This window comes from Streptomyces sp. HUAS CB01 (assembly GCF_030406905.1).
GTDB lineage: Bacteria > Actinomycetota > Actinomycetes > Streptomycetales > Streptomycetaceae > Streptomyces > Streptomyces chengbuensis.
Genome location: NZ_CP129137.1, coordinates 1,726,350 through 1,784,020 on the forward strand (window position 1 = coordinate 1,726,350; position 57,671 = coordinate 1,784,020).

47 protein-coding genes (1 of these 47 only partly in view) are annotated in these 57,671 nt (G+C 72.0%); 20 read left to right on the top strand and 27 right to left on the bottom strand.

The window, feature by feature from the left end:
- The 3 genes from sufD to QRN89_RS07785 all read right to left on the bottom strand — a co-directional run.
- A protein-coding gene (gene sufD / locus QRN89_RS07775; protein ID WP_290348606.1) for a Fe-S cluster assembly protein SufD crosses the window boundary here: on the bottom strand, positions 1-23 show its start. Its footprint begins 1,156 nt before the window's first position; the window shows 23 of its 1,179 coding nt (coding positions 1-23); the start codon lies at positions 21-23; its stop codon lies beyond the left edge, outside the window.
- A 62-nt stretch (positions 24-85) separates the two neighbouring features.
- Positions 86-1,507, bottom strand: a complete 1,422-nt coding sequence (sufB, locus tag QRN89_RS07780; protein ID WP_290348607.1) for a Fe-S cluster assembly protein SufB — start codon at positions 1,505-1,507, stop codon at positions 86-88.
- Positions 1,504-2,298 (bottom strand): helix-turn-helix transcriptional regulator, encoded by a 795-nt coding sequence (locus QRN89_RS07785; RefSeq protein WP_290348608.1) that lies wholly within the window; start codon positions 2,296-2,298, stop codon positions 1,504-1,506. Before QRN89_RS07785 ends, sufB begins: the two co-directional genes overlap by 4 nt.
- Before the next feature lie 343 nt (positions 2,299-2,641).
- Here QRN89_RS07785 and QRN89_RS07790 point away from each other — a divergent pair, with 343 nt between their 5' ends.
- The 3 genes from QRN89_RS07790 (at position 2,642) to QRN89_RS07800 (ending at position 5,458) form a co-directional block, all read left to right on the top strand.
- Positions 2,642-3,568 carry an ABC transporter ATP-binding protein gene (locus QRN89_RS07790; RefSeq protein WP_290348609.1) on the top strand — a complete coding sequence of 309 codons (927 nt, stop codon included), beginning with the start codon at positions 2,642-2,644 and terminating at the stop codon, positions 3,566-3,568.
- 98 nt (positions 3,569-3,666) lie between these two features.
- Positions 3,667-4,383: an ABC transporter permease gene (locus QRN89_RS07795; RefSeq protein ID WP_290353617.1), complete on the top strand. Its 717-nt coding sequence runs from the start codon at positions 3,667-3,669 to the stop codon at positions 4,381-4,383.
- A gap of 115 nt (positions 4,384-4,498) precedes the next feature.
- A complete protein-coding gene (locus QRN89_RS07800; RefSeq protein ID WP_290348610.1) occupies positions 4,499-5,458 on the top strand; it encodes a COX15/CtaA family protein in 960 nt (319 codons plus the stop codon).
- A gap of 19 nt (positions 5,459-5,477) precedes the next feature.
- Here the strand turns inward: QRN89_RS07800 and QRN89_RS07805 are convergent, their stop codons facing one another.
- The 3 genes from QRN89_RS07805 to QRN89_RS07815 all read right to left on the bottom strand — a co-directional run bounded on the left by QRN89_RS07805 (position 5,478) and on the right by QRN89_RS07815 (position 8,058).
- Positions 5,478-6,560 (bottom strand): amidohydrolase family protein, encoded by a 1,083-nt coding sequence (locus QRN89_RS07805; RefSeq protein WP_290348611.1) that lies wholly within the window; start codon positions 6,558-6,560, stop codon positions 5,478-5,480.
- Between the two features lie 115 nt (positions 6,561-6,675).
- Positions 6,676-7,017, bottom strand: a complete 342-nt coding sequence (locus tag QRN89_RS07810) for a hypothetical protein (RefSeq protein ID WP_290348612.1) — start codon at positions 7,015-7,017, stop codon at positions 6,676-6,678.
- Positions 7,018-7,110: 93 nt separating this feature from the next.
- The gene (locus QRN89_RS07815) at positions 7,111-8,058 is read right to left on the bottom strand and encodes a heme o synthase (RefSeq protein ID WP_290348613.1); all 948 of its coding nucleotides are present in this window, start codon (positions 8,056-8,058) and stop codon (positions 7,111-7,113) included.
- A gap of 363 nt (positions 8,059-8,421) precedes the next feature.
- Between QRN89_RS07815 and tkt the strand changes: the two genes are divergently transcribed.
- Genes tkt through pgl form a run of 5 tightly spaced genes read left to right on the top strand, consistent with a single transcriptional unit; the run spans position 8,422 to position 15,103 of the window.
- Positions 8,422-10,524: a transketolase gene (gene tkt / locus QRN89_RS07820; protein WP_290348614.1), complete on the top strand. Its 2,103-nt coding sequence runs from the start codon at positions 8,422-8,424 to the stop codon at positions 10,522-10,524.
- A 34-nt stretch (positions 10,525-10,558) separates the two neighbouring features.
- Positions 10,559-11,701 carry a transaldolase gene (gene tal, locus QRN89_RS07825; RefSeq protein WP_290348615.1) on the top strand — a complete coding sequence of 381 codons (1,143 nt, stop codon included), beginning with the start codon at positions 10,559-10,561 and terminating at the stop codon, positions 11,699-11,701.
- A gap of 5 nt (positions 11,702-11,706) precedes the next feature.
- A complete protein-coding gene (zwf, locus tag QRN89_RS07830) occupies positions 11,707-13,239 on the top strand; it encodes a glucose-6-phosphate dehydrogenase (RefSeq protein ID WP_290348616.1) in 1,533 nt (510 codons plus the stop codon).
- Positions 13,236-14,300, top strand: coding sequence for a glucose-6-phosphate dehydrogenase assembly protein OpcA (gene opcA / locus QRN89_RS07835; RefSeq protein ID WP_290348617.1), 1,065 nt, complete (start codon positions 13,236-13,238; stop codon positions 14,298-14,300). Before zwf ends, opcA begins: the two co-directional genes overlap by 4 nt.
- Positions 14,297-15,103 (top strand): 6-phosphogluconolactonase, encoded by an 807-nt coding sequence (gene pgl, locus QRN89_RS07840; RefSeq protein WP_290348618.1) that lies wholly within the window; start codon positions 14,297-14,299, stop codon positions 15,101-15,103. The genes opcA and pgl overlap by 4 nt, the downstream gene beginning before the upstream one ends.
- Before the next feature lie 72 nt (positions 15,104-15,175).
- On the opposite strand, the gene QRN89_RS07845 is transcribed toward pgl, so the two are convergent.
- The 13 genes from QRN89_RS07845 to uvrC form a co-directional block, all read right to left on the bottom strand.
- Positions 15,176-16,714, bottom strand: a complete 1,539-nt coding sequence (locus QRN89_RS07845) for a PH domain-containing protein (protein WP_290348619.1) — start codon at positions 16,712-16,714, stop codon at positions 15,176-15,178.
- Positions 16,711-17,211: a PH domain-containing protein gene (locus QRN89_RS07850; RefSeq protein ID WP_290348620.1), complete on the bottom strand. Its 501-nt coding sequence runs from the start codon at positions 17,209-17,211 to the stop codon at positions 16,711-16,713. The genes QRN89_RS07845 and QRN89_RS07850 overlap by 4 nt, the downstream gene beginning before the upstream one ends.
- A 13-nt stretch (positions 17,212-17,224) precedes the next feature.
- Complete coding sequence (gene pgi / locus QRN89_RS07855) at positions 17,225-18,889, bottom strand: glucose-6-phosphate isomerase (RefSeq protein ID WP_290348621.1); 1,665 nt, start codon at positions 18,887-18,889, stop codon at positions 17,225-17,227.
- Between the two features lie 167 nt (positions 18,890-19,056).
- Complete coding sequence (locus QRN89_RS07860; protein ID WP_290348622.1) at positions 19,057-19,392, bottom strand: RNA polymerase-binding protein RbpA; 336 nt, start codon at positions 19,390-19,392, stop codon at positions 19,057-19,059.
- Positions 19,393-19,502: 110 nt separating this feature from the next.
- Complete coding sequence (gene secG, locus QRN89_RS07865) at positions 19,503-19,733, bottom strand: preprotein translocase subunit SecG (RefSeq protein WP_017948797.1); 231 nt, start codon at positions 19,731-19,733, stop codon at positions 19,503-19,505.
- Between the two features lie 190 nt (positions 19,734-19,923).
- Complete coding sequence (gene tpiA / locus QRN89_RS07870; protein WP_290348623.1) at positions 19,924-20,700, bottom strand: triose-phosphate isomerase; 777 nt, start codon at positions 20,698-20,700, stop codon at positions 19,924-19,926.
- Positions 20,701-20,707: 7 nt separating this feature from the next.
- Positions 20,708-21,919 (bottom strand): phosphoglycerate kinase, encoded by a 1,212-nt coding sequence (locus QRN89_RS07875; protein WP_290348624.1) that lies wholly within the window; start codon positions 21,917-21,919, stop codon positions 20,708-20,710.
- Positions 21,920-22,037: 118 nt separating this feature from the next.
- The gene (gene gap / locus QRN89_RS07880; RefSeq protein WP_290348625.1) at positions 22,038-23,042 is read right to left on the bottom strand and encodes a type I glyceraldehyde-3-phosphate dehydrogenase; all 1,005 of its coding nucleotides are present in this window, start codon (positions 23,040-23,042) and stop codon (positions 22,038-22,040) included.
- 193 nt (positions 23,043-23,235) lie between these two features.
- On the bottom strand, positions 23,236-26,175 hold the full coding sequence (locus QRN89_RS07885; RefSeq protein WP_290348626.1) for a M14 family metallopeptidase: 2,940 nt from the start codon (positions 26,173-26,175) through the stop codon (positions 23,236-23,238).
- Positions 26,176-26,926: 751 nt separating this feature from the next.
- Positions 26,927-27,916: a DNA-binding protein WhiA gene (gene whiA, locus QRN89_RS07890; protein WP_093653140.1), complete on the bottom strand. Its 990-nt coding sequence runs from the start codon at positions 27,914-27,916 to the stop codon at positions 26,927-26,929.
- Complete coding sequence (locus QRN89_RS07895) at positions 27,907-28,941, bottom strand: gluconeogenesis factor YvcK family protein (protein WP_290348627.1); 1,035 nt, start codon at positions 28,939-28,941, stop codon at positions 27,907-27,909. The genes whiA and QRN89_RS07895 overlap by 10 nt, the downstream gene beginning before the upstream one ends.
- A complete protein-coding gene (rapZ, locus tag QRN89_RS07900; protein ID WP_290348628.1) occupies positions 28,938-29,879 on the bottom strand; it encodes an RNase adapter RapZ in 942 nt (313 codons plus the stop codon). The genes QRN89_RS07895 and rapZ overlap by 4 nt, the downstream gene beginning before the upstream one ends.
- Positions 29,876-31,906 (bottom strand): excinuclease ABC subunit UvrC, encoded by a 2,031-nt coding sequence (gene uvrC, locus QRN89_RS07905; protein WP_290348629.1) that lies wholly within the window; start codon positions 31,904-31,906, stop codon positions 29,876-29,878. Before uvrC ends, rapZ begins: the two co-directional genes overlap by 4 nt.
- A 376-nt stretch (positions 31,907-32,282) precedes the next feature.
- Here uvrC and QRN89_RS07910 point away from each other — a divergent pair, with 376 nt between their 5' ends.
- Complete coding sequence (locus QRN89_RS07910; protein WP_290348630.1) at positions 32,283-33,227, top strand: hypothetical protein; 945 nt, start codon at positions 32,283-32,285, stop codon at positions 33,225-33,227.
- Between the two features lie 390 nt (positions 33,228-33,617).
- Here the strand turns inward: QRN89_RS07910 and QRN89_RS07915 are convergent, their stop codons facing one another.
- Complete coding sequence (locus tag QRN89_RS07915; protein WP_290348631.1) at positions 33,618-34,046, bottom strand: Rieske (2Fe-2S) protein; 429 nt, start codon at positions 34,044-34,046, stop codon at positions 33,618-33,620.
- A gap of 134 nt (positions 34,047-34,180) precedes the next feature.
- Between QRN89_RS07915 and QRN89_RS07920 the strand changes: the two genes are divergently transcribed.
- On the top strand, positions 34,181-35,098 hold the full coding sequence (locus QRN89_RS07920; RefSeq protein WP_290348632.1) for a carbohydrate kinase family protein: 918 nt from the start codon (positions 34,181-34,183) through the stop codon (positions 35,096-35,098).
- 107 nt (positions 35,099-35,205) lie between these two features.
- On the opposite strand, the gene uvrA is transcribed toward QRN89_RS07920, so the two are convergent.
- A complete protein-coding gene (gene uvrA / locus QRN89_RS07925; protein ID WP_290348633.1) occupies positions 35,206-38,220 on the bottom strand; it encodes an excinuclease ABC subunit UvrA in 3,015 nt (1,004 codons plus the stop codon).
- A gap of 225 nt (positions 38,221-38,445) precedes the next feature.
- On the opposite strand from uvrA, the gene QRN89_RS07930 reads away from it, so the two are divergent.
- The 4 genes from QRN89_RS07930 (at position 38,446) to QRN89_RS07945 (ending at position 42,604) form a co-directional block, all read left to right on the top strand.
- The gene (locus tag QRN89_RS07930) at positions 38,446-39,135 is read left to right on the top strand and encodes a maleylpyruvate isomerase family mycothiol-dependent enzyme (RefSeq protein WP_290348634.1); all 690 of its coding nucleotides are present in this window, start codon (positions 38,446-38,448) and stop codon (positions 39,133-39,135) included.
- Positions 39,136-39,156: 21 nt separating this feature from the next.
- On the top strand, positions 39,157-39,813 hold the full coding sequence (locus QRN89_RS07935; protein ID WP_290348635.1) for an MBL fold metallo-hydrolase: 657 nt from the start codon (positions 39,157-39,159) through the stop codon (positions 39,811-39,813).
- A gap of 97 nt (positions 39,814-39,910) precedes the next feature.
- Positions 39,911-40,984 (top strand): S66 family peptidase, encoded by a 1,074-nt coding sequence (locus QRN89_RS07940; RefSeq protein ID WP_290348636.1) that lies wholly within the window; start codon positions 39,911-39,913, stop codon positions 40,982-40,984.
- Between the two features lie 339 nt (positions 40,985-41,323).
- A complete protein-coding gene (locus QRN89_RS07945) occupies positions 41,324-42,604 on the top strand; it encodes an MFS transporter (RefSeq protein ID WP_290348637.1) in 1,281 nt (426 codons plus the stop codon).
- A gap of 152 nt (positions 42,605-42,756) precedes the next feature.
- Here QRN89_RS07945 and QRN89_RS07950 read toward each other — a convergent pair whose 3' ends face one another.
- From QRN89_RS07950 to QRN89_RS07970, 5 genes are all read right to left on the bottom strand, one after another.
- On the bottom strand, positions 42,757-43,764 hold the full coding sequence (locus tag QRN89_RS07950) for a TerC family protein (RefSeq protein ID WP_290348638.1): 1,008 nt from the start codon (positions 43,762-43,764) through the stop codon (positions 42,757-42,759).
- A gap of 425 nt (positions 43,765-44,189) precedes the next feature.
- Positions 44,190-46,160, bottom strand: coding sequence for a TerD family protein (locus QRN89_RS07955; RefSeq protein WP_290348639.1), 1,971 nt, complete (start codon positions 46,158-46,160; stop codon positions 44,190-44,192).
- 118 nt (positions 46,161-46,278) lie between these two features.
- Positions 46,279-46,845, bottom strand: coding sequence for a TerD family protein (locus QRN89_RS07960; protein ID WP_290353618.1), 567 nt, complete (start codon positions 46,843-46,845; stop codon positions 46,279-46,281).
- A 177-nt stretch (positions 46,846-47,022) separates the two neighbouring features.
- A complete protein-coding gene (gene uvrB / locus QRN89_RS07965; protein WP_290348640.1) occupies positions 47,023-49,182 on the bottom strand; it encodes an excinuclease ABC subunit UvrB in 2,160 nt (719 codons plus the stop codon).
- Between the two features lie 298 nt (positions 49,183-49,480).
- The gene (locus QRN89_RS07970) at positions 49,481-50,341 is read right to left on the bottom strand and encodes an MHYT domain-containing protein (RefSeq protein ID WP_290348641.1); all 861 of its coding nucleotides are present in this window, start codon (positions 50,339-50,341) and stop codon (positions 49,481-49,483) included.
- A gap of 379 nt (positions 50,342-50,720) precedes the next feature.
- Between QRN89_RS07970 and QRN89_RS07975 the strand changes: the two genes are divergently transcribed.
- Complete coding sequence (locus QRN89_RS07975) at positions 50,721-51,257, top strand: methylated-DNA--[protein]-cysteine S-methyltransferase (RefSeq protein WP_290348642.1); 537 nt, start codon at positions 50,721-50,723, stop codon at positions 51,255-51,257.
- Between the two features lie 73 nt (positions 51,258-51,330).
- Positions 51,331-52,614: an MFS transporter gene (locus QRN89_RS07980; protein WP_390701957.1), complete on the top strand. Its 1,284-nt coding sequence runs from the start codon at positions 51,331-51,333 to the stop codon at positions 52,612-52,614.
- Between the two features lie 16 nt (positions 52,615-52,630).
- On the opposite strand, the gene QRN89_RS07985 is transcribed toward QRN89_RS07980, so the two are convergent.
- Positions 52,631-53,008, bottom strand: coding sequence for a cupin domain-containing protein (locus QRN89_RS07985; RefSeq protein WP_290348644.1), 378 nt, complete (start codon positions 53,006-53,008; stop codon positions 52,631-52,633).
- A 205-nt stretch (positions 53,009-53,213) separates the two neighbouring features.
- On the opposite strand from QRN89_RS07985, the gene QRN89_RS07990 reads away from it, so the two are divergent.
- The 4 genes from QRN89_RS07990 to QRN89_RS08005 all read left to right on the top strand — a co-directional run bounded on the left by QRN89_RS07990 (position 53,214) and on the right by QRN89_RS08005 (position 57,520).
- Positions 53,214-54,065: a cysteine peptidase family C39 domain-containing protein gene (locus QRN89_RS07990; protein WP_290348645.1), complete on the top strand. Its 852-nt coding sequence runs from the start codon at positions 53,214-53,216 to the stop codon at positions 54,063-54,065.
- On the top strand, positions 54,049-55,410 hold the full coding sequence (locus QRN89_RS07995; protein ID WP_290348646.1) for a hypothetical protein: 1,362 nt from the start codon (positions 54,049-54,051) through the stop codon (positions 55,408-55,410). Before QRN89_RS07990 ends, QRN89_RS07995 begins: the two co-directional genes overlap by 17 nt.
- 254 nt (positions 55,411-55,664) lie before the next feature.
- Positions 55,665-56,573 (top strand): pseudouridine-5'-phosphate glycosidase, encoded by a 909-nt coding sequence (locus tag QRN89_RS08000; protein WP_290348647.1) that lies wholly within the window; start codon positions 55,665-55,667, stop codon positions 56,571-56,573.
- A complete protein-coding gene (locus QRN89_RS08005; protein WP_290348648.1) occupies positions 56,570-57,520 on the top strand; it encodes a carbohydrate kinase family protein in 951 nt (316 codons plus the stop codon). The genes QRN89_RS08000 and QRN89_RS08005 overlap by 4 nt, the downstream gene beginning before the upstream one ends.
- Positions 57,521-57,671 lie beyond the last annotated feature (151 nt).

Here is a 57,671-nt window from a genome sequence, read left to right on the forward strand (position 1 = left end):
GGGATGTTCTGAGCCTCAGCCATGGCTGTCGTGTTGCTCGCTTCCTACGTGAGAAATCTGCGTCGCTGCGGGTGGGGCGCCGGCGTCAGCCGACCGCGCCCTCCATCTGCAGCTCGATCAGCCGGTTGAGCTCCAGGGCGTACTCCATGGGCAGCTCCTTGGCGATCGGCTCGACGAAGCCGCGCACGATCATCGCCATCGCCTCGTCCTCGGAGAGACCGCGGCTCATCAGGTAGAAGAGCTGGTCCTCGGAGACCTTGGAGACGGTGGCCTCGTGCCCCATGGAGACGTCGTCCTCGCGGACGTCGACGTACGGGTAGGTGTCGGACCGGGAGATCGTGTCGACGAGCAGGGCGTCGCAGAGCACGTTGGACTTGGCACCGGGGGCGCCCTCGCCGATCTCGATCAGACCGCGGTAGGAGGTGCGGCCGCCGCCTCGCGCCACCGACTTGGAGACGATGTTCGACGAGGTGTTCGGCGCCATGTGGACCATCTTGGCGCCGGCGTCCTGGTGCTGGCCCTCGCCCGCGAAGGCGATGGACAGGGTCTCGCCCTTGGCGTGCTCGCCCATCAGGTACACGGCGGGGTACTTCATCGTGACCTTGGAGCCGATGTTGCCGTCGACCCACTCCATGGTCGCGCCCTCGTACGCCACGGCGCGCTTGGTGACCAGGTTGTAGACGTTGTTCGACCAGTTCTGGATGGTCGTGTAGCGGCAGCGGGCGCCCTTCTTGACGATGATCTCGACCACGGCGCTGTGCAGCGAGTCCGAGGAGTAGATCGGGGCGGTGCAGCCCTCGACGTAGTGGACGTAGGCGTCCTCGTCGACGATGATCAGCGTCCGCTCGAACTGGCCCATGTTCTCGGTGTTGATCCGGAAGTAGGCCTGGAGCGGGATCTCGACGTGCACGCCCTTCGGCACGTAGATGAAGGAGCCGCCGGACCACACCGCGGTGTTCAGCGACGCGAACTTGTTGTCGCCGGCCGGGATGACCGTGCCGAAGTACTCCTTGAAGAGCTCCGGGTGCTCCTTCAGCGCGGTGTCGGTGTCCAGGAAGATGACGCCCTGCTCCTCCAGGTCCTCGCGGATCTGGTGGTAGACGACCTCGGACTCGTACTGCGCGGCGACACCGGCCACCAGGCGCTGCTTCTCGGCCTCGGGGATGCCGAGCTTGTCGTACGTGTTCTTGATGTCCTCGGGCAGGTCCTCCCAGGACTCCGCCTGCTTCTCCGTGGACCGCACGAAGTACTTGATGTTGTCGAAGTCGATGCCGGAGAGGTCGGAGCCCCAGTTCGGCATGGGCTTCTTCTCGAAGAGCTTCAGGCCCTTCAGACGCATCTTCAGCATCCACTCGGGCTCGGACTTCTTCGCGGAGATGTCCCGGACCACGTCCTCCGAGAGGCCGCGCTTTGCGGCGGCGCCTGCGACGTCGGAGTCGGCCCAGCCGTATTCGTACTTGCCCAGGCCATCGAGCTCAGGGTGGGCAGTCTCCGTGGGGAGAGTCATGCGGGGTTCCTCCCGGCCGTGCTTGCAGATGCTTGCGAAGTGGTCTTTTCGGTGTTGCTGGTCGTGCTGGTCCTGCCGGACCCGTCGGCCGGCCGGTCGTCGGAGCGGTGGCCGGCCTTCGGGATGAAGGTCGTGCACACACCGTCGCCGTGGGCGATGGTGGCCAGACGCTGCACATGCGTGCCGAGCAGGCGGGAGAAGACCTCGGTCTCCGCCTCGCACAGCTGCGGGTACCGCTCGGCCACATGGGCGACGGGGCAGTGGTGCTGACACAGCTGCTCGCCGACCGGTGCGTTACGCGCCGTAGCAGCGTACCCGTCCGCGGTCAACGCCTTGGCCAGAGCCTCGGTCCGCGCCTCGGGATCGGCGGCCTCCACGGCCCGGCGGTACGCCTCGGCCTGGGCCTCCATGCGGTCGCGGGCGAAGGCGGCGACGGCGGCCTCGCCTCCCGCGTTCTCCTCGATCCAGCGGAGGGCGTCGACGGCGAGCACGTCGTAGGACTGGTCGAAGGCGTCCCGGCCGCAGTCGGTGAGCGCGAACACCTTGGCGGGCCTGCCGCGGGTGCGCGCGCCGTACACGCGCTGCTCGCGGGCCACGACGACGTCGTCGGAGACGAGTGCGTCCAGATGACGGCGCACGGCCGCCTGGGTGAGTCCGAGACGGCCGGCGAGATCGGCGACGGTGGACGGGCCGTGGTCCAGGATCGACCGCGCGACCCGGTTGCGGGTGGACCGCTCCCCGGTCGCGAGCTCCTCCTGGGGGGACTCCCCCACAGCTCCGTCGTTTTTCACAACGCCATTGTTGCGTAATTCCCGAGAGACTGACAAGCCGCGTTCCTCCGGGCGGGCGGTGCCGTGCATCACTTAGGGAAACCTAACCTGACCTGCGGAAACGATCATTCGTGAGATCGATTCCGTCCGGCCCCCCGCCGCCCGGCGAGGGCTCCGGGCGAGCCCTCGCACCCCCGCTGACCGGCGATTCGTCCCTCCCGAGGTGCCCGCCGCGGCCGGCCTCCGGAGGACTCCGCACCCCTCCTCCGGGGCACCCCGCGGATGGCCGGATCCATGCCCTCCCCGGGGCCGGGACACCGCCCGGGCCCCCGGCGGCCCGTCGCCCCTCCTTAGACTGCCCGGCATGAACAACGAGTCCGCCGTCCGGGTACGGGGCCTGGTCAAGCGGTACGGAGCCAGAACCGCGGTGGACGGGCTCGACCTCGACGTCCGCACCGGCACGGTCACCGCCGTCCTCGGCCCGAACGGGGCCGGGAAGACCACCACCGTCGAGACCTGCGAGGGCTACCGGCGCGCCGACGCCGGCACGGTCCGCGTCCTCGGCCTGGACCCGGTCTCCGACGCCGCCCGGCTGCGCCCGAGGATCGGGGTGATGCTGCAGTCCGGCGGCGTCTACTCGGGCGCCCGCGCCGACGAGATGCTGCGCCACATGGCGAAGCTGCACGCCCACCCCCTCGACGTGGACGCCCTGATCGAACGTCTCGGCCTCGGCTCGTGCGGCCGCACGACGTACCGGCGGCTCTCCGGCGGACAGCAGCAGCGCCTGGCACTCGCCATGGCCGTCGTGGGCCGCCCCGAACTGGTCTTCCTGGACGAGCCGACCGCCGGTCTCGACCCCCAGGCCCGCCGCGCCACCTGGAACCTGGTGCGCGAGCTGCGCGCCGACGGGGTGACGGTCGTGCTGACCACGCACTTCATGGACGAGGCCGAGGAACTCGCCGACGACGTCGCGATCATCGACGCGGGCCGGGTCGCCGCCCAGGGCACCCCAGAGCAGCTGTGCCGCGGCGGCGCCGAGAACACCCTCCGCTTCACCGGCCGCCCCGGCCTGGACCTCGGATCCCTGCTGAAGGCGCTGCCGGACGGCACCGCGGCGGCCGAGCTGACGCCGGGCGCGTACCGGATCAGCGGCACCGTCGACCCGCAGCTGCTCGCCACCGTCACCTCCTGGTGCGCGCAGCACGGGGTGATGCCGGACGGCATCTCGGTCGAACGCCACACCCTCGAGGACGTCTTCCTGGAGCTCACGGGGAAGGAGCTGCGGTCGTGACCGCTGAGGTGACCACGGACAGGACGTCCGGCGGGCCGGACTCGCCCGGGAGCACGGGCCGGTACGCCCCGAGGCCGGGCGGCGCGCCGGTCGTGCGGATGATCGCGGCGCAGGCGGCGCTGGAGACGCGGATGCTGCTCCGCAACGGCGAGCAGCTGCTGCTGACGGTGGTCATCCCGTCACTGCTGCTGGTGCTCTTCTCGACGGTCGACATCGTCGACACGGGAGAGGGCCGGGCCGTGGACTTCCTCGCACCCGGCGTCCTGGCGCTGGCCGTGATGTCCACCGCGTTCACGGGACAGGCGATCGCCACCGGCTTCGAGCGCCGCTACGGCGTGCTGAAACGCCTCGGCGCCTCCCCGCTCCCCCGGTGGGCCCTGATGACCGCCAAGACGCTCTCCGTCCTGGTCACGGAGGTCCTGCAGGTCGCCCTGCTGACGCTGATCGCCTTCGGGCTCGGCTGGTCGCCGCGGGGCGGTCCGGTCGCCGTGGCTCTGCTGCTGGTCGCCGGCACCGCGGCCTTCTCGGGCCTGGGTCTGCTGATGGCGGGCACGCTCCGGGCCGAGGCGACGCTCGCCGCGGCCAATCTGGTCTTCCTGCTGCTGCTGGTCGGCGGCGGGGTGATCGTGCCGCTGGACAGGTTCCCGGACCCGGCGCAAGCGGTCCTCGCGCTGCTGCCGATCTCCGCGCTCTCCGACGGGCTGCGCGACGTGCTCCAGCACGGCGCGGCCCTGCCGTGGGGCGATCTGGGGATCCTGACGGGCTGGGCGGTGCTGGGACTCGCGGCGGCGGCGCGGTTCTTCCGCTGGGAATGAGCCGGTCCGGGCCGCGCCGGGAAGGAGCCGGTCAGGGCCGCTCGCCGAGCCCTGTGACGAATCCCCGGGGGGCCCTCGTGAAAACACGCACAAGCACCCCTCTACGATAGTCGCCGTGCAAACCCCCCTCGCCTACATCGCCAAGCGCTGGACGCCGTCCCCCGAGGTGCTCCGGCGAGCCGCGCTCGCGCCCGTCGTGATGAGCGTGGTCATCATCGTCACCGGCGGCGCGGTCCGGCTGACCGGTTCCGGTCTCGGCTGCGACACCTGGCCCAAGTGCACGGACGACAGTCTGTTCGCGACGCCCGAACAGGGCATTCACGGCGCCATCGAGTTCGGCAACCGGATGCTGACGTACGTCCTGTCGGCGGCGGTCGGCTGGGCCATCATCGCGGCGCGCTCCACCAGGCCGTGGCGGCGGGGGCTCACCCGGCTCGGCTGGGCGCAGTTCTGGGTCGTGATGAGCAACGCCGTTCTCGGCGGCATCACCGTGTGGGCGGGCCTCAACCCGTGGACGGTGGCCGGGCACTTCCTCGCGGCGAACGCGCTGCTGACGGTCGCCACGGTCACCTGGATCCGGGCCGGCGAGGGCGACACCGCGCCCCGGCCCCGGGTCCCGCTCCCCGTGCGGCGGCTGTCCTGGGCGCTGACCGGCGCGGCGGGCCTGCTGATCGCGGCGGGCACGATCGTGACCGGCTCCGGCAAGCACGCCGGAGACAGCAGCGACGTGCCGAGGATGCCGTTCGACTGGGTGGACGCGGCCCATGTGCACGCCGCGCTGGCCTGGCTGGTCTGCGTGCTCGCCGTGGGGATGTGGCTGGCGCTGCGGATCGTGGACGCGCCCGACGACACCCGGGCCCGCGCCCGGGAACTGATCTGCGTACTGGTCGCGCAGGGCGCCATCGGCTATGTGCAGTTCTTCACCGACGTGCCGGAGCTGCTGGTCGGCGCCCACATGCTCGGCTCCTCGCTGATGTGGATCGCCGTGCTGCGCCTGGCCCTGAGCCTGCGGGAGCGTCCGCTCGCCGCCCCGGGCACCGCGGCCGCGCCCGACGCCGCCCTCACCGCGGCCTGACGCGCCCCGAGCCGGCGGTTCAGCCGGGGAGGCCGTAGACGCGGCGGGCGTTGTCCGCCGCGATCATCCCGGCGACCCGCTGGGCGTCCGCCCGGCACCAGGCGCCGTCGCCGACCCAGCCGCCGAGCACCCGGTCCAGTGCCTCCCGGAAGATCCGCGCTCCCACGACATGGAGCTCGGGCAGCCCCCGGGCCCCGCTGGAGAACAGCAGCTTCCCGAACGGGGCGTGCTCCAGGGTCTCGGCGAGGACGGTCGCGGCCCCGGCCCCGGTGTGGGCCAGGGCGGGCCCGACGTCGGCGTACACGTGCGGGAAGACGCTCGCCAGATGTGCCGCGTGGCGGTGGTACGGATAGCCGTGGAGCAGCACCAGATCGGTGCCCAGGCCCGCGGTGGCCGCCGCGAAGCCGGCCAGCGGCAGCGGATCGCCCACCCCGACGTGGATCTGCAGGGGCCGCGCCGCGGCGACGGCGACCCAGAGCAGATGACGCAGCAGTACCGGGTCGGTGAGCCGGCCGCCGACCGCACGGCCCTCCAGCCAGCGCCCGGTCGCACCGCGCACCTCGCCGGGCCCGGGTGGTTCGGGTTCGACGGAGATCCCGTGCCGCACCCCCGTGACGGAAGTGAAGGCGACCGCCGAGTCGGCCGCGCCGTGCACGGCCTCGGCGAGGTTGGCGAGGAACGAGTCGACGGTGCCCGAGGTGTCGGCGACCTGTTCGGCGAGCAGTTCCAGCCGCACGATCTCGTGTGCGTCGGCCATGCCCGCCGCGGCGATCTCGGGAACACCGGTGAGGTCGCCGGGCAGTCCGGTGTCCACGAGGTAGGTGGAGATGCCGGTCGCCCGCAGCAGCCGCCTGCCGGATTCCAGGACGCCGAGCTCCCGGCGCCGCGCGAGGTAGCTCGCGGGCGGGCAGTGCGGTTCCAGGCCGAGCAGCGGCGGGCACCAGCGGCGTACGGCGAAACCGGTCTGGGTGTCGAAGAAGGTGGTGCCGGGCGCGGGCGGCCCGGCGGTCCTGCCGAGGTGGGCCTCGAAGGTACCGAGGCCCAGTTCCGTGCGGAGGACGCCGTGGCAGTACTGATCCACCAAGGACGGCGTGTCGATCATCCGGGGCTCCCAGCGGTGGACGTCGTTCCACCCGTCCTAACGGGTGAGCCCCGCGCGAGGTGTTGCCCCGGACCGCAACGGCCCCTCTCCGGTGCCCGTGCAGGGCACGGAGCGGTCAGCCGTTCGACGGGCCGCCGATCTGGATACCGGCCATCCGCGTCCACTCGTACGGTCCGGTGCGCACCTTCAGCGCGTAGTCGCCGTCGAAGGACTCGTGCAGGGTGATGCCGGACTTCTCCGCGGCCCTGACGGCGATCTCGTGGGTCGGCGCGACCAGGTCGCCCCAGCCGCCGTCCTCACCGACGAGCACGATCCGGGTGCCCGCCTGGCCGATGTACGCGAGCTGGCCCTCGGCGCCGCCGTGGGCCTTGGCGAAGGCGCCGATCTGCTTGGCGAGCCTCGCCGCCTTCCGCTCGGTCTTCGCGGACTGCTTCTCGTCAACCTGGGTGTCTGCCATGACCAGGATGCTACTCGCGGGTAGATCGACTGGCGACCGCCTGGCCACGTGGCCTCGGCCACGCCGGGGCCCGTGTCCGCCCCGGGCCGGTGGTCAGCGCAGGAAGGGGTCCACGGCGACGGCGACGAACAGCAGCGAGACATAGGTGATGGACCAGTGGAACAGCCGCATCTCCTTGAGCTTCCCGCCCGTCACACCGGCCTTGGCCCGGCTCTGCAGCGCGTGCGCCTCCCAGAGCCACCAGCCGCCGGTCGCCAGCGCCACCGTCGTGTAGAACCAGCCGGTGTAGCCGAGCGGGGTCAGCAGCAGGGAGACCGCGACCATCACCCAGCTGTAGAGGACGATCTGGCGGGCGACGACCTTGTTCGACGCGACGACCGGGAGCATCGGCACGCCCACGCGCGCGTAGTCCTCCTTCACCTTCATCGACAGCGGCCAGTAGTGCGGCGGCGTCCAGAAGAAGATGACGAGGAAGAGGATGACGGCGGCCCACGACATCGAGTTGGTGACGGCGGACCAGCCGATCAGCACCGGCATGCAGCCGGCGATGCCGCCCCAGACGATGTTCTGCGCGGTGCGCCGCTTCAGCAGCATCGTGTAGACGACCACGTAGAAGAGGAGCGCGCCGAGCGCCAGGGCCGCGGACAGCCAGTTGACGAGCAGTCCGAACCAGAGCGTGGAGACCACGGCCAGGGTGATGCCGAAGACCAGGCCCTCGCGCGGCGACACCATGCCGGTGACCAGCGGGCGCTGCGCGGTGCGGTCCATCAGGGCGTCGATGTCGCGGTCGATGTACATGTTGAGCGCGTTGGCACCGCCCGCGGAGAGGTATCCGCCGACGCACGTGGCGATCACGAGCCAGAGGTCCGGCACACCCTGCGCGGCCAGGAACATCACCGGTACGGTGGTGATGAGAAGCAGCTCGATGATCCGCGGCTTGGTCAGCGCCACGAATGCCTTGACGCGGGCCCCGAACGGCCGATGGCCCCCCGGGCTGGGAGTCAAGACGACCCCGGCGGGTCGGGACTCGACGGCCGTCACGCACACCCCTGACAGAGAATTCCCAGCAAGCCTCACGGGGGCGCCCCTCATGCCCGGAGGGTCATGGAGGCGTGAACGCCCGGTGAAGGCTTGCGCGTACCACGCCACTCTAGACGTTGGCCCCATGCCGATCTTCGCGGGGGTGGGTCGTGTTGAGCGCTGCCGCCGCCCCGTCCGTAATCACCGGAGTCAGCCACCGACAACAGGCGAAGTCGGGCCGGTACCCGCAGGCTGGTTGATGTGTCCGATTGGAGAGACGTGCACCCGAAAGGATGCACGTTGCTGCGAGGGTAGGCTCGACAGCGCCCGGTAAACCCCTCAGGCACCGGGACCCGAACATGTGGAGAGGAGCCCTGACCCAGGGTGAGCACCAAGCCGACCACCACAGACCTCGAGTGGACCGCATTGGACCAGCGGGCCGTGGACACCGTCCGTGTCCTCGCCGCTGACGCCGTACAGAAGGTCGGCAACGGCCATCCCGGTACGGCGATGAGCCTGGCCCCCGCGGCGTACGTCCTCTTCCAGAAGCTGATGCGGCACGACCCCTCCGACGCGGACTGGACCGGCCGTGACCGGTTCGTGCTCTCCGCGGGCCACTCCAGCCTGACGCTCTACATCCAGCTCTACCTCGCCGGGTACGGCCTGGAGCTCGACGACCTCAAGTCCTTCCGCACGTGGGACTCCAGGACCCCGGGTCACCCCGAGTACGGCCACACGGTGGGCGTGGAGACGACGACCGGTCCGCTGGGCCAGGGCGTCGCCAACGCCGTCGGCATGGCCATGGCGGCGCGTTACGAGCGCGGCCTGTTCGACCCGGAGGCCGCTCCCGGCAGCTCCCCGTTCGACCACACCGTCTGGGCCATCGCCGGTGACGGCTGCCTCCAGGAGGGCATCTCGCACGAGGCGTCCTCGCTGGCCGGCCACCAGAAGCTCGGCAACCTGGTGCTGCTCTGGGACGACAACCACATCTCCATCGAGGGCGACACCGAGACCGCGGTCTCCGAGGACACCCTGCAGCGGTACGAGGCGTACGGCTGGCACGTCCAGCGCGTCGCCCCGCTGCCGAGCGGCGACCTGGACCCGGTCGCGCTGTACGAGGCGCTGAAGGCCGCCAAGGAGGAGACCGACCGGCCGTCCTTCATCGCCGTCCGCTCGATCATCGCCTGGCCGGCCCCGAACGCCCAGAACACCGAGGCCGCCCACGGCGCGGCCCTGGGCGACGACGAGATCGCGGCCACCAAGCGGGTCCTCGGCTTCGACCCGGAGAAGACCTTCGAGGTCTCCGACGAGGTCATCGGGCACACCCGCCGGGCCCTCGACCGCGGGCGCACCGAGCGCGAGGAGTGGGAGAAGGCGTTCGCCGAGTGGCGCGCCGCGAACCCGGAGCGCGCGGCGGAGTTCGACCGGATCCGTGAGGGCGAACTCCCGGCGGGCTGGGAGGAGAAGCTCCCGGTGTTCGAGACCGGCAAGGCGGTCGCCACCCGTGCCGCGTCCGGCAAGGTGCTGCAGGCGCTGGGCGCGGTCGTCCCGGAGCTGTGGGGCGGTTCCGCCGACCTCGCGGGCTCGAACAACACGACGATCGACAAGACCTCGTCGTTCCTGCCCGAGGGCAACCCGCTGCCGGAGGCGGACCCCTACGGCCGCACGATCCACTTCGGCATCCGCGAGCACGCGATGGCCGCGATCATGAACGGCATCACCCTGCACGGCAACACCCGTGTCTACGGCGGTACGTTCCTCGTCTTCTCCGACTACATGCGCAACGCGGTCCGGCTGTCCGCGCTGATGCACCTGCCGGTGACGTACGTGTGGACGCACGACTCGATCGGTCTCGGCGAGGACGGCCCGACCCACCAGCCGGTGGAGCACCTGGCCTCCCTGCGCGCCATCCCGGGCCTGAGCATCGTGCGCCCGGCCGACGCCAACGAGACGGCGATCGCCTGGCGCGAGATCCTCCGTCGCTGGACCAAGGAGTTCCGCGTGGGCACGCCGCACGGTCTGGCGCTGACCCGCCAGGGCGTGCCGACGTACGAGCCCAACGAGGACGTGGCCAAGGGCGGTTACGTCATGTTCGAGGCCGAGGGTCCCGGCGGGGAGAGCGCCGAGCCGCAGGTCGTACTCATCGCCACCGGCTCCGAGGTGCACCTGGCCGTGGAGGCCCGCGAGCAGCTCCAGAGCGAGGGCATCGCGACACGGGTCGTCTCGATGCCGTCCGTCGAGTGGTTCGACCAGCAGGACCAGGGGTACCGGGACGCGGTGCTGCCGCCCTCGGTGAAGGCACGGGTGGCCGTCGAGGCCGGTATCGGGCTGACCTGGCACCGCTTCGTCGGCGACGCCGGCCGGATCGTGTCGCTGGAGCACTTCGGCGCCTCGGCCGACGGCAAGGTGCTGTTCCGCGAGTTCGGTTTCACCCCCGAGGCGGTGGCCGCCGCCGCGCGGGAATCGATCGCCGCCGCCGCGCGCTGACGCCGGTATACGACTAGTAGGAGATGCAACTCTCATGACAGACGCACTCAAGCGCCTCTCCGACGAAGGCGTCGCGATCTGGCTCGACGACCTGTCGCGCAAGCGCATCACGTCCGGCAACCTGGCCGAGCTCATCGACCAGCAGCACGTCGTGGGCGTCACCACCAACCCGTCCATCTTCCAGAAGGCCATCTCGTCCGGCGACGGTTACGAGCCGCAGGTCTCCGACCTCGCCACCCGCCGGGTGACCGTCGAGGAGGCCCTGCGCATGATCACCACCGCGGACGTGCGCGACGCCGCGGACGTGCTGCGGCCGGTCTTCGACGCGACGGGCGGACAGGACGGCCGCGTGTCGATCGAGGTCGACCCGCGCCTGGCGCACAACACGGCGGCCACCGTCGCCGAGGCCAAGCAGCTGGCCTGGCTGGTGGACCGGCCGAACACATTCATCAAGATCCCGGCCACACGGGCCGGTCTTCCGGCGATCACCGAGGTCATCGGCCTCGGCATCAGCGTCAACGTCACGCTGATCTTCTCGCTGGAGCGCTACCGCGCGGTCATGGACGCCTACCTGGCCGGTCTGGAGAAGGCGAAGGCCGCGGGCCTGGACCTGTCGAAGATCCGTTCTGTGGCGTCGTTCTTCGTGTCCCGCGTGGACACCGAGATCGACAAGCGGCTGGACACCCTGGGCACCGACGAGGCGAAGCAGCTGCGCGGCAAGGCGGCCCTCGCCAACGCGCGGCTCGCCTACCAGGCGTACGAGGAGGTGTTCGGCTCGGCGGACTCGTCGACGCCGCCGTCGGAGCGCTGGGCGGCCCTCGACAGGGCGCAGGCCAACGCGCAGCGTCCGCTGTGGGCCTCGACCGGCGTCAAGGACCCGGCGTACCCGGACACGATGTACGTGGACCAGCTGGTCGCCCCGGGCACGGTCAACACCATGCCGGAGGCCACGCTGGAGGCGACCGCCGACCACGGGCGGATCACGGGCGACACGGTGCGCGGGACGTACGAGCAGGCCCGTGCCGAGCTCGACGCCCTCGAGAAGCTCGGGATCGCGTACGACGACGTCGTCCAGCTGCTCGAGGACGAGGGCGTCGAGAAGTTCGAGGCGTCCTGGAACGACCTGCTCAAGTCGACCGAGGCGGAGCTCCAGCGCCTCGCTCCTTCGGAGGGCTGAGCACCTTGACTCCCGCACACGGAGCGAATCCGCTTCGTGACGCCGCGGACCGACGGCTCCCGCGCATCGCGGGGCCGTCGGGCCTGGTGATCTTCGGCGTCACGGGCGATTTGTCACGGAAAAAGCTGATGCCCGCTGTGTACGATCTCGCGAACCGCGGGCTCCTGCCGCCGGGCTTCTCCCTCGTCGGCTTCGCCCGACGCGAGTGGGACGACCAGGACTTCGCGCACGAGGTCCACGAAGCGGTGAAGGAGCACTCGCGCACTCCCTTCCGGGAGGAGGTCTGGCAGCAGCTCATCCAGGGCATGCGCTTCGTCCCCGGCGAGTTCGACGACGACGACGCGTTCGAGACCCTGAAGAAGACCATCACGGAACTCGACCAGGAGCAGGGGACGGGCGGCAACTTCGCCTTCTACCTCTCGGTACCGCCGAAGTTCTTCCCCAAGGTCGTCAAGCAGCTGAAGAAGCACGGCCTCGCGGAGCAGAAGGACGGCGCGTGGCGGCGCGCCGTCATCGAGAAGCCCTTCGGCCACGACCTGGCGTCCGCGATGGAGCTCAACTCGCTCGTCCACGACGTGTTCGAGCCGGACCAGGTCTTCCGCATCGACCACTACCTGGGCAAGGAGACCGTCCAGAACATCCTGGCGCTCCGCTTCGCCAACACCCTCTTCGAGCCGATCTGGAACCGGTCGTACGTCGACCACGTGCAGATCACCATGGCCGAGGACATCGGCATCGGCGGCCGCGCAGGCTACTACGACGGCATCGGCGCCGCGCGCGACGTCATCCAGAACCACCTGCTCCAGCTGCTCGCGCTGACCGCGATGGAGGAGCCCGCCTCCTTCGAGGCGGACTCGCTGGCGGCGGAGAAGACCAAAGTGCTGGGCGCGGTGAAGCTGCCCAGGGACCTGGCCGCAGGCACCGTGCGCGCGCAGTACGGGGCCGGCTGGCAGGGCGGCGAGAAGGTGGTCGGCTATCTGGAGGAGGAGGGCATCGACCCCGGCTCCAAGACCGACACCTACGCGGCGATAAAGCTGGAGATCGACAACCGGCGCTGGGCGGGCGTGCCGTTCTACCTGCGCACCGGCAAGCGGCTCGGCCGCCGCGTCACCGAGATCGCGGTCGTCTTCCAGCGCGCGCCGCACTCCCCCTTCGACCGCACGGCCACCCAGGAGCTCGGGCAGAACGCCCTGGTCATCCGGGTCCAGCCGGACGAGGGCGTGACCCTGCGCTTCGGCTCGAAGGTGCCCGGCACCTCCATGGAGGTCAGGGACGTCTCCATGGACTTCGCCTACGGCGAGTCCTTCACGGAGTCCAGCCCGGAGGCGTACGAGCGGCTGATCCTCGATGTGCTGCTCGGCGACTCCAACCTCTTCCCGAGGGTCGGGGAGGTCGAGCTGTCCTGGAAGATCCTCGACCCGATCGAGGAGTTCTGGGAGAAGCACGGCAGGCCCGCGCAGTACCCAGCCGGGACGTGGGGTCCGGTCGAGGCGGACGAAATGCTCGCACGAGACGGACGGAGCTGGCGCCGGCCATGAAGATCGACCTTACGGACACCACCTCCGGCAAGATCAACAAGGCGCTGGTGCAGGGCCGGCGGGCCATCGGCACCCCGGCCGTCGGCATGGTCCTCACCCTCGTCATCGTCACCGACGAGGAGAACGCCTACGACGCGCTGAAGGCGGCCAACGAGGCGGCCCGCGAGCACCCCTCGCGCAAGCTCGTCGTCATCAAGCGCGTCTCCCGCTCGCCGCGCGACCGGGCCAAGGCGCGCCTGGACGCCGAGGTGCGGGTCGGCGCGGACGCGGGCACCGGTGAGACGGTCGTCCTGCGGCTCTACGGCGAGGTCGCCGACCACGCCCAGTCGGTGGTGCTGCCGCTGCTGCTGCCGGACGCGCCGGTCGTGGTGTGGTGGCCGGTGAACGCGCCGGTCAATCCGGCCTCCGACCCGCTGGGCGCGCTGGCCCAGCGCCGGGTCACCGACACCTACGCCTGCGAGCAGCCCATCGCCGAGCTGACCGCCCGCGCCGACGCCTACACCCCGGGCGACACGGATCTGTCCTGGACCCGCATCACCCCGTGGCGCTCGATGCTGGCGGCCGCGCTGGACCAGGTGGACTGGCGGGTCACCGGGGCCGAGGTCGAGGGCGAGGAGTTCAACCCGAGCTGCGAACTGCTCGGGATGTGGCTCGGCGACCGGCTGGACGTACCGGTGACGCGCACGGTCTCCGGCGGTCCCGGACTCACGGCCGTTCGGCTGCTGACGGGCAGCGGCACGATCGTGCTGGACCGGGCGGACGGCTCGCTGGCGACGCTGTCCATCGAGGGCCAGCCGGACCGCGCGGTGGCGCTGAAGCGACGTGACACCGCCGAGCTGATGGCCGAGGAGCTGCGGCGGCTGGACCCGGACGACATCTACGCCGCGACGCTGCGGTTCGGGGTCGACCGGCTCAACGAGGAGGGCGCCGCGGCCGGCGACGGCTCCACCGCGAGGAAGGCCGCGGCGAAGCGCCCGGACGCGGTCGCGGGGAAGTCCGGGGAGACGAGCGGGGAGAAGGCCCCCGCGAAGGCACCGGCGAAGAAGGCGGCGTCGAAGTGAGCGCCCCCCAACTCGTCGTCCACCGCGACAAGGAGCTGATGGCCCAGGCCGCGGCGGCCCGGCTGATCACGAAAATCGTGGACGCCCAGGCCGCCCGGGGCTCGGCGTCGGTGGTCCTCACCGGCGGGCGCAACGGCAACGGTCTGCTGGCCGCGCTCGCCGCGGCACCCGCGCGGGACGCCGTCGACTGGTCGAGGCTCGACCTGTGGTGGGGCGACGAGCGCTTCCTCCCCGAAGGGGATCCGGAGCGCAATGTCACCCAGGCCCGCAAGGCGCTGCTGGACTCGGTACCGCTGGACCCGGCCCGGGTGCATCCGATGCCCGCGTCGGGCGGACAGTACGGCAACGACGCGGACGCGGCAGCCGCCTCGTACGCGGAGGAGCTGGCCGCCGCCGCGGGTCCCGAGCACTACCGGTCGGCGGCTTCCGCCGCGGGCGGCGATGTGCCGGCGTTCGACGTCCTGATGCTGGGCGTGGGGCCGGACACGCACGTCGCCTCCCTGTTCCCCGAGCTGCCGGCGGTGCGGGAGACCGAGCGCACGGTCGTCGGTGTCCACGGCGCGCCCAAGCCCCCGCCGACACGCATCTCCCTGACGCTCCCGGCGATCCGGGCGGCCCGCGAGGTGTGGCTGCTCGCGGCCGGCGAGGACAAGGCGAACGCCGCGCGCATCGCCCTGTCGGGCGCCGGGGAGATCCAGGCCCCGGCGGCCGGTGCGTACGGCAGGTCGAGGACGCTGTGGCTCCTGGACGCCGCGGCCGCCTCCCAGCTGCCGCGCGATCTCTATCCGCCCGCCTCCGCCTGACGGGACCTCAGCACCTGGTGCGTACGGCCCGGTCCGCCCTTCCCCGGCGGACCGGGCCGTACGCCGTCCTGCTCACCCGCCGGACGGCGCGCCGGGGTCGCCGGGCCGTTCGAGGAACGGCTCCAGCAGGCCCGGCACCGCCCGGGCGGCGAAGTCCAGGATCTCGTGCCCGTCGGCGTCGTACACCGGGTACGCGCCGTCGCCCGCCGCCGTCGTCGCGGTCAGGGTGAGCAGCCCGGCACGCCGCTGGAACCACGACTGCTTCAGCGTCCAGCCGATGACACCGCCGCGCCGCAGCGCCACCGTGCCCCGCCGGACGGTCCCGCAGCGGGCGACCAGATAGTCGCCTTCCAGCGCATGACCCAGGCTCCGGTAGGCGTCCAGGGCCAGCAGCACCGCGAGCGGCAAGGCCACGGCCGCGCACGCCGCGGCCGCGTACAGCAGGGCGTCCGTCAGGCACAGCCCGAGCACGACGAGGACCAGGACCGGCACGAGGGCCGCCGCGAGCGCCCAGCGCAGTCTGCGCGAGCGCGCCGCACGCGGATGCGCGGTGAGGTGCGCGCCCGTCGGCGGGACCCCCTCCCGCAGCACCCGGGCCACGACGGCGTCGGCCACGGGCCCGGGCACGGGCGGGAGCAGCGTCCTGTGGTCGGCGTTCTTGTCCTCGTCGTCCTTGACCAGGCCGGTCGCCACGGCGTCCACCCGTGCGGCGCCGCACAGCCGCACTCCGAGGGGCTCGACCAGTTCCACTCCCCGCAGCCGCCGCTCCTCGATCGACAGCGAGCGGGACGTGAACAGGCCCCGGCGGACCCGCAGCGTGCCGCCCGGCTCGCGTTCCAGCCGGTAGCCGAACCACATCTCCAGCCAGAGGCCGAGCGCTCCGACGACTCCGGCGACCAGGGCGAGTGCGGCCAGCACCACGACCGTCCAGAGCAGCGGGGTGTCCCGGAACCGCTCCCCGACCCAGTCGATGACCTGGGCCTGCACCCCGAACCACTCGCTCACCTGCATCACCGCGCCGACCGCCGCTCCGCCGAGCAGGGGGGCGACGAAGGAGACCGGCGCATAGCGGATCCAGCGGGGGTCGAGGACCGCCAGCGTCCCTTCCCGGTCCGCCTCCGGTGCCTCCTCGGCGGCGCGGGCCAGCAGCTCCCGGCGCAGCCGCTCGCCCTCGGCCCGGGAGACCGGGTCGAGTTCCAGGGTGGACTCCCCGCCCCCGGTGTGTTCTCCGGTGCCGATCCGCACCTTGACCAGGCCGAGTATCCGCAGTAGCGGATGGGCCGTCAGATCGACGGTGCGAATGCGTTCGCGCGCCAGGGAGCGCCGCTTCACCAGCAGCAGTCCGGTGTGCAGTTCGGCGCGCTCGGGACCGATGCGGTACCGCGTGCGCCGCCAGCGCAGCCAGTCCGCGCCCGTGGCCAGGGCGACGAGCACCAGGGCCCCGGCGAGCACCCAGCCGAGCGCCTGCCACCACGGCATGCTCCCGGCGAGACCGAGCAGGACGGGCAGTCCGGCACCGCCCGCCACGCCCGCCATCACGGCGGCCGTGACGAGCACCGTGCGCCGGTCGAGCCCCCGCCAGTCCTCGTCCGGCCCGCCCGGGGTGCTCATGTGGCGTCCCCGGGGGTGGCCTGGGTGATCCGCGTCAGCTGCTCGGCCAGTGTGGCGGCGGCCTCGTGGTCCAGGCCCGCGATCCGGAGCGCGCCCTTGGAGGAGGCGGTGGTGACGGTGACGGTGGCCAGCCGGAAGAGCTGTTCCAGCGGGCCGCGCACGGTGTCGACGGTCTGGATCCGCGACATCGGGGCGATCCGCCACTCCTGCCAGAGGGCGCCCGTGCGGACGTACACGGCCTCGTCCGTGACCTCCCAGCGGTGGACCCGGTACCACCAGGAGGGGAGGAAGGCCGTGCCGGCCAGGCCCAGCACCGCCAGGGCCCCGGCCGCGAACCACAGCCAGGTCCTGGCGGGCCCGATGAACGCGCCGAGGACGGCGAGCACCGCCACCGGCACCGCCGTCGTCAGCAGGCACTGCGACCGCCACCAGGTGACGGCCCGTTCGTTCAGCGCGTTGTTCGGCGGCCTCAGCCGCACGGTCCCCTCCCCCGTCATCGGTTCGCCGCCCCTACGCCCCGCCGTCCAGCGGGCTCCGGCCGCGCAGCGTGCGGTACGCGGACACCAGCGCCGCGGTGGAGCTGTCGAGGTCCTCGCCGCCGCGGCCCTCGGTGAGGACGGGCTCCAGGCGCTTGGCCAGGACCTTGCCGAGTTCGACGCCCCACTGGTCGAAGGAGTCGATGTTCCAGACGGCGCCCTGGACGAAGACCTTGTGCTCGTAGAGCGCGACGAGCTGGCCGAGGACGGAGGGCGTCAGCTTCCCGGCGAGGATGGTGGTGGTCGGGTGGTTGCCGCGGAACGTCTTGTGCGGAACCAGTTCCTCCGGCACGCCCTCCGCCCGTACCTCCTCCGGGGTCTTGCCGAAGGCCAGCGCCTGGGTCTGGGCGAAGAAGTTGGCCATCAGCAGGTCGTGATGGCCCGCCGGCCCGGCCGGCAGTTCGTCGACGGGATCGGCGAAGCCGATGAAGTCGGCCGGAACGAGCTTGGTGCCCTGGTGGATCAACTGGTAGTAGGCGTGCTGCCCGTTGGTGCCCGGCGTGCCCCAGACGACGGGCCCCGTCTGCCAGTCGACGGGCTCGCCCTCGCGGTCGACGGACTTGCCGTTCGACTCCATGTCCAACTGCTGCAGATACGCCGTGAACTTGCTCAGATAGTGCGAGTACGGCAGGACCGCGTGCGACTGGGCGTCGAAGAAGTCGTCGTACCAGATGCCGAGAAGTCCCATCAGCATCGGCGCGTTCTGCTCCGGCGGGGCCGTGCGGAAGTGCTCGTCGACGAGGTGGAACCCGTCGAGCATCTCGCGGAAGCGCTCCGGGCCGATGGCGATCATCAGCGAGAGGCCGATCGCCGAGTCGTACGAGTAGCGGCCGCCGACCCAGTCCCAGAACTCGAACATGTTCGCCGTGTCGATGCCGAAGTCGGCGACCTTCTCCGCGTTGGTGGACAGCGCGACGAAGTGCTTGGCCACGGCCTCCTGGCCCGCGCCGAGCCCGCTCAGGAGCCAGTCGCGGGCGGTGGTGGCGTTGGTGATGGTCTCGACGGTGGTGAACGTCTTGGAGGCGATGACGAACAGCGTCTCCGCGGGGTCGAGGTCGTGGACCGCCTCGTACAGATCGGCCCCGTCCACGTTCGAGACGAAACGGAACGTCAGATCCCGTGCGGTGTAGGCGCGCAGCGCCTCGTAGGCCATCGCGGGGCCGAGGTCGGAGCCGCCGATGCCGACGTTGACGATGTTCTTGACGGGCTTCCCGGTGTGGCCGGTCCAGCGGCCCGAACGGATCTGCTCGGCGAAGGCGCTCATCCTGTCGAGCACGGCGTGCACGGCGGGCACCACGTTCTCGCCGTCGACCTCGATGACCGCGTCACGGGGTGCCCGGAGCGCGATGTGCAGCACCGCCCGGTCCTCCGTGATGTTGATCTTCTCGCCGCGGAACATGGCGTCCCGCAGCTCCGCGACACCGGTGGCGGCGGCGAGGTCGCGCAGCAGCGCCAGCGTCTCGTCGGTCACCCGGTGCTTGGAGTAGTCGAGATGCAGATCGCCGGCCCGCAGGGTGTACCGGCTGCCGCGCTCGGGGTCGGCGGCGAACAACTCCCGCAGATGCGTGTCCGCCATCTGCTCACGGTGCTTGGTCAGAGCAGCCCACTCGGGCCTCCGGTTGAGCCGGATTGCGTTCATCTTCAGCCCACTTCTTCTCGTACCTGACTGCGTGCCCCGCTGCCCCACCAACCTAGTTGATCGTGAGGGCGGGCGGCGCGACGCAACGGCGTGCGGGCGAAACGCACCGGGCCCGGCCGGCGGCGGACCATGGGGTCCCACCGCCGGCCGGGCCCGGCATCAGCTGCTCAGATCTCGCCCCGGAGCTTCGCGAGCGCCTCGGCGAGGATCGCCTCGCCGTCCGCGTCGCTGCGCCGCTCGCGCACGTACGCCAGATGCGTCTTGTACGGCTCGGTACGCGGCGGGTCCGGCGGGTTGTCCCGGTCCTGGCCGGCCGGGAACCCGCAGCGCGGGCAGTCCCAGCTGTCCGGAACCTGCGCGTCACTGGCGAAGCTCGGCTGCGTCTCGTGCCCGTTCGAGCACCAGAAGGAGACGCGGAGACGCGGCGCGGACTCGCCCCGCTCTGCCTCCCCCATCGGCCCCGCCCCGACCCGGCTTCCCCGGATCGCGTTGCCACTTGCCACGGTCGTAACTCCCTGCGTGATGGTGCTCGAAGATGCCCCAGTCTACGTAAGGCCCAACGCTCGTCCAGTGATTGGAGTTACACCCCCACCCCCGGGACGCTCTTGATGGCTCAGCCGCCCAGCTTCATCAGCAGGGCAAGTACGACAATGCACGCGAACCACATCAGGCCGACCACGATGGTGATGCGGTCCAGGTTGCGCTCGGCGACCGAGGAGCCGCCGACGGACGACTGCATACCGCCACCGAACATGTCGGAGAGGCCGCCGCCCTTCCCCTTGTGCATCAGCACCAGCAGCATCAGCAGCAGGCTGAAGACGATCAGGGCGATCGAGAACCCCATAACCACGGCTGGACCAACTTCCTCGGACGAAAGAATCAGACTGAACAACTGATCAAGAAAACGGGGGCCGGGCCCGCAAGCCACGGCCCCCGCAAGCGTACGACGAGGTTACCCATTTCCACGACCCTCGCCGCGGACCGGACCCTCCTCACCCAGGGTGACGGGGAGGACGGACGGCGCTACCGTCCGCTCACTGGTCCCGGAAACGCACGATCCTGACGAACTCGTCCACGTCGAGGGACGCGCCGCCGACCAGGGCGCCGTCGACGTCCGGCTGGGCCATGATCGCCGCCACGTTGTTCGCCTTCACCGAGCCGCCGTACTGGATCCGGACCTTGTCGGCCACCTCCTGGCCGTACAGCTCGGCCAGCCGGCCGCGGATGGCCCCGCAGACCTCCTGGGCGTCCTCGGGGGTGGCGACCTCGCCGGTGCCGATGGCCCAGACGGGCTCGTAGGCGACGACGAGGGTCTCGGCCTGCTCGGCCGTGACGTCCTTCAGGCCGCCGTCGATCTGGTTCAGCGTGTACTGGACCTGCTGGCCGGCCTTGCGGACGTCGAGGCCCTCGCCGACGCAGAGGATCGGGGTCAGACCGTGCCGGAACGCGGCCTTCACCTTGGCGTTGCACAGCTCGTCGGACTCGGCGTGGTACTGGCGTCGCTCGGAGTGACCGACGACCGCGTAGGTGCACTTCAGCTTGGCGAGCATGACGCCGGAGATCTCACCGGTGTACGCGCCGGAGTCGTGCGCCGAGAGGTCCTGGGCGCCATAGGTGATCTTCAGCTTGTCGCCGTCCACCAGGGTCTGCACGGAGCGCAGGTCGGTGAAGGGGGGCAGGACCGCGACGTCCACGGCGTCGTAGTCCTTGTCGGTCAGGGCGAAAGCGAGCTTCTGGACGTGCGCGATGGCCTCGAGGTGGTTGAGGTTCATCTTCCAGTTGCCCGCCATCAGCGGGGTGCGGGTGCTCATAGGGGGTTCAGTCCTCCAGTGCTGCGAGGCCGGGAAGCGTCTTGCCCTCGAGGTACTCGAGGCTCGCGCCGCCACCGGTCGAGATGTGGCCGAATGCGTTTTCGTCGAAGCCCAGGGTGCGGACAGCGGCCGCCGAGTCGCCACCGCCGACGACGGTGAAGGCCTTGCTGTCCACGAGTGCCTGGGCGATGGCACTGGTGCCGCCCGCGTAGTCGGGGTGCTCGAAGACGCCCAGCGGGCCGTTCCAGAACACCGTGGCGGCGTCGGCGATCTTGGACGCGTACAGCTCGCGCGTCCTCGGGCCGATGTCCAGTCCCTCCTTGTCGGCGGGGATCCGGTCAGCGTCCACCGTGACGTACTCGGCGGGCGCCTTGGTCTTGAGGTCCGGGAACTCGCCCGAGGCGAGGACGTCGACCGGCAGCACCAGTTCGACGCCGTTCTTCTCGGCCCGCTCCATGTACTCCTTCACCGCCGGGACCTGGTCCTCCTGGAGGAGGGAGATGCCGACCTCGTAGCCCTTGGCCTTGAGGAAGGTGTACGCCATGCCGCCGCCGATCAGCAGGCGGTCGGCCTTGTCCAGCAGCGAGTCGATGACGGCGAGCTTGTCGGAGACCTTGGCGCCGCCGAGGACGACCACGTACGGCCGCTTGACCTCCTGGGTGAGCTTCCTCAGCACCCCGACCTCGGCGACGACGAGGTAGCCGGCGGCGTGCGGCAGCCGGGCCGGAAGGTCGTACACCGAGGCGTGCTTGCGGTGGACCGCCCCGAAGCCGTCGCCGACGTACAGGTCGGCGAGGGAGGCCAGCTCGTCGGCGAAGGCACCGCGCTCGGCGTCGTCCTTGGACGTCTCCCCGGGGTTGAAGCGCAGGTTCTCCAGTACGGCGACGTCGCCGTCGCCGAGGCCGGCGACGGTGGCGCGGGCGGACTCGCCGACGGTGTCGGTCGCGAACGCCACCTCAGCGCCGAGGAGTTCGCCGAGCCGGGCGGCGGCCGGGGCGAGCGAGTAGGCCGGGTCCGGGGCGCCCTTCGGGCGGCCGAGGTGCGAGGCGACGACGACCCGGGCGCCCGCGGCGGCGAGGGCCTTCACGGTCGGCAGCACGGCGCGGATGCGGCCGTCGTCGGTGATCGCGGTGCCGTCGAGGGGCACGTTCAGGTCGGCGCGGACGAAGACCCGCTTGCCGGAGACGCCTTCGGCGAGGAGTTCGTCGATCGTCTTCATGCTTTGTTGGCTCCTAGGGGAGGTCGGGGACACACCACAGGGCCCGCGCAGCGCGCCGTTGCGCTGCCCGAGCCCTGCTCCGCTCACATCGAGGTGCTTGTTGTCGCCGGGGAGGCGATCAGAGCTGGTTGCCGACGAAGACCGTGAGGTCGACGAGGCGGTTGGAGTAGCCCCACTCGTTGTCGTACCAGCCGACGACCTTGACCTGCTTGCCCTGGACCATGGTCAGCTTCGAGTCGAAGGTGCAGGAAGCCGGCCAGTTCACGATGTCCGAGGAGACGATCGGGTCCTCGGTGTACTCCAGGATCCCCTTCAGCTGGCCCTCGGAGGCCTTCTGGAAGGCGGAGTTGATCTCGTCCCTGGTGACCTCGCGGTCCAGCTCGAGGACGAGGTCGGTGACGGAGCCGGTCGGGACCGGGACGCGCATGGCGATGCCGTCCAGCTTGCCCTTGAGCTGCGGGAGGACCAGGGCGGTGGCCTTCGCGGCACCCGTCGAGGTCGGGATGATGTTCTCCGCGGCGGCGCGGGCGCGGCGCAGGTCCTTGTGCGGGAAGTCGAGGATGCGCTGGTCGTTGGTGTAGGCGTGGACCGTCGTCATCATGCCCTTGACGATGCCGAAGTTCTCGTCGAGGACCTTGGCCATCGGGGCCACGCAGTTGGTGGTGCAGGAGGCGTTGGAGACCACGTTGTGCTTCGCAGGGTCGTACTTGTCCTGGTTCACACCCATCACGATGGTGATGTCCTCATCGGTGGCCGGAGCCGAGATGAGGACCTTCTTGGCGCCGCCGGCGATGTGCTTCTCGGCGTCCGCCTTCTTCGTGAAGATGCCGGTGGACTCGATGACGATGTCGACGCCGAGCTCACCCCACGGAATGTCGGCGGGGTTGCGCTCGGAGAGCACCTTGATGGTGTGGCCGTCGACGGTGATGGTGTCTTCGGTGTGGCTGACCTCGGCCTTCAGACGGCCGAGGATGGTGTCGTACTTCAACAGGTGAGCGGTGGTCGCGGTGTCACCCAGGTCGTTGACAGCCACGATCTCGATGTCTGCACCCTGCTCCAGCAGCGCGCGGAAGTAATTACGACCGATGCGGCCAAAGCCGTTGATGCCTACGCGGATCGTCACGAACCGATCTCCTCAGTGGTACGCCGGTTTCGACGCCGGCGAGCTGATATGGGATGTCCCCGACCGCTTACGACCCTACCTCCCCGGGGCAGCCGGAGTGGCATCGAGCACGCCCCCGGATCGAGCCGAAAACCGGTGGCCCGTACCTACCGGCAAGTACGGGCCACCGGCGCTTTTCGGCGACTACGCAGTGTCAGCGACGGAGCGCGGCGAGCGCCTTGCGGACCAGTGCGTTGCGGTCCGCGGGCGCGGTGACGTGCTCCAGGCCGAAGCCCAGCAGGACCGTGTCCCGGGTGGTGACGGCCGCGTACGAGACGAACAGCTCACCTGTGCGCGCCCAGTCACCACCGAGCGCGGGGCTGCCCTCCGGTGCGCCCGGTGTGGTCCACGGCCCGAGCGAGGTCTCGAAGCCCTCGCTCTCCCTCTCCGATCCGCCGACGACCAGGGCGGCGTTGTCGGCGAACACACCGCGTCCGCCGCTGCCCGGGTCGGTGACGTAGGCGAGGGAGAGCTCGACCCGCTTGCCGGCGTAGGCGCTCAGGTCGAAGGACACCTGCTTCCAGCCGGCGGAGGAGCCGGTGAAGCTGTTCCACGTGCCACTGGATCCGGTCGCGGTGCAGCCGCCGGAGCCCAGGGTGAGGTAGTGGCGCAGGAAGGGGTGCCCGTTGAGGAAGTACCCGGCCTCGCACTCCTCCGGAACCGCGGTGCCGCTGAGCCCTCCCTCGTCGGGGAGCGTCGTCCAGTCCTCGCCGCCGGCCGTGCGGGCCTCCATGACCGCGTGGTCGTAGCCCGGCTCGGTGTTCCAGTTGAGCGCGAGCCTCAGCTGCGGCCTGTCGGCCGCGGTGACCCCGGTGAGGTCGACGGTCCGGGTGAGCCGCTTCCAGTCGTTGTCCTCGTGGGTCGCGGAGGCCATCGACGAGCCGGCGTACGGGGCGTAGGGGTTGGTCACCCCGCCGTAGCGGCCCCCCTGGGCGCTCGCGAACTGCGGGAACTGCGCGGCCGGCAGGGTGTCGGAGGTGACCGTGTACGCACCGGGCGCGTTCAGCGGGTTCCCGGGGGCCCCGGACAGGGGCCCGCCGGATCCGGTGAGTTTTCCCGCGCCGGCGAACCCGGTGGCGCCGGGCGCCGAGGCACGGCCGTACGCCCCCAGCCAGTACTGGCTGAAGTCGTTGGTCGCGGCCCGGCCGACCTGCGCGTTGCCGCCGGCCAGCTCCCCGGCCTCGATCAGCTTGCCGCCCTCGTTGAGGAAGTCGCGCAGGGCGAGCTGGGTGGGTCCGCCGGGCGCCTGCGCGCCGGTGTGGTGGACCGCGGTGGAGAAGTGTCCGAGGACGCCGAGCGGGTGCGGGGCGCCCTGGGTGGCGACGTCCCAGACGACGGCCTTGCGGCCGTTGGCCCGGAGCGCGTCGACGTAGGTCTGGGCGTGCTGGGCCGGCGCGCCCTCCTCCGCCACGACCACGGTGTCGGCCTTGGGCCGGGCCGCGACGGTGTAGGTGAAGTGCTCGCTGGAGGTGCGCTTGCCGCTTCTGGTCTCGCCGGTGAACCAGACCTCGACCCGGTCGCCGACGTCGCCGTCCTTGACCTCGGCGCGGTACTGGTCGAAGCGGATGTTGTCCTCACCGCCGTACGTCTCGCCGCCCTTCCACGGCCGGAGGGCCATGTCGTGGGTACGGCCGCCGTTGACGCGGTACTTGAGCTCCTTGTCCCGCAGGGACTTGCGGGCGATGACGGAGACCTCCTGGTCGCCGCCGCGCGCGTAGGAGGTGGTGAACGGGTCCACGGTGAAGTCGGGTGCCTCCAGCCCGACCGGGGACGACGGCTGGTCGGGGTGGACGGCGGTCTCGGCGACGGACAGCGCGAATTCGACGTTCTTGGCGAACTCCGCCTGGATCAGCTTCTCGTCGTCGGGGAAGTTGAAGCCGGAGCGGCAGTCCTCGGGCCGCCACTGGTCGTTCGGGTCGACGGCCGAGGCGGTCTGGCAGGTCGTCATCTCCGGGGTGAACATCATCGTCCCGTTGACGTTCGCCGCGTGGCCGTCGGCCTCCCCGTTGGTGGTGTAGAGCTCCGAGGAGACCTGGGGGTAGTAGCCGGGGACGGCCGGGTTGTCCGGGGTGCCCGCCAGCGCCTTGTAGAGCACGTCGTCCGGGGTGGGGGTGGCGACCTGCCAGCCCACGCCGTACAGCAGCAGTTCGGCGGCCGAGTGGTAGTTGATGCCGTACTCGAAGCCGATGCGCTTCTGGAAGCGGTCCACGGCGACGGTCTCGGGCTCGGAGGAGGGGCCGGAGCCGCGGTAGGTCTCGCTGGCGGCGTTGGGGGACGAACCCTCGTTGTCGTAGCCCCACTTGTAGGCGAAGTTGCGGTTCAGGTCGACGCCGTCGCCGGTGGTGATCCGGCCGTCGCCGTTGTTGTCGCGCAGGTTCTTGCGCCAGAGGCGGTTGCTGTCGGCGGCGTGGGTGAAGTCGTAGCCGTCCGGATTGGCGGAGAGCAGGAACCACAGCTCCGTGCCGTCCACGATCCGGGTGATGCGCCGGTCCTTGCCGTAGCCGTCCACATAGTGGTGGAGCAGCCGCCGGGTCATCTCCGGGGTGATCCACTCGCGGGCGTGCTGGTTGGACATGTAGAGGGTGGACGGCTTGGCGCCGTCCCGGTACTTCTTCGCGCCCTTGGTCAGCTTGAGGGCGAGGATGTCCTTGCCCTGCACGGTCTTGCCGATGCTGACGACCTTGGTGATCGACGGGTTGGCGGCGGCGACGGCGAGGATCTCCTCCTGGAGGCCGCCCTCCCCGCTGTACGGCCGGAAGACACCGTCCCCGGCGGCGGCGACGCGCTTCTTCGCGGCGCCGGACACGGTGTGCTCGGTGAGGCTCACGCCCTTGTCGCGGAGCGCGCCCGCCTGGTCGTCGGTGAGGAACACCTCGACCGTGGCGGTGCCCTTGGCCGGTACCTGCTCGGTCAGTTCATGACCGTCGGCGCCGGCCTGGAGGAGCAGTGGCACCTGTTCCTTGGTGACTTCGGCCTGCCACACGGAGAGTCCGGCACCGTCCGCGCTCCCGTCCGCCCGGGCGAGCGGCGCGGCGGCCAGACCGGCCATCAGGAGTGAGGTAGCGGCGAGGATCGATCTCGCTCTTCGTCTCATTGGCCCCCCTTGCTTTCGTCTGTCGCGAAAGAAAACAGATGCCAGGCTCATGACAGTTCATGATCATGTCAAGATGCCCTCGCTGTCCCAGTGGGGTCCAAGTGGAGCCCGGCAAGGGGACGTTGGGGAACGCGCGTACGACCCGTCGCAGGGCACGGTGCGCAAGGACCCGTCCGGCGGTCCGGTCCCTCCGGGGCAGTGACGGGCCGTGCCCCCGGAGGCGGGGACGGCGGACGGGGATCTCCGAAGGGGGACGCCGGACCGGCCGTGACGCACGGAAGGGGACACCGGGCGGGACGGGGTCTCCGGCGGCGCACGCCGGATACGCTGCGACGCCCTGAGGGGGACGCCGGACCGGCCGTGACGCACGGAGGCGGGGGCGGGACTGGTTTCGGCGAGCGGGCTCTTGTGACGCAGACCCGCCGCACGGCTCTGTGGCGCGGCGCCGCGGAACGGCTCGTGGCCGAGAGCCTTGCGCAGCGGGTTTCCCGGCGCGACCACGCGGGACGGCGGGGACGTGCTCGCGGACGCGGCGACGCGTCACGCGTTCTGCGCGGACCCGTGCCCGCGGGACCGTCCCGGCAGGAGCGTGCTCGCGGGACACGGCCACGGCACCGAGCGAGGCGTGATGCGCGCAGGACGGCGTCCCCGGCACGAGCGGGCCTGCGAGGACGCGACCCCGGCGCGCGCGGCCCCGCGGCACACGACCCCGGCGAACGGGCCCTCGCAGGGCCGGGCCGCCGGGACGGGCTCAGCCCACCAGGCCGTCGGCCATCTCCTCCGTCAGATTGGACTCCGTCCCCGGGATCCCGAGGTCCTGGGCTCGCTTGTCGGCCATCGCCAGCAGCCGGCGGATACGGCCCGCGACCGCGTCCTTCGTCAGCGGCGGGTCCGCCAGCGCACCCAGCTCCTCCAGCGACGCCTGCTTGTGCTCCATGCGGAGCCGGCCCGCCGCCGCGAGGTGCTCCGGGACCTCCTCGCCCAGGATCTCCAGCGCCCGCTGCACCCGCGCGCCCGCGGCGACCGCGGCCCTCGCCGAGCGGCGCAGATTGGCGTCGTCGAAGTTGGCCAGCCGGTTGGCGGTGGCCCGGACCTCACGGCGCATCCGCCGCTCCTCCCAGGCCAGGACGGACTCGTGCGCGCCCAGCCGGGTCAGCAGCGCACCGATCGCGTCGCCGTCGCGCACGACGACCCGGTCCACTCCGCGCACCTCACGGGCCTTCGCTGCGATGGAGAGCCGGCGGGCGGCACCTACCAGCGCCAGCGCGGCCTCCGGGCCCGGGCAGGTCACCTCCAGCGAGGAGGAGCGGCCGGGCTCGGTCAGCGAGCCGTGGGCGAGGAAGGCACCGCGCCAGGCGGCCTCCGCGTCGCACGTGGCGCCGGAGACGACCTGCGGCGGCAGCCCTCGGATGGGGCGTCCCCGGCCGTCGACCAGCCCGGTCTGGCGGGCCAGCTGGTCGCCTCCCGCCACGACGCGCACCACGTAGCGGGAACCGCGCCGCAGCCCGCCGGGAGCCATCACCACGAGGTCGGAGGAGTGCCCGAAGATCTCCAGGATGTCCTTGCGGAGCCTGCGTGCCGCGATGCCCGTGTCCAGCTCCGCCTCGATCACGATGCGGCCGCTCACCAGGTGCAGCCCGCCCGCGAACCGCAGGATCGCCGAGACCTCCGCCTTTCTGCAGCAGGTCCGGGTGACGGGGAGCCGGGAGATCTCGTCCTTCACCGCTGCCGTCATCGCCATGGGCCGATCCTTCCATGCATCCGAAAAATACGGTCGTACGCGGCGGCCAACAGCTCCGGATCGTGCGTCGGAGCCCCGTCGGGTCTCGCCACGGGCGCCAGCTCGACCGCCGCACCGAGCCTCTTCGCCGCGTCGGCGAGGGACTCGCGGTCGGGCACGGCGGCCTCGTCGGCCAGCACCACGTCCAGGGCGAGTTTAGGGGCGTGTCGCCCCAAAACCTCCAAATGACGCTGCGGAGAGAAGCCCTCCGTTTCACCGGGCTGCGGGGCCAGGTTGAGCGAGAGGACCCGCCGGGCCTTGGTCTCGACGAGCGCGTCCAGCAGCTCGGGCACGAGGAGGTGCGGGATCACCGAGGAGAACCAGGAGCCGGGGCCGAGGACCACCCAGTCCGCGTCCAGTACGGCCTCGACGGCCTCCGGGACGGCCGGCGGATCGTTCGGCACCAGGTGCACGGACTGCACCTCGCCCCGCGTCAGAGCGACGGTGGCCTGGCCGCGGACCGTGCCCACCTCGTCGGGGCGCGCCGGATCGTGCCCCTTGACCAGGGCCTGGAGCTCCAGCGGCACGGCGGACATCGGCAGCACCCGGCCGTGGGCGCCGAGCAGCCTGCCGACCAGGTCCAGGGCCTGCACATGGTCGCCGAGCTGTTCCCACAGCGCGACGATCAGCAGATTGCCGACGGCGTGCTCGTGCAGCTCGCCCTGGGACTGGAAGCGGTGCTGGATGACCCGGGACCAGGTCTGGCCCCAGTCGTCGTCCCCGCACAGCGCCGCGAGCGCCTTGCGGAGATCGCCGGGCGGAAGCACCCCGAGCTCCTTGCGGAGCCGCCCGCTGGAGCCCCCGTCGTCCGCGACGGTGACGACAGCGGTGAGGTCGCCCGTGATGCGGCGCAGCGCCGCGAGGGACGCCGAGAGACCCATGCCGCCGCCGAGCGCGACGACCTTGGGCTGGGTGCCGCGTCTGCGGCCGGTGCGGAGCGCGTCACTGCCCCGCAGCCGCCGCAGCCGGAGATTGCGTGCGGTCACTCGCGCCCCATGTCCCGGTGGACGACGACGGTCTCGATCCCCTCGGTGCCGAGCCGGGCGGCGAGCTTCTCGGACATCGCGACGGAGCGGTGCTTGCCGCCCGTGCAGCCCACGGCGATCGTCACGTACCGCTTGCCCTCGCGGCGGTAGCCCGCCGCGATCAGCTGCAGCAGCTCGGTGTACTGGTTGAGGAACTCCTTGGCCCCGGGCTGGTCGAACACATAGCCCGACACCTCCTCGTTCAGGCCGGTGAAGGGGCGCAGCTCGGGGACCCAGTGCGGGTTGGGCAGGAAGCGGCAGTCCACCACCAGGTCGGCGTCGACGGGCAGGCCGTACTTGTACCCGAACGACATCACCGTGGCCCGCAGCTCCGGCTCCTCGTCGCCGGCGAACTGGGCGTCCATCTTGGCGCGCAGCTCGTGGACGTTGAGGCTGGAGGTGTCGATCACGAGGTCGGCGTCGCCGCGCAGCTCCCGCAGGAGGTCCCGCTCGGCGGCGATGCCGTCGACGATCCGGCCGTCGCCCTGCAGCGGGTGCGGGCGGCGCACGGACTCGAAACGGCGCACCAGGGCCTCGTCGGACGACTCCAGGAAGACGATCCGGCGGGTGACCTGCTTGGCGTCGAGGTCCGCGAGCGACTCGCGGAGGTTGTCGAAGAACCGCCGGCCGCGGACGTCCACGACGACGGCGATCCGGGCGACGTTGCCCTGGGAACGTGCGCCGAGCTCCACCATGGTGGGGATCAGCGCGGGCGGCAGGTTGTCCACGACGAACCAGCCGAGGTCCTCCAGGCACTTCGCCGCGGTGCTGCGGCCGGCGCCCGACATTCCGGAGATGATCACCAGCTCGGGGATGGCCGCCTCTGCGGCCTGCCCGGCCTCGGTCGTGCCCGTACTCACGTCTCCTGCTCCGTGTTCTCGTCTGTTCCGCTCGGTCATTCCGTGGTTCCCCCGTTCCCTTCCGTCACTGCTGCCCCGTCTTCCTCTTCAATGATCTCGCCTGTCGCCATGTTGACCGCCGGGGCGGCCGGCGCGGCCTGCGCCAGGGCAACGGCCACGGACTCGGCGGTCTTCCTGCCGAAGCCCGGGACCTCGCAGATCTGCTCGACGGTCGCCTGCCGGAGCCGCTTCACCGAGCCGAAGTGCTTGATCAGCGCCTGCTTGCGAGCCTCCCCCAGGCCCGGCACGGAGTCCAGCGGGCTGGTCCGCAGCCGCTTGGTGCGCTTGGAGCGCTGGTAGCGGATCGCGAAGTCGTGAGCGGTGTCGCGCACCCGCTGGATGAGGTACAGCCCTTCGCTGGAGCGGGGCAGCACGACCGGGTCGTCCTCCCCCGGCAGCCACACCTCCTCCATGCGCTTGGCGATGCCGGCGACGGCGACGTCGTCGATGCCCAGCTCGTCCAGGGCCCGCCGGGCCGCCGCGACCTGCGGCTGCCCGCCGTCGACGAGCACCAGCTGCGGCGGGTAGGCGAACCGCTTGGGCCTGCCGTCGTCCCCCGTGGCCGCCGGCACCTCCCCGCCCGTCACGGCCTCGCCGTCCTCCGGGACGGCCCACTCGCCGGTCTTCTCCCGCTCGGCGAGATACCGCCGGAAGCGCCGGCTGATCACCTCGTGCATCGAGCGGACGTCGTCCTGGCCCTCGAAGCCCTTGATCTGGAAGCGCCGGTACTCGCTCTTGCGGGGCAGGCCGTCCTCGAACACCACCATGGACGCGACCACGTCCTCGCCCTGCAGGTGCGAGATGTCGAAGCACTCGATCCGCAGCGGCGCCGAGTCCAGGTCGAGCGCCTCCGCGATCTCCTCCAGGGCCCGGGAGCGGGTCGTCAGATCGCTCGCGCGCTTGGTCTTGTGCAGGACGAGGGCCTGCTGGGCATTGCGCCCGACCGTCGCCATCAGGTCCTTCTTGTCGCCGCGCTGCGGGATGCGCAGCGACACGGCCGAGCCCCGGCGGTCGCTGAGCCACTGGGTGACCGCGGCGAGGTCCTCGGGCAGGGCGGGGACGAGCACCTCCTTGGGGACGGCGTCGCCGCTCTCCTCCCCGTACAGCTGCTGGAGCGCGTGCTCCACGAGGCCTGACGTGTCGACGGCCTCGACCTTGTCGGTGACCCAGCCGCGCTGTCCGCGCACCCGCCCGCCGCGGACGTGGAAGATCTGGACGGCGGCCTCCAGCTCGTCCTCGGCGACCGCGATCAGGTCCGCGTCGGTGGCGTCGGCCAGCACCACCGCGTTCTTCTCCATGGCGCGCTTCAGGGCCTCTATGTCGTCCCGCAGCCGGGCGGCCCGCTCGTACTCCATGTCCTCGGCCGCCACCATCATGTCCTTCTCCAGGCGGCGGATGTACGTGCCGGTGCGGCCGGCCATGAAGTCGCAGAAATCCTCGGCCAGTTCGCGGTGCTCGCCGGCGCCGGTCCTGCCGACACAGGGCGCGGAGCACTTGCCGATGTAGCCCAGCAGGCATGGCCTGCCGGTGCGCTCCGCGTTCTTGAAGACCCCGGCGGAGCAGGTGCGCACCGGGAAGACCCGGAGCATCAGGTCGACCGTCTCGCGGATCGCCCACGCGTGCGCGTACGGGCCGAAGTAGCGCACGCCCTTCTTCTTGGCGCCGCGCATCACCTGGACCCGCGGGAACTCCTCGTTCATGGTCACCGCGAGGTACGGGTAGCTCTTGTCGTCCCGGTACTTGACGTTGAACCGGGGGTCGAACTCCTTGATCCAGGAGTACTCCAGCTGGAGCGCCTCCACCTCCGTGGAGACGACCGTCCACTCCACGGACGCCGCGGTCGTGACCATCGTGCGGGTGCGCGGATGCAGACCCGCCAGGTCCTGGAAGTAGTTGGCCAGCCGCTGCCGCAGACTCTTCGCCTTGCCGACGTAGATCACCCGGCGGTGCGCGTCGCGGAACTTGTAGACCCCTGGCGAGTCGGGGATCTGTCCCGGCTTGGGGCGGTAGCTGGAGGGGTCTGCCATGCCGCCCACCCTACTGGCGGGCACGGACAACCGGGGCCGCCGGAGGGGCGGCGCGGGCCCGCTCCCGCGCCCGGGCGGCGGCCCGGTGCCCGGCCCGTCGCAGGAGGGTCCGGCAGGGAGCCGCCGCTACGGCGGGTGTCCGTTCCCTCACCGTTCGGCGGGGGCATTTCCGGGCGCTTCGGCCGGGCTCCCGCGCCCTTCGGACCGGCACCCGGACAACCGTTGTCCGGACGGGACCGACACGCTTCAATGCGGGGTGACACGCGGCTGTGCCGGCGGCCCCAAGGTCCCTCGCCGCCGCCATCGGCCCTTCCGCACGCCCCGCCCCCGGCACGAGGTCCCACCGGGCAGGCGTGAACGTCCATCGAGGAGTCCCATGGGGCACGCCGCGCACCCCGCGCACACCCAGGCCGAACTGGACCGGGTGCTGCGCACGGGCCCCTTCCACCTCGCCCTGCGTGCCGCGCTCGCGGTGCGGGGGCTGCCGCTGCAGCGGGTGCAGCACCATCTGGCGCACCGGGGGATCAAGGTCGGGGTGACCAGTCTGAGTTACTGGCAGCAGGGTGCCCGCCGCCCCCAGCGCCCCGAGTCGCTGCGGGCGGTACGGGCACTCGAGGACGTGCTCCGGCTGCCGGAGAACTCCCTGCTGCGGCTGCTCCCCGACGACGCCGGGCCCGCACCCCGGCGCCCCGCGGCCCGTTCGCCGCGCGCGCCGGCCGAGGTGTCCGGGGCGGTGGAGCGGCTGCTCACCGGACTCGGCCGGCCCGCGGACGGCGGGCTGCACACGGTGGGGCACCACGAGCGCGTACGGATCGGACCGGGCCGCGAACTGCTGGGCCGGGACTCCCAGAAGATCGTGCGCGCCCATCGCGACGGCGTCGACCGTCTGCTGGCCGTCCATCGCGGGGATCCCGGGTGGGATCCGGCACGGGTGTCGGTCCGGGCGTACGAGAACTGCCGCCCGGGGCGGATCCGGTACGACCGGGATGCGGGGGTGCTGGTCGCGGAACTGCTCCTGGACGCCCGGCTGCGGTCCGGTGAGACGTACCTCCTCGGCTACGGCTTCGAGGACGGCACGGCGGGCCCGAGCGGCGAGTACGTACGCGGCTTCCCCGCGGCCGGCGGGCAGTACGTGCTGCAGGTCCGCTTCCACGAGGCGGCACTGCCGGCACGGTGCCGGCACTTCGCCCAGAACTCCCCCGGCTCGGCACGGATCTGCCGTGCGGAGCTGGCGCCGAGCGGCCGGCACCCGGCGGTCCACCTCGTCGAGCAGGGCGTCCGGCCGGGAATCCAGGGGATCGACTGGGAGTGGGAACGCTGACGCGGGGCGCGCCCGTCACCGTCCGCGTCACCGCCCGGTGAGGCGGGGACGGCTCACCGTGGGTGCCGCGGGGCCCGGTTCGGCGTGCGGACGGCCGCCGTCCGCAAGGTCCGCACGGGCGTCCGCGCCGCCGCGGGCCGACAGCCGCCGGCTCGCCCGGTCCCGGCGGAGGAGCGGGGCGGCGTCCTGCGGCCTGCGGCGTGGGCTCGTCGACGCCTCCGGGGACGGGCGGAACGAACCCGCTCCATGACCGTCCCGTACCTCGGGACGGTCGGGGTGAGCCCTCTCGGGCCTCGGGTGGGGGCGGAACGAACGCTCACGCCCGGGGACCAGGAAGAGCAAACGCTCATGCCCCGGGCCTCACGCGGGCACGGAGGGGGGTGAGCTCTCTCAGGCCTCGGGGCCGGCCACCAGCTTCCCGTCCCGCACCCGGACCGGGACCTCCGGGAGCGGTACGGTCGCCGGGCCCCGGAGTGCCGTGCCGGTCGTGACGTCGAACCGGCTGCCGTGGCAGGGGCAGTTGCCCTCCGTGCCCTCGACCTTGTCCAGGACGCAGCCCGCGTGGGTGCACTGGGCGCTGAACGCCTTGTACCGGCCCTCGGCCGGGCAGTGGACGACGAGCCGCTGCTCGCGGTAGAGCCGGGCGCCGCCCACGGGGACCTCATCGGCGGCGCCGAGGTCGACCGGCGCGGTCGGCGTCGGCACCTGCGCGTGGCCCACCTTGGACTCGGTGGAGCAGGCGGCGACCCCCAGCCCGGCGGCCCCGGCGAGGGCGGCGCCTTTCAGCACGGTACGGCGGGCGGCGGGTGGGCCGGACATGAGGATCTCCACGGGTGGGGGCGCGGCGGGTGACCAACCCGACGATACCGGCGCAGATCGCGGCGCTTCCGGGCGGGTCGGCCGGTCCGGAACGGGGCTGTCGCGCCCCGGAACGATCGGCTACGTTCTGAGCCGTGATCGTCGTCGCCGGTGAGTCCCTGATCGACCTGGTCCCGCAGCGGACGGCCGCCGGGCACGCACCACTGCCACCCCTGCTGCCGCGGCCCGGCGGCGGCCCGTACAACACGGCGGTGGCCCTGGGCCGGCTGGGATCCGCCGTGGGCTTCTGCTCGCGCGTCTCGGTGGACGGCTTCGGCGAGGCGCTGCTGGGCGGGCTGCACGCGGCGGGTGTGCGGACGTCGCTGGTGCAGCGGGGCCCGGAGCCGACGAGCCTCGCGGTCGCCGAGGTCGGCGCGGACGGCTCGGCCGGTTACGGCTTCTACATGACGGGCACCGCCGACCGGCTGTTCGCGCTGCCGCCGGCGCTGCCGGACGAGGTGCGGGCGCTGGCGCTCGGGACGTGCTCGCTGGTGCTGGAGCCCGGGGCGAGCGCGTACGAGGCGCTGCTGCGACGCGAGGCGGACCGCGGGGTGTTCACGCTGCTCGACCCCAACATCCGGCCGGGGCTGATCCCGGACGCCGGGGCCTACCGGGAACGGTTCGCCGGCTGGCTCCCCTCGGTGTCGCTGCTGAAGCTCTCGGAGGACGACGCCGCGTGGCTCGGCGGCTCCCCGGAGCAGTGGCTGGCCGAGGGCCCGGCCGCGGTGGTCCTGACCCATGGCGATCGCGGTCTCACGGTGCGCACCCGGGAGGGTGTGGAGGCAGCCGTTCCCGCGGCGGCCGTGCCGGTGGCCGACACGATCGGCGCGGGCGACACCGTGAACGCGGCGCTGCTGCACGACCTGGAGCGGCGCGACGCCCTCTCGCGGGGCGGTCTGCTCGCCCTGGACGCCGCCGGCTGGACCGAGGTGCTCGGCTTCGCCGCACGCGCCGCCGCCGTCACGTGCTCCCGTACGGGCGCGGAGCCCCCGTACGCCTGCGAACTGGCCTGACAGGGGGCGCGCGAGCGGCGGACGACGACCGTCGCCCCGGGGCCTGTGACAGGACCCGGGGCGACGGGTGTTCGGGGCCGGCCGGCGACCGACGGGCCCGGAGCCGGTCAGGCCTTGCGGGCGCGGCTCCGTGTCGCTGCGGCCTTCTTGACCGGGGTCGCGTCGGCCGTCACCGTCTTCTTCCGCACCGGCGTGGAATTGGCCGAGACCGCCTTCCTCGACGCGGTCTTCTTCGCCGCCGTCTTGCGGGACTGCGGCGGCACCGAGTCGCTGATGCGGTCCGGTCCCAGGATGTCCCGCAGGAACTTGCCCGTGTGGCTCGTCGGCACCGCGGCGACCTGCTCGGGCGTGCCCTCGGCGATCACGAGGCCACCGCCGCTGCCGCCCTCGGGCCCCATGTCGACGACCCAGTCGGCGGTCTTGATCACATCGAGGTTGTGCTCGATCACGATCACCGTGTTGCCCTTGTCGACCAGTCCGGACAGCACGTTGATCAGCTTGGAGATGTCCTCGAAGTGCAGACCCGTGGTCGGCTCGTCCAGCACGTAGACCGTGCGGCCGGTGGACCGCTTCTGCAGCTCGCTCGCGAGCTTCACCCGCTGTGCCTCACCACCGGAGAGCGTCGGCGCCGGCTGGCCGAGCCTGACGTACCCGAGACCCACCTCGGTCAGCGTCTTGAGGTGACGGGAGATCGTCGGCACGGCCTCGAAGAAGTGCAGCGCCTCCTCGATCGGCATGTCCAGCACCTCGGCGATGGACTTCCCCTTGTAGTGGACCTCCAGGGTCTCCCGGTTGTACCGGGCACCGTGGCAGACCTCGCACGGGACGTAGACGTCCGGGAGGAAGTTCATCTCGATCTTGATGGTGCCGTCGCCGGAGCAGTTCTCACAGCGTCCGCCCTTGACGTTGAAGGAGAAGCGGCCCGGCAGATAGCCGCGCACCTTCGCCTCCATCGTCTCCGCGAAGAGCTTGCGCACGTGGTCGAAGACGCCGGTGTAGGTCGCCGGGTTGGACCGGGGCGTGCGTCCGATGGGCGACTGGTCGACGTGGACGACCTTGTCGACGAGGTCGTCGCCGTCCACGCGGGTGTGCCGGCCCGGCACCGACTTGGCACCGTTCAGCTCGCGCGCCAGATGCGTGTACAGGATGTCGTTCACCAGCGTGGACTTGCCGGAGCCGGAGACGCCGGTGACCGCCGTGAGCACACCGAGCGGGAACGACACGTCGATGTCCCGGAGGTTGTTCTCCCGGGCGCCGTGCACCGTGAGCCGGCGGGCCCCGTCCACGGGCCGCCGGATCTCCGGCGTCGCGATGGACTTCTTCCCGGACAGGTACAGCCCGGTCATCGAGTCCTTGTTGGCCAGCAGCTGCTTCAGCGGTCCGGAGTGGACGACCTTGCCGCCGTGCTCGCCGGCGCCCGGGCCGATGTCCACGACCCAGTCGGCGACCTTGATCGTGTCCTCGTCGTGCTCGACGACGATCAGGGTGTTGCCCATGTCGCGGAGCCGCACCAGGGTCTCGATGAGCCGGTGGTTGTCGCGCTGGTGAAGTCCGATGGACGGCTCGTCCAGCACGTACAGCACGCCCACCAGCCCGGAGCCGATCTGGGTGGCCAGCCGGATGCGCTGTGCCTCGCCGCCGGACAGCGTGCCCGCCGCCCGGTTGAGGGAGAGGTAGTCCAGACCGACGTCGACCAGGAACCGCAGCCGCTCGTTGACCTCCTTGAGCACCCGCTCGGCGATCTTCTTGTCGCGTGCGGTGAGCGTCAGCCTTCCCAGGAAGTCGGCGCACTCGCTGATGGACATGGCCGAGACCTCGGCGATCGACCTCTCCATGATCGTCACTGCCAGGACGATCGGCTTCAGCCGGGTGCCGTCACAGGTGGGGCAGGGCACCTCGCGCATGTAGCCCTCGAAGCGCTCCCGGCTGGAGTCGCTCTCCGCCTCGCTGTGGCGCCGCTTGACGAAGGACACCGCGCCCTCGAACGCCGGGGTGGTGTAGGCGCGCTCCCGCCCGTACCGGTTCCGGTAGCGGACCTCGACCTGGGTCTTGTGGCCGTACAGCAGGGCCTTCTTGGCGCGCTGCGGAAGCCCGGCCCACGGAATGTCGGTGCGGAAGCCGAGGGCGTCGGCGAGCCCGCCGATGAGGCGCCCGAAGTACTCCTTGGTGTGGCCGTGCGACCAGGGGTGGATGGCACCGTCGTCGAGGGAGCGGTCCTCGTCCGGGACGATCAGCTCGGGGTCGACCTCCATCCGCGTGCCGATGCCGGTGCAGTCGGGGCAGGCTCCGAACGGCGAGTTGAAGGAGAACGAGCGGGGTTCGAGCTCCTCGAAGGAGAGGTCGTCGTACGGGCAGTACAGGTGCTCCGAGTACATCCGCTCGCGCTCGGGGTCGTCCTCGGGGAGGTCGACGAAGTCCAGCACGACCATGCCGCCGGACAGGCCCAGCGCGGTCTCCACGGAGTCCGTGAGCCGGCGCTTGGCGCTCTCCTTGACGGTCAGGCGGTCGATGACCACCTCGATCGTGTGCTTCTCCTGCTTCTTCAGCTTCGGCGGCTCGGTGAGCTGGATCGTCTGCCCGTCGACCCGCGCTCGCGCATAGCCCTTGGACTGGAGGTCGGCGAAGAGGTCCACGAACTCGCCCTTGCGCTCCCGCACCAGCGGCGACAGCACCTGGAAGCGGCTGCCCTCGGGCAGCTCAAGCACCTTGTCGACGATGGCCTGCGGGGACTGGCGCGTGATGGGGCGGCCGCACTCCGGGCAGTGCGGCTTGCCGATGCGCGCGAAGAGCAGCCGGAGGTAGTCGTAGACCTCGGTGATCGTGCCCACGGTCGAGCGGGGGTTCCGCGAGGTGGACTTCTGGTCGATCGAGACGGCCGGGGAGAGGCCCTCGATGAAGTCCACGTCCGGCTTGTCCATCTGGCCCAGGAACTGCCGGGCGTAGGAGGACAGCGACTCGACGTAGCGGCGCTGTCCCTCGGCGAAGATCGTGTCGAACGCGAGCGACGACTTGCCCGACCCCGAGAGCCCGGTGAAGACGATGAGTGAGTCACGCGGGAGGTCGAGCGAGACGTTCTTGAGGTTGTGCTCGCGAGCGCCACGGACGATGAGACGGTCGGCCACGCCGGGTCCGCACCTTTCTTGAGACAGGTCGTGAGAAGCATCGGGGGCACGGCCCCCGGCCCGGACTGCTCCAGGCTAGGTCGACCACGAGATCGACGGCTGCCGGACGGACGAACGCCCGGCCCTCCAGAATGCCTCAGCCCCGAGCCTATAGCACGCGTATTCGATTAACGCCGGTCGGCGGTCACCTTCACTCGAACGTGTGGCGGGGCTATCGTCTTCCCCATGATCGATCCCGTGGTTGACCTGGCCTCCGTACGCGAAGCGACCGAGCGACTACTGAACGCAGCCGTCTCCCTGGACAACGCGGCGGCCGCCGAGCCGTCACGGCTCCCCGGCTGGAGCCGCGGCCATGTCCTGGCCCACCTCGCCCGCAACGCCGACGCCCTCGTGAACGTCTTCGAGGGCCGCCCCATGTACGCGAGCGCGGAGACGCGCGAGGCCGACATCGAGCGCGACGCGCCCCGGCCCCTGGCCGTCCAGCTCGACGACGTGCGCGAGTCCGGCGAGCGCTTCCAGACCGCGGCCACGGCGGACGCCGACTGGTCGCGGATCGTGGAGCTCCGCAACGGCGTGAAGGACACGGCGGCGCGCATCCCCTTCCGGCGGCTGATCGAGGTCGAGCTGCACCACGTGGACCTCGGCGTCGGGTACGAGCTGGAGGACCTGCCCGCCGCCTTCATCGAGCGCGAGACCGCCTTCCTCGCGGAGCGGTTCGACGGGCACAAGGACGTGCCGCCCACGACCGTCGTCGCCGACGGCGGAGGGACGTGGGCCACGGGAGGCGGGGCCGCCGGCGGTCCGGTCACCGTCCGGGGCACTGCCGCGGAGGTGCTCGGCTGGCTCGCCGGCCGCCGCGACGGCACGGCCCTCGAGGTCGGCGGCGGCCCGCTGCCGGTGCTGCCGCCGCTGTAGTCGGCTGAGTACGCTGGCCCCATGACTTACAGCGGAGCGGTGACGGTCGGCGGCCCGGCTGACGTGCACGAGCTGGCGGCGCTGATGATCTCCAAGGTCGCCGTCGGCCCCATGGACAACAACTCCTATCTGCTGCGCTGCCGGGCCACCGACGAGCAGTTGCTGATCGACGCGGCCAACGAGCCCGAGACGCTGCTGCGGTTCATCGGTGACGACGGGATCACGTCCGTCGTCACCACGCACCGGCACGGCGACCACTGGGGCGCGCTGGCCGACGTGGTGGCCGCGACCGGGGCACGCACGTACGCGGGGCGCCACGACGCGGCCGGCATCCCGGTGCCGACCGACGTGCTGCTCGACGACGGCGACACGATCAGGGTGGGCGACGTCGAGCTCACCGCCCGCCACCTCGTGGGCCACACGCCCGGCTCGATCGCGCTCGTCTACGACGACCCGCACGGCCATCCGCACGTGTTCACGGGCGACTGCCTCTTCCCCGGCGGCGTGGGCAACACCTGGAAGGACCCGCAGGCCTTCGCCTCGCTGATCCGCGACGTGGAGACGAAGCTCTTCGACGTGCTGCCGGACGAGACCTGGGTCTACCCCGGCCACGGCAACGACACGACGCTCGGCGACGAGCGGCCGCATCTCCCCGAGTGGCGCGAGCGCGGCTGGTGACACCGGGCCCGGCGGCCCTCGGGAGGTGTCCGAAAAGAGCGCGTGGCACGGGTAATCCCGATGCCCGGCGCCCGGACACCTGGCTAGCCTGCCGCCCATGACACCGCCCGGCAGCCCCTCCGCGTTCTCCGTACCCGTCCACCCGCCCAAGCCCCGGCCCGGGGACCGGATCGCCGTGATCTCCCCCTCCTCGGGCCTCCCCGGTCTGCTGCCCCTGCCGTACGAGCTGGGACTCGAGCGGCTGGAGAAGGAGTTCGGGCTGGTTCCGGTCGAGTACCCGGCCACCCGCACGATGGGGTCCACTCCCCGCCGGCGCGCCGACGACATCCACGCGGCCTTCGCCGATCCGGACATCCGCGCGGTGATCGCGTCGATCGGCGGCGACGACCAGATCACCGTGCTGCCGCTGCTGGACCGGGAGTTGATACGGGCGAACCCGAAGCCGTTCTTCGGCTACAGCGACAACACCAATCTGCTCGCGTTCCTCTGGAACACCGGCGTGGTCGGCTACCACGGCGCGTCGGTGATGTGCGAGCTCGGCCGGCCCGGCGCCGTGGCACCGCTGACCGCGGACTCGCTGCGGGCCGCCCTGTTCACCTCCGGCCCCTACGAGCTGCGCCCGGCGGACCGGGTCCGCGTGATCGACCGCGACTGGGCCGACCCCGGGACGTTCACGGCCGAGCCGGATACCCTCCCCGCGACCGGGTGGAGCTGGGCGGGGCCCGAGCGGATCGTCGAGGGCCGGGGCTGGGGCGGCAATCTGGAGATCCTGTCCTGGATGCTCATGGCCGACCGGGAGATCCAGCGCGACCCGGCCGTGTACGACGGCTGTGTGCTGTTCCTGGAGACCTCCGAGGAACTGCCGTCCGCCACCGAGGTGTTCCGGATCCTGCGCAACATGGGCGAGCGGGGACTGCTGCGCCGCTTCCCCGCGCTGCTGTGGGCGAGGCCCAAGACCTGGTCGTTCGAGCGGCCGCTCGACGCGGAAGGGCAGGCCCGGTACGCCCGGGAGCAGCGCGAGGCCGTGGAGCGGGCGCTGGCCGTGTACGCGCCGGACACCATGGTGGTGTTCGACGTCGACCTCGGGCACACCGATCCCCAACTGGTGATCCCCTACGGCGGGCTGATCCGGGTGGACGGCGTGGCCCGCCGCATCGTGGTCACGTACTGAGGCCCGGGGGATCCACGCGCGCCATCGCCGGCAGGTTCGACGCGACGCCCCATGGCTCTGCATTCCCCATCAGGTTCCGGCGCGCCGCCGCATGGCCCCGGCTTCCCGGATGTCGCCGGGGCGCCGCGGCGCCCGCGGAGTTCCGACGCGCCGCGCACCGAGGCGTTCACCCCGGTGCGCGACGGCCCGCCATCACGCTCCCGTGCGCCCCCGTAACCGCCGACGGTCACGGGTAGTTGGCGCGACATGCACAGTCGTCACGCTCCGTCGTCGGCGGGGTCACCGTCCTCCCCTCCGGCCCCGTCCTCCCCTCCCGCACCGTCCGGCCGGCCCGTCTCCATGGCCCGGCTCGCGGCCGCCTCGCTCGCCGGGACGGCCGTGGAGTTCTACGACTTCTTCGTCTACGGCACGGCCGCGGCGCTGGTGCTCGGGCCGTTGTTCTTCCCGACGTTCTCCCCGCTCGCCGGGACCCTCGCCGCCTTCGGGACGTTCGCCGTCGGCTTCGTCTCCCGACCGCTCGGGTCGGTGCTCTTCGGGCACATCGGCGACCGTCACGGGCGGCGGCCGGTGCTGTTCGCGTCGCTGCTGCTGACGGGCCTGGCCACGGTCGGCGTGGGGTGCGTCCCGTCGTACGCGACCCTCGGGGCCGCCGCTCCCGCGCTGCTGCTGGTACTGCGCTTCCTCCAGGGACTGGGACTCGGCGGTGAGTGGGGCGGGGCGGTGCTGTTGACCGCCGAGCATGCGCCGCCCGGGCGGCGCGGCCTCTGGACGAGCTTTCCGCAGATCGGGCCGTCGGTGGGCTTTCTGCTGGCCAACGGGGTGATGCTGGCGCTTTCGGCGGGGCTGACCGAGACCCAGTTCCGGGACTGGGGCTGGCGGGTCCCGTTCTGGGCGGCGGGGCTCCTGGCGGCCGGCGGGCTGTTCCTGCGCGGTTCACTGGCGGAGACCCCGCAGTTCGAGCGGATCACCGAGCGGGCCCGCCTGCCGCTCGCCGAAGTGCTGCGGGGGCACTGGCGGCTGGTGCTGCTCACCGCGGGCGCGCTGTCGGTCGGCTACGCCGTCTTCTACGCCGTCTCCACCTGGTCGCTGGCGTACGGCACCGAGCGGCTCGGGGTGAGCCGGACGGTGATGCTGGTCTGCGTCATGGCGGCGGTCGCCGTGAAGGGGGCTGTGACGCCGTTCGCGGCGATGCTCGGGGACCGTTACGGGCGCCGGCCGCTCTGTCTGACCGGATGCGCGGCGAGCGCGCTGTGGATGTTCCCGATGGTGGCGCTGCTGCAGACCGCCGAGCCGCTGCTGATGTTCACCGGGTTCCTGGGCGCGATGCTGGCGTTCATCACGATGTTCGCGGTGGTGGCGGCGTATCTGCCGGAGCTGTACGAGCCCCGGGTGCGGTGCACGGGGGCGGCGGTCGGCTACAACCTGGCGGGAGTGCTCGGAGGGGCGCTCACCCCTCTCGTCGCCACAGCGGTGTCCGGCGGGAGCGGACCGCCGTGGGGAGTGGCGGCGTATCTGAGCGGGATCGCCGTGCTCAGTCTCGGGTGCTTCGCGCTGCTGCCGGAGACGGCGCCGGCGTGTGAGCGGGTGCGCGAGCCCTCGGAGGGCGCGGCCGCCGTGTGACGCTCCCCCGCACCCACCGGGCGGGATCCGCGCGGTGTCGGGCCGGCACGTTACCCCGGCCCGTACACGTCGGCGCCGGCCGGGTTGCGTACACCCCGGCCGGCGCCGACGTGCCGTGTGCCGCGCGTCAGGGGCGCGCGGCACTGCGGAACTCAGGCCTCGACGCTGTCCTTCTCGGACGAGGACGCGGACGCGGCGGCGGCTTCCGCCTCCCGCTTCTCCTGCCTCCGGGAGGCGATGAGGCTCGTGATCGTGGTGATGATCAGGACACCGCAGATGACCGCCAGCGAGAACGGGATGGAGATCTCGGGGACGTGGACCCCGGACTCGTGCAGTGCGTGCAGCACCAGTTTGACGCCGATGAAGCCGAGGATCACGGACAGGCCGTAACTGAGGTGGACCAGCTTCTTGAGCAGTCCGCCGATCAGGAAGTACAGCTGCCGCAGCCCCATCAGCGCGAAGGCGTTCGCCGTGAAGACGATGTACGGGTCCTGGGTGAGGCCGAAGATCGCGGGGATCGAGTCCAGCGCGAACAGCACGTCGGTGGTGCCGATGGCGAGCATGACGACCATCAGCGGCGTCAGCACCCGCTTGCCGTTGACGCGGATGAAGAGCTTGGTGCCGTGGTACCTGTCGGCGACGCCGAACTTCCGCTCGATGGACTTGAGGAGCCTGTTCTCCTCGAACTCGTCCTCGTCCTCGTCGGAGCGCGCCTCCTGGATGAGCTTCCAGGCCGTGTAGATCAGGAACGCGCCGAAGATGTAGAAGACCCACGAGAAGCTGGCGATGATCGCGGCGCCCGCGGCGATGAAGATCGCCCGCAGGACCAGCGCGATGAGCACACCGAACATCAGCACGCGCTGCTGGAGCTGCGACGGAACCGCGAACTTCGCCATGATCAGCACGAAGACGAAGAGGTTGTCGACGCTGAGCGACTTCTCGGTGATGTAACCCGCGAAGAACTCGCCCGAGGCCTGGCTCTCACCCGCCATCAGCAGTCCGACGCCGAAGATCACTGCGAGGACGATCCAGACGATCGTCCAGATTCCCGCTTCCTTGATCGACACGTCATGGGGCTTGCGCCCGATGAAGAAGTCGACCGCGATCAGGGCGGAGAGACCAAGAATGGTCACCAGCCACATGGTCAACGAAACGTCCATTGCGCCTCCGGCGTCGTACGGCTACTCACCAGCGTCGTCGCTGCCGGAGGTCTCTTCCACCCGTGTGGCTGGTCGCCGAACCACGGGCCGGCGCCCCGGGACCGCTCTGGGTCTGTCGGTCCGTACTGACGGGCACGCCGCAGGTGGGAGTACTCCCCTCCGCCCGACGAACACTACCCGAAAAACCAAAGGACGGTAAAGGCGGGGGTAATGGAGGGTCAAAGTCCCAGCTCAACGGGCTGAGCCCGGCATCGTCCCACGGTGCGGACACGGCAGCACGGCGAACCCCGGGGCCTGCGGGGACACGGGGGCCGCGGGCCCGCACGGCAGCACGGCAGCAAGGCAGCAAGGCAGCACGCCAGCACGCCAGCACGCCGACGATGCGGCACCGCCGGACGACCAGCGGCGGCGTTTGCCGCCGGAGCTCAGCGCCGCCAGGTCCGCCGTGCCTGTGCGACCTTCGCCAGCACCGCGCCGAGCACGTCACTGCCCTCCGGGACCACCGGCGGCTCGTACGTCCAGGCGTGCTGGACCCATGGATCGGCCAGGTGGTCGTCCGGGACCGGGGTGATCCGCAGGAGGGAGCGCCACAGCGGATCGAGCACCGGCCCGTAGGCGGAGGCGTCCTCCCGGTCGGCCACCATCAGCAGATGGACGCCGACCGCGGGCCCCTCGTCGGCGAGGTAGCGGAGCTGCGTCACGGCCCGGTCGTCGAAGCCGTGCGGGAAGTCGTTGACGATCAGCAGCTGCTGGGCGGTGTCCAGGTCGGGCGGCAGCGCGTCGGCCGCGCCGCCGCGCACGGCCATCTGCACCAGGTCCACGCGTTGCGTGAGCTTCGCGAGCACCGCGGAGACGCCCTGGGCCCCGGCCGCGGGCGGCTCGTCCAGCACGCCCGAGCGCACCAGCGGGGTCAGTGGGCGCGCCGCCGAGCCCGCGGGGTCGATGACGTGCACGGTGAACTCCCCGGCCGGATAGACCGCGAGCAGCCGGGCCGCGTGGGCGACCGCGGTGTCCACGGCGAGCGCGCGCAGTCGCGCCTCGTCCAGCGTCACGGCGGTCTCCGACGTGCTCCGGCCGCTGTCCACCCACAGGCCGCGCTCCAGCGGCAGCCGGACCAGCATCGGGATCCGCAGCTCGGGCCGCTCGGGGAGGTGGAGGTCGCCGAGGCGGAGGGCCATCGGGATCTCCATCGGTACGCGGTAGCCGTGCCAGACCGGGCTGTCCCAGCGGGCGAACGCCGGCGGCAGGGCGGGCTCGACGACCTCGGACTCGGCGGCCAGCTGCGCGAGGTCGCGGTCGAGGACTTCGCGGGCGCGTCCCGTGAGTTCGTCGTGCTTGGCCCGGGCCGCCTCACGGGCTCCGTCCCCCGCGCCGGCGATCCGGCTGCGCGGGTCGGACAGGGCGCGGTCGAGCTCCTGGTCGAGCCGTGAATCGGCGAAGTCCACCGCGCTGCGGTACGCGGCCGTCGTGCGGGCCAGGTCCTCGAACATGCCCCACACCTGGTTGTACAGCCGCTCCTCCATGGACCAGCCGGTGGCGTCGCCCGCGACGGGCACCGGCGGCCGGCCGGGCTCGGCGGGCGGGACTGCCGGGGGCGGGGGCGGCGGCGCGGCGGACTGCCGGCGCGGGTGCGTGTAGTCGATGGGGCCGCCGTGCGTCTGGGCCGACGGCTGCGGTGTCGCCGGGTCCGATGGCCGCCGGCCCGGCCCTTCCGCGGATCCCGCGCCGGCGGCGGGCGCCGGGCCGGGATCCGCGGAGGAGCCGGGGTCGCCCGCGGTGGCGGCTGCGGCCGCGTTGTGCCGTACCTCCGACGTCCGGGGCGGGGGCGTGCCGACGGTGCGCGCGAGCCCGGACGCGACGGATTCCTGGACGACCGCTGCGAGTTCGCCCGCGCGGTCGAGGCCCTGGTCGGTGAGGCACGCGGCGAGGCCGCCCGCGTACCCCTGGCCGACCGCGCGGACCTTCCACGCCCCCTGACGCCGGTAGAGCTCCAGGGCCACGACGGCGGACTCGGAGTCCAGGCCGGTGACCGTGTAGCTGGCGATCTCGTCGCCGTCCGGGGGGCCGACGGTGACGAAGGGGGCGGCGACCGCCCCGAAGCGGACGGGGCACCCCGGGCCCATCGGCAGCGCCAGCAGCACCGTCACCCGATGGACCGAGGCGGGCACGGCGTTCAGGTCGACGGCCAGCAGATGGTCGGCGGTGGCCTGGCGGGAGACCTCGACGCCGGGCAGGGCAGGCTGGGCGGGGTGGGCGACCCACTCGGTGCCCGGTACCCGGCCGTCCTCGTCGCTCAGCGCGGCGGCGGCCACGACCGGCTTGCCGGCCGACACCCGGATGTCGAGTCGGGTGTGGGGCAAGGGATGGTTCTGCCCCCTGACCAGCTCGGCCGTCATCGCCTTCGTCCCCCTCGGTGGTGTGCGGAGCAGCTCCCGGCGGCCTGCCGCCTCCGGGAGCTGCGTGGCCGCGGCGGACGCCGCCGCGGCCTCTGGTGCGGAGCGATGTTCCGCGTGTCTACAGGTGCGGCAGGATCGACGGCATCAGGTCCTGGAACGTACGGCCGTTGGCCGGGTTGCCCAGGGCGGTCATCTGCCAGCCGGAGCCGGCGCGGTGCACCTTGGCCATGATCTGGGCGGTGTACTGGCCGCCGCCGTCCAGGGTGTAGCGGGCGAGCTCCTGGCCGTTGGTCTCGTCCACGATGCGGCAGAACGCGTTCTGCACTTCCTGGAAGGTCTGGCCGGTGAAGGAGTTGACGGTGAACACGATCTGGTCGATGTGCACCGGCACCCGCTGCAGGTCGACGAGGATCGCCTCGTCGTCGCCGCCCTGACCGGCACCGCCGACCAGGTTGTCGCCGGTGTGGCGGACCGATCCGTCGTCGCTCACGAGGTGCCGGAAGAAGACCACGTCCACCGGCTGCTTGTCGGCGAAGAGCACCGCCGAGGCGTCCAGGTCGACCTCGCGGGTGCGCGACCCGAACAGTCCACGCCGGGGCGCCGCCTGCCAGCCGAGGCCCATCCGCACCGCGGTGAGGGTGCCGCCGCCCTTCTTCTCCAGGCTGATGGCCTGTCCCTTGGTCAGATTGACGCCGGGACCCCCGGGCGCATTGCCCTTGGATACGTCCACCACGCGCTGTCCCCTCTCCATGGTTCCCCCGCAACCGTCCGTGTGTGCGGTTGCCTGTACCCTACGCAGTCACCCCGACGGCGCAGCAGACTCGGTGCGCTTTTGTGGCGGTGTTGAGACACGGGCCACGGCTCAGGCGATACCGGCTTCCTTCATCTGCCGCAGCTCCTTCTTCAGTTCGCCGACCTCGTCGCGCAGGCGTGCGGCGACCTCGAACTGGAGCTCCGCCGCCGCGGCGCGCATCCGGTCCGTCATCTCCTCGATGATCCCGGCCAGTTCGGCGGCCGGCCGGTCGCTCGTGATCGCTCCCTTGCCCGCCTTCGCGGACTTGCCGGCCTTGGCGCCCTTGCCGTCGGCCCCCTTGACGGCGTGCGCGGCCAGCGACGGAACGGGTGCCTTGGCCCCCTTGCCGTCCTTGCCCTGCCGATAGCCGCTGCCGAGCAGCTGCTCGGTGTCGACCTCCTCGCGGGCGATGGTGGCGACGATGTCGTTGATCTTCTTGCGCAGCGGCTGCGGGTCGATGCCGTTCGCCTCGTTGTACGCGATCTGCTTGGCCCGGCGCCGGTTGGTCTCCTCGATCGCCTTCTCCATCGCCGGAGTGATCTTGTCGGCGTACATGTGGACCTGGCCGGAGACATTGCGCGCCGCGCGGCCGATGGTCTGGATCAGCGAGGTGCCCGAGCGCAGGAAGCCCTCCTTGTCGGCGTCGAGGATCGCCACCAGCGACACCTCGGGGAGGTCGAGGCCCTCACGGAGGAGGTTGATGCCGACCAGGACGTCGTACTCACCGGCGCGCAGTTCGCGCAGCAGCTCGATCCGGCGGAGCGTGTCGACGTCGCTGTGCAGATAGCGGACCCGGACGCCCAGCTCCAGGAAGTAGTCCGTCAGGTCCTCCGCCATCTTCTTGGTGAGCGTGGTGACGAGGACCCGCTCGTCCTTCTCGGTGCGCGTGCGGATCTCGTGCACCAGGTCGTCGATCTGGCCCTCGGTCGGCTTGACGACCACCTCCGGGTCGACCAGGCCGGTGGGACGGATGATCTGCTCGACGGAACCGTCGCCGCGGGAGAGCTCGTAGGCGCCGGGCGTCGCCGACAGATAGACCGTCTGCCCGATCCGCTCCTGGAACTCCTCCCACTTCAGCGGCCGGTTGTCGAGGGCGGAGGGCAGCCGGAAGCCGTGCTCGACGAGGGTGCGCTTGCGGGAGGCGTCGCCCTCGTACATGGCGCCGATCTGCGGGACCGTCACATGGGACTCGTCGATGACCAGGAGGAAGTCCTCCGGGAAGTAGTCGAGGAGCGTGTTCGGCGCGCTGCCCGGCAGGCGGCCGTCGAAGTGCATCGAGTAGTTCTCGACACCGGAGCAGGTGCCGATCTGGCGCAGCATCTCGATGTCGTACGTGGTGCGCATCCGCAGCCGCTGGGCCTCCAGGAGCTTGCCCTGCTTCTCCAGCTCCGCGAGGCGTTCCTCGAGCTCGCGCTCGATCCCGGTGATCGCCTTCTCCATCCGCTCCGGACCCGCCACATAGTGGCTGGCCGGGAAGACGTACAGCTCGCGGTCGTCGCTGATGACCTCGCCCGTGATCGGGTGGAGTGTGGACAGCGCCTCGATCTCGTCGCCGAACATCTCGATCCGGACGGCGAGCTCCTCGTACACCGGGAAGATCTCGATGGTGTCGCCGCGGACCCGGAAGGTGCCCCGGGTGAAGGCGAGGTCGTTGCGCGCGTACTGGATGTCCACGAAGCGGCGCAGCAGCTGGTCGCGGTCGATCTCGTCGCCGACCCGCAGCGGCACCATGCGGTCCACGTACTCCTGCGGGGTGCCGAGGCCGTAGATGCACGAGACGGAGGCGACCACCACGACGTCCCTGCGGGTCAGCAGGGAGTTCGTGGCGGAGTGGCGCAGCCGCTCGACCTCCTCGTTGATCGAGGAGTCCTTCTCGATGTAGGTGTCCGACTGCGGGACGTAGGCCTCGGGCTGGTAGTAGTCGTAGTACGAGACGAAGTACTCGACGGCGTTGTTCGGCAGCAGCTCGCGGAACTCGTTCGCCAGCTGGGCGGCCAGCGTCTTGTTGGGCGCCATCACGAGGGTCGGGCGCTGGAGCTTCTCGATCATCCAGGCCGTGGTGGCCGACTTGCCGGTGCCGGTCGCACCCAGCAGGACGACGTCCTTCTCGCCCGCGCGGACCCGCCGGTCGAGCTCGGCGATGGCCGCGGGCTGGTCACCGCTGGGCTTGTAGGGGCTGACGACCTCGAAGGGCGCCATCGTGCGTTCGATCTCGGTAACGGGCCGCATGCCATCAACCGTACGACCCCCCACTGACAACCGGGCCCGACCGGTCCCGCGCCGGGCGGCCGCCGTGCGCGGCGCGCCGTGGCGGGGACGGCGTCACGTGGGACGCGCCGGTGCACGTCGGGCGGCCCCGTGCGGATGGGTGCCGTCAGCGCCGGTGCACGTCGGGCGGCCCCGTGCGGATGGGTGCCGTCAGCGCCGGTGCACGTCGGGCGGCCCCGTGCGGGTGGGTGCCGTCAGCGCCGGTGCACGTCGGGCGGCCCCGTGCGGGTGGGTGCCGTCAGGGCCGGCGGGCGCGCTGTCAGCCGCGTCGGGCTTCCCGCGAGGGCGCCGACCAGTTCGCCGGCTCGCCGTAGGAGGGCCGCCGCTGCGCGGGCACGCCCGCGGCGGCCGCCCGCCCCGTGGCGGGAGCGTGCCGGGTGTCCGGGGTGCCGGTGAGAAGCGCGGGGTCGGACATGACGATCACCGCGGCCAGGACCAGGAACACCGCGGGCCCGACCAGCATCGGGGCGAGGAGGGCGACGGGTGCGTCACCGCCGCCGGAGGGCGACGCGGCACCGTGCACATGGACGGTGACGGCCGCCATGCCGGTGTAGTGCATGCCGCTCACCGCCACGCCCATCACCAGGCCGGCGCCGAGGCTCGGCAGGAAGCCGTGGACGGACACCGCCGCCCACAGTGCGGCGGTCGCCGCCACCACGGCGATCACCACCGACAGGGCCACGGTCGGGGTGTCGTACTCGAGTCGCCCCCTGAGCTGCATCCCGGCCATGCCCAGGTAGTGCACGGTCGCGATGCCGAGGCCCGTGATCATGCCTCCGGTGACCAGGGCCATCGTGTTCGCGCCGCGGTGGCCGACGACGAAGATCCCGATCGCTGTCATGACGACGGCGACGCCCAGGCTGGCGAAGGTGACCACGGGGTCGTAGCTGATCGGCACCTCGTCGACGGAGAAGCCCGTCATGGCCACGAAGTGCATCGTCCAGATCCCGGAACCGATGGAGACGGCGCCGAGCGCCAGCCAGCCCGGCCGTACCGAGCCCCCGCTCCGCAGCGCCCTGGTCGTGCAGCGCAGCCCTAGCACACCGCCGAGGCACGCCATGAGGTACGCGGCCACAGGCGTGATGAGCCCGTGGCTGAAACCGTCCACTGTGCCCTGCATCGCGCTATGCCCTTCGCCCCATGTGTCGCCAGGTGTCCTCGTGCGTCCCGTCGAGAAGGCCGTCCGGGGCGAGCGTATGGCGAGCGCCTCGGCAAGCAAACATCGGGAGGGAGATTTACCGCGAGGAAACCGTGGAGCGGGAGCCGCAGCGCGAGGGTTCCGTTCAACTTGTGGCCATCCTGCGACCGTACGTGACCGGTCGGCGAGCCCGTTGAACGTTGATCGGTCCGGCTGCCCGGCCCGGGCGTCGCCGGCCGGGGTCCGGCAGCCCCGGCGGCACCGGCCCGCCAGGGGTCCGGTGCCGGTCGGCCGAGGGCTTGCGTGCGGGGTTCCCCCCGGGCCGGGGCGGCTGTCGGTGCCCGGCCGTACGGTGGTCCGCATGAAGAGCTTCGAGTGGGCGGTCGTGGACTCCGGCATCGGGCCGCTGCTGCTCGCCGCGACCGAGGACGGGCTGGTGAGCGTCTCCTTCCATGCCCACGAGCCGGTGCGGGACAGGGCCCTGGAGCACCTCGCGTCCCGCCTCGGCCGCCGGCCGGTCGAGGACGCGACGGGGTCGGGCCGGCTGGCCGAGCCGATACGCCTGCTCGCGGAGTACTTCGCGGGGCGGCGGACGCAGTTCGGGCTGCCGCTGGACTGGTCGCTGACGTCCGGCTTCAACCGCCGGGTGCTGCGCGAGCTCGCGGAGTCCGTGCCGTACGGGACGGTCGTGGGGTACGGGGAGCTGGCCGACCGGGTGGGCCGTCCCGGCGCCGCCCAGGCCGTGGGCGCGGCGATGGGTTCGAACCCCCTGCCCCTGGTGGTGCCGTGCCACCGGGTGGTGGAGAGCGACGGCGGCCTGGGCGGGTTCGGCGGTGGTCCGGAGACCAAGCGGAAGCTGCTGGCGCTGGAGGGCGTGCTGCCCCAGCCGCTCTTCTGACCGCCCCGGCCGCGCGGACCGCACGCGGCCGCCGGGGATGCCGTGGAGGGGAGGTCACTGGCACACTGCGGCAGTGGCCAGTACCTCGCATGACGTGCCGATAGCCGTGGGCTCCGTCGACCTGCCCGCCCTGCGCCGCAGGATCACGCCCGTGCTGATCGTGAGCCAGATCCTGGGCGGGCTCGGGGTCGCGACCGGCATCGCCCTGGCAGCCGTGCTGGCCCAGCAGGTCAGCGGGTCGGAGGCGCTGTCGGGCCTGGCCCCCACCGCGACGGTCGCCGGGACGGCGCTGCTGTCCGTGCCGCTCGCCGCGCTCATGACCGCTCGCGGGCGGCGCCCCGGGCTGGTGCTGGCCTATGTGATCGGGTCCGCGGGTGCGGGTGTGGTGGTGCTGGCGTCGGTGCTCGGGAACTTCCCCCTGCTCCTGCTGGGAATGGCCGCGTTCGGAGCCGCGTCCTCGGCGAACCTCCAGGCGCGGTTCGCCGCCGCGGACCTGGCGGAACCGGCGCGACGCGCCCGCGCCATCTCCCTGGTGGTGTGGGCGACCACGATCGGCGCGGTCCTCGGACCGAACATCGCGGCACCGGCGGGCCGCAGCGTCTCCGGGGTCGGCATACCGGAGGCCGCGGGGCCGTTCGTCTGGGCCGCCGGGGTCTTTCTGATCGCGGCGGTGGTCGTCGCCGTCCTGCTCCGGCCTGATCCGCTGCTGACGGCCCGGGCGCTCGCGCCGTCGGAGGAGGGGGACAAGGAGGAGCGGTCGCTGCGGGCGGGGGTGCGTGCCGTACGGGAGTCCACGGGGGCCCGGCTGGCGCTCGTCACGGTCGCGGTGTCGCACACCGCGATGGTGTCGATCATGTCGATGACCCCCGTGGCGCTGAGCCACCACGGCGCCGGTATCCAGCTGATCGGCCTGGTCATCAGTGGCCACATCGCCGGTATGTACGCGTTCTCGCCGGTGATGGGCATGCTGTCCGACCGCTTCGGCAGACTCTCCGTGATCGGCCTCGCCGTGGCACTGCTGTCGGTCGCCGCACTGCTCGCGGGTACCGCGGGGGCGAGCCACGGCCGTACGGCGGCGGGTCTGTTCCTGCTCGGCCTCGGCTGGTCCGCCGGCCTGGTCTCCGGTTCCGCCCTGCTCACCGACTCCGTCCCGGGCCCCGCCCGGGCCGCGGCCCAGGGCCTGTCGGACCTGACCATGAACGCGTCAGCGGGCATCGGCGGTGTCATGGCGGGACTGATCGTCGCGCAGGGAGGCTACGGCCTGCTCAACCTCATCGGCGCGTGTCTGCTGCTGCCGCTCGCGGCCCTCGCCGTCCGCCGCGCCCTCGCGGGAAGCGGCAAAGCGGCCGAGGGCTGACCGCCCACCGGCGCCGTCACTGGCTGATGTGGTACGCCTTGCGCAGCGTCTCGTGCACGGTCCACGTCGTACGGTCGCCCTCGCGCAGCACACAGGCGTCGCCCGGCCCGATCTCCAGCGTGTCGCCGCCCTCGACCGCGACCGTGGCGCGCCCGCTCACGACGACGAACAGTTCGTCGGCCTCCGTGTCGGTGACCACGCCGGGCGTGATCTGCCAGAGGCCGCGCACCTGCTTCCCGTCCTCGGACTCCCACAGCACCCTGCCCGTCACCACCGGGTCCCCCGAGACGATCTGCGCCGGGTCGAGGGGCTCGGGCTCCAGCTCCGCGTCCGCAATGTGCACGACGAACGAAGGAGAAGAAGGCCCGGCAACTGAGTGATCAAAGGTCGTCATGGCCGCTCACCTTAGCGGGCGAAAGATCCGCGGTGAGCGGCGAGCCGCCCCGGGAGGCGCAGAGGCAGGCGGCACCGTCGTGGTACGCCCACAGCTGCCCACGCGCAACGGCGTGCGACACCCACGGCAGCGCTTGCCCGAGTTCCCCCTCGTACAGGAGCGACCACCGATGTCAGCAGTGCGCACAGGGCGTTGCCTCGCCCTCATGACGGCCGCGTGCCTCCTCTCCGCCCTCACGACGGCCGGACCGACCGCCGCCGCGGAGCCCGCCGACGCCCGCGCGACGGCCGGGCACGACACCGATCCGTTCCCCGGATCCGAGTCCCGGCGGGCACCCGGAGCCTTCTACAAGCAGGCCCTCGACACCCTGGGCCCGCAGCGGCTCACCGCGGAGCAGCGCAGGCTGACCGCCCGGAAGGAGGCGGAGGCCTCCTCGTGGTTCCGACGGCCCGCCGCCCGCGCGAAGCGCGCCGGCTACGTCGTCTCGGGCGGGCTGCACCAGTCCCAGCAGACGTCGTACTGGTGCGGACCGGCGGCGCTCGTCATCGCGCAGTCCGCGCACGACGAGGTCGGTGGACGGTCGCAGCAGAGCGCGGCGAACCTCCTGGAGACCGATTCCAGCGGCACGGCCTGGTACGGGGTCGGCATCGACGTACCCGAGCCGACCGGCTATCCGATGGTCGACGCCCTCAACCACCGTCTCCCGGGGGCCAACTACGTGCCCCGGTCGCTCCCGTACAGCCCGACGTCGGCCGACGTGGCGGACTTCCGGGAGCACATCGTCCACAACACGGACTACGACTACGCGATCGCCGGCAACGCCTGGGAGGTGCCGGGCGGACCGCACCTGGCAGGCCACCCGAACATCGAGATCTTCCACTGGGTCGCCATCGACGGCTACAACAGCGACACGGACGCGCAGCAGGTCCGCTATCTGGACCCGGTCGGCGGGGTGAGCACCAGCGTCATCTCGTGGGCGGGCGGCGTCCCCAAGTCGGCCAGGATCTCCGCGGACACCCTCACGACGATCATGGGTGGCCGTGGCTACGTCTGGTAGGTCCATCAGGAAGCATCTGATCCGCGGGCCCCGTCGGGACGGCGGGGCGGCGCCGGACCGGCCGCTCCGCGCGGGCGGGCTCCGAGCGGGGGCGAACGCGCCGTCGGTCCCGGCGCTGCTGGGCTCGGCCCTGCTGGTGGTCGCGGGCCTGGGATGTTCACCGGGCCGCACGTCCGGCCCCGCGGAGCCCACGCCCTCCCCGGTTCCCTCGGCATCCGCCTCCGCCGGGCCGACGCCGTCCTCGCACGCGCTCCCGTCCGGCTCCGTGCCGACGGGGTCGCCGCCGGCGACGGTCGTCAGGGCGGCCTGCGAGGCACCCCTGCCCGAGAGCTGGCGGTCCGCGCTCGCGGCGGGCGAGTTCCGTGCGCCGACGGGCCAGCGCGCCGTCCTCACCGAGGTCGGCCCCCGGGCCCGCTGGACCGTCGTCCAGCTCTCCGACGGGCGGAGCCGCCGGGCGGCCGTGGTCGAGGACGCCGAGCCGCCGCGCACGCTGCTGACGTTCACCGACCCCGTCGAGCACCAGCTCCTCGCCGCCGATGTGTCGGCGGACGGGAGGTGGACGGCGTTCGCGGTGCTGGAAGGACGCACGCTCGACAGTCCGTGGTCGCTGTACGTGCAGGACGCCGAGGGCGGGATGCGCCGACTCGCACGGTCCACCCTCCCCGGTCCGCTCCCCCAGCCCGTCGTCCGGGACGGTTCGGTCTTCTGGGCGCAGGGCACGGGCAAGGGCCGGGCCACGATCTTCACCAGTCCGGTCCGCCCGCCCGGCTCAGGGGACCGGGCGCCCGCGCCGCGCGCCCTGCACTCCGGGGTGATCGACGCCCCGTTCGCCGCGGGCGCGCTGCTGGCGTGGCGGGAGGCGGGTGCGGACGGCCGGTCGACGAAGCTGTCCGCGCTGTCGTTCGCCACGCTGCGCCCGGCCGGGCTGCCGGGTCCTCTCGGCGCGCTGCGCGATCTGAGGTCCCCGGCCTCGGACGGGGCGACCTGGGCCTGGATCGAGGACGAGGCGGACGGGGGTGAACCGAGGCTGGTGGTCTGGCGGCAGGGACAGTCGTCACCGGTGGCCCGGCTCTCCGGGGCCCCCGCGGCCGAGGGGCTCGACCAGCTGCGGATCAGCGGTGAACTGATCACCTGGCGTACGCCGGAGGCCGCCTACGCACTGGACCTGCGGACCTCCGCGTACACGCGCGTCACCCCGCAGTACGGCTACGCCCAGGCCAGGGCGGGCACGCTGGCCGTCGCGTACAACAGGGACCGGACGAAGGGGCCGGGTGCGCGGTCGGTGATCCAGGTCGTGCGCGCGGACCGGCTGCCCCGGCTGGCGAAGCCGCGGGGCTGCGGCTGACGCCGCGGAGCCCCGCCGGGCCTCCCGTGCCCGCGGTGCTCCGGCCGGAGGCCGCGATGGCCGGTGGACGCCGATGGCCGGTGGACGCCGATGGCCGGAGGCCGCGATGGCGGTGGGCGCGGTGATCCGGTGATCCGGTGATCCGGTGGGACGGGAGCAGGCGCGGACGCGGGGCGGCACCCTGATGCGGCCGGCCGTGACGGCCCGACTGGCGAAACGTTTGGGCAGACCGTTGCCGTGCCAGGGATGTGGACATGCCCGAGACCACGCTGATGCTGTCCGAAGAGGTGCGGGAGGCGTTCGACGCGCGTCGGCCCGTTGTCGCCCTGGAGTCCACGATCATCGCCCACGGACTGCCGCGACCACGCAATCTGGCCGTCGCCGAGGAGCTGGAGTCGCTGGTCAGAGGCGTCGGCGCGGTGCCCGCGACGATCGCCGTGCTGGACGGACGGGCCCATGTCGGCCTGGACAAGCACGAGTTGGAGCGCATCGCGACCGACCCGGCGGTGCGCAAGTTCGGACATCGCGACCTGGCGCCCGCCCTCGCCACCGGGGCCAGCGGCGCGACGACCGTGTCCGCCACGGCGTTCCTGGCGGCTCGCGCCGGAATCCGGGTCTTCGCTACCGGCGGACTCGGCGGGGTCCACCGGGAGTGGACGGTCACCCAGGACGAGTCGGCGGATCTGCGGCTGCTCGCCAGGACGGGGATCACCGTCGTCTGCGCCGGGGTCAAGTCGATCCTCGACGTCGCGGCGACGCTGCAGCGCCTGGAAACGCTCGGGGTCGGCGTCCTCGGCTACGGCACCGACCACTTCCCCGGCTTCTATCTGTCCTCCTCCGGGCTGCCGGTCGACTGGACGGTCCGTACCCCGGAGGAGGTGGCGGACGTGATGCGGGCGAAGGACGCGCTCGGCGGGCCGGAGACGGCGCTCGTCGTGGCCCAGCCGGTGCCGGAGGACGAGCAGTTGGACCCCGCGCTGCACGACCGCGTGCTCGCGGAGGCACTGGACGAGTGCCGGGAGCGGGGCATCGGCGGCCAGGCGGTCACCCCGTTCCTGCTGGACTTCCTGATGAAACGCACGGACGGCGCCTCGCTGGAGGCCAATCTGGCGGCGGTACGCGGCAACGTACGGCTGGCGGCGCGGATCGCGGCGGCGCTGTGAGGCCACCCGGGGAGGGCGCGCGGTCGACGGGGCCGGACGCGACCGGGGCGTTGCTGGTCGTCGGGGACGTGGCCACGGACGTGGTGGCCCGGCACGACGCGGCGCTCACGCACGGGACGGACACCGCGGCGGTGATACGGACGCTCCCGGGCGGGGCCGGCGCCAATGCCGCCTGCTGGGCGGCGCACTCGGGCTGTGCGGACGTACGGCTGCTCGGCCGGGTCGGCGCCGGCACGGCGGACCGGCACGGCACGCTGCTGCGGGACTCCGGGGTCCGCCCGATGCTGGTTCCGGACGAGGAGGCACCGACGGCCACGATCGTCGCACTGGTCGACGCGCAGGCCGAACGTACGTTCCTCACCGACAGTGGGGCGGCGCTGCGGCTGTGCCCCGCCGACTGGTCGGCGGGGCTGCTGGACGGGGTGGCCAGGCTCCATCTGTCCGGGTACCTCTTCTTCTCCGAGCCCAGCCGCGAACTGGCCGGGCTGGCGCTGGCGGACGCGCTCGACCGGGGCGTCCCGGTGAGCGTCGACCCGGCGTCTGCGGGGTTCATCGCCGCGCTCGGCGTGGACCGGTTCCTCGCGGCGACGGCGGGGGCGGCGGTGCTCCTCCCGAACGCGGACGAGGCGCGGCTCCTCACCGGCCTCCCCGACGTCGCCGACGCCGCGGCCAAGCTGAGCCGCCACGTCCCGCTGGCCGTCGTCACGCTCGGCGCGGGCGGTGCGCTCGTCGCGGAGTCGGGCGCGGTGACGGCCCGGGTCTCCGCCGTCCCCGCGACGGCGATCGACTCCACGGGCGCGGGCGACGCCTTCACCGGCGCCTTCCTGGCCGCACTGCTCGCCGGTGCGTCCCCGGCCGCCGCGGCGTCGGCGGGATGCCGCGCGGGCGCCCGAGCGATCACCGTGTGCGGGGGCCGCCCGCCGGGGCGTCCGGGGACGCACCCGTAGGCCGCGGTCCGGGAGTACCGGGTGCGGGGGCGGCCCACGCAATCGGCCGGTACCGCAACGGTCCGACGCCGGCGTCCCCGGCCGCCGCGGCGTCGGCGGGATGCCGCGCGGGCGCCCGAGCGATCACCGTGTGCGGGGGCCGCCCGCCGGG

What these genes read in the sequence shown, in the direction of transcription:
- sufB (WP_290348607.1), bottom strand. Translation starts at nt 1,507, where the DNA reads ATGACTCTCCCCACGGAGACTGCCCACCCTGAGCTCGATGGCCTGGGC.
- QRN89_RS07790 (WP_290348609.1), top strand. Translation starts at nt 2,642, where the DNA reads ATGAACAACGAGTCCGCCGTCCGGGTACGGGGCCTGGTCAAGCGGTAC.
- QRN89_RS07795 (WP_290353617.1), top strand. Translation starts at nt 3,667, where the DNA reads ATGATCGCGGCGCAGGCGGCGCTGGAGACGCGGATGCTGCTCCGCAAC.
- QRN89_RS07805 (WP_290348611.1), bottom strand. Translation starts at nt 6,560, where the DNA reads ATGATCGACACGCCGTCCTTGGTGGATCAGTACTGCCACGGCGTCCTC.
- QRN89_RS07810 (WP_290348612.1), bottom strand. Translation starts at nt 7,017, where the DNA reads ATGGCAGACACCCAGGTTGACGAGAAGCAGTCCGCGAAGACCGAGCGG.
- tal (WP_290348615.1), top strand. Translation starts at nt 10,559, where the DNA reads ATGACAGACGCACTCAAGCGCCTCTCCGACGAAGGCGTCGCGATCTGG.
- opcA (WP_290348617.1), top strand. Translation starts at nt 13,236, where the DNA reads ATGAAGATCGACCTTACGGACACCACCTCCGGCAAGATCAACAAGGCG.
- QRN89_RS07845 (WP_290348619.1), bottom strand. Translation starts at nt 16,714, where the DNA reads ATGAGCACCCCGGGCGGGCCGGACGAGGACTGGCGGGGGCTCGACCGG.
- QRN89_RS07850 (WP_290348620.1), bottom strand. Translation starts at nt 17,211, where the DNA reads ATGACGGGGGAGGGGACCGTGCGGCTGAGGCCGCCGAACAACGCGCTG.
- pgi (WP_290348621.1), bottom strand. Translation starts at nt 18,889, where the DNA reads ATGAACGCAATCCGGCTCAACCGGAGGCCCGAGTGGGCTGCTCTGACC.
- secG (WP_017948797.1), bottom strand. Translation starts at nt 19,733, where the DNA reads ATGGGGTTCTCGATCGCCCTGATCGTCTTCAGCCTGCTGCTGATGCTG.
- tpiA (WP_290348623.1), bottom strand. Translation starts at nt 20,700, where the DNA reads ATGAGCACCCGCACCCCGCTGATGGCGGGCAACTGGAAGATGAACCTC.
- QRN89_RS07875 (WP_290348624.1), bottom strand. Translation starts at nt 21,919, where the DNA reads ATGAAGACGATCGACGAACTCCTCGCCGAAGGCGTCTCCGGCAAGCGG.
- QRN89_RS07885 (WP_290348626.1), bottom strand. Translation starts at nt 26,175, where the DNA reads ATGAGACGAAGAGCGAGATCGATCCTCGCCGCTACCTCACTCCTGATG.
- whiA (WP_093653140.1), bottom strand. Translation starts at nt 27,916, where the DNA reads ATGGCGATGACGGCAGCGGTGAAGGACGAGATCTCCCGGCTCCCCGTC.
- rapZ (WP_290348628.1), bottom strand. Translation starts at nt 29,879, where the DNA reads ATGACCGAGCGGAACAGACGAGAACACGGAGCAGGAGACGTGAGTACG.
- uvrC (WP_290348629.1), bottom strand. Translation starts at nt 31,906, where the DNA reads ATGGCAGACCCCTCCAGCTACCGCCCCAAGCCGGGACAGATCCCCGAC.
- QRN89_RS07910 (WP_290348630.1), top strand. Translation starts at nt 32,283, where the DNA reads ATGGGGCACGCCGCGCACCCCGCGCACACCCAGGCCGAACTGGACCGG.
- QRN89_RS07915 (WP_290348631.1), bottom strand. Translation starts at nt 34,046, where the DNA reads ATGTCCGGCCCACCCGCCGCCCGCCGTACCGTGCTGAAAGGCGCCGCC.
- QRN89_RS07930 (WP_290348634.1), top strand. Translation starts at nt 38,446, where the DNA reads ATGATCGATCCCGTGGTTGACCTGGCCTCCGTACGCGAAGCGACCGAG.
- QRN89_RS07935 (WP_290348635.1), top strand. Translation starts at nt 39,157, where the DNA reads ATGACTTACAGCGGAGCGGTGACGGTCGGCGGCCCGGCTGACGTGCAC.
- QRN89_RS07940 (WP_290348636.1), top strand. Translation starts at nt 39,911, where the DNA reads ATGACACCGCCCGGCAGCCCCTCCGCGTTCTCCGTACCCGTCCACCCG.
- QRN89_RS07945 (WP_290348637.1), top strand. Translation starts at nt 41,324, where the DNA reads ATGGCCCGGCTCGCGGCCGCCTCGCTCGCCGGGACGGCCGTGGAGTTC.
- QRN89_RS07950 (WP_290348638.1), bottom strand. Translation starts at nt 43,764, where the DNA reads ATGGACGTTTCGTTGACCATGTGGCTGGTGACCATTCTTGGTCTCTCC.
- QRN89_RS07955 (WP_290348639.1), bottom strand. Translation starts at nt 46,160, where the DNA reads ATGACGGCCGAGCTGGTCAGGGGGCAGAACCATCCCTTGCCCCACACC.
- uvrB (WP_290348640.1), bottom strand. Translation starts at nt 49,182, where the DNA reads ATGCGGCCCGTTACCGAGATCGAACGCACGATGGCGCCCTTCGAGGTC.
- QRN89_RS07970 (WP_290348641.1), bottom strand. Translation starts at nt 50,341, where the DNA reads ATGCAGGGCACAGTGGACGGTTTCAGCCACGGGCTCATCACGCCTGTG.
- QRN89_RS07975 (WP_290348642.1), top strand. Translation starts at nt 50,721, where the DNA reads ATGAAGAGCTTCGAGTGGGCGGTCGTGGACTCCGGCATCGGGCCGCTG.
- QRN89_RS07985 (WP_290348644.1), bottom strand. Translation starts at nt 53,008, where the DNA reads ATGACGACCTTTGATCACTCAGTTGCCGGGCCTTCTTCTCCTTCGTTC.
- QRN89_RS07990 (WP_290348645.1), top strand. Translation starts at nt 53,214, where the DNA reads ATGACGGCCGCGTGCCTCCTCTCCGCCCTCACGACGGCCGGACCGACC.
- QRN89_RS08000 (WP_290348647.1), top strand. Translation starts at nt 55,665, where the DNA reads ATGCCCGAGACCACGCTGATGCTGTCCGAAGAGGTGCGGGAGGCGTTC.